Source organism: Amycolatopsis taiwanensis DSM 45107 (genome assembly GCF_000519205.1).
Lineage (GTDB): Bacteria > Actinomycetota > Actinomycetes > Mycobacteriales > Pseudonocardiaceae > Amycolatopsis_E > Amycolatopsis_E taiwanensis.
The window spans coordinates 169,029-225,683 of the sequence record NZ_JAFB01000008.1 but is presented as its reverse complement, the minus strand read 5'-3'; the positions used below and the strand labels follow the sequence as shown (position 1 = coordinate 225,683).

At 70.9% G+C, this 56,655-nt stretch carries 51 protein-coding genes (2 of these 51 running past the window's edge); 23 read left to right on the top strand and 28 right to left on the bottom strand.

Going from position 1 to position 56,655, the window contains the following annotated elements:
* The 6 genes from A3CU_RS43855 to A3CU_RS0107930 form a co-directional block, all read left to right on the top strand.
* Window positions 1-1,251, top strand: the 3' portion of a protein-coding gene (locus A3CU_RS43855) for a beta-ketoacyl synthase N-terminal-like domain-containing protein (RefSeq protein ID WP_052371535.1). It extends 36 nt beyond the left edge of the window; only the last 1,251 of its 1,287 coding nucleotides appear in the window; its start codon lies off the left edge, out of view; it ends in the stop codon at window positions 1,249-1,251.
* Window positions 1,248-3,530: an FAD-dependent oxidoreductase gene (locus A3CU_RS43850; RefSeq protein WP_043840755.1), complete on the top strand. Its 2,283-nt coding sequence runs from the start codon at window positions 1,248-1,250 to the stop codon at window positions 3,528-3,530. The genes A3CU_RS43855 and A3CU_RS43850 overlap by 4 nt, the downstream gene beginning before the upstream one ends.
* Window positions 3,527-3,850, top strand: a complete 324-nt coding sequence (locus A3CU_RS0107945; RefSeq protein ID WP_027941846.1) for a putative quinol monooxygenase — start codon at window positions 3,527-3,529, stop codon at window positions 3,848-3,850. The genes A3CU_RS43850 and A3CU_RS0107945 overlap by 4 nt, the downstream gene beginning before the upstream one ends.
* 64 nt (window positions 3,851-3,914) lie before the next feature.
* Window positions 3,915-5,141 (top strand): cytochrome P450 family protein, encoded by a 1,227-nt coding sequence (locus A3CU_RS0107940; protein ID WP_027941845.1) that lies wholly within the window; start codon window positions 3,915-3,917, stop codon window positions 5,139-5,141.
* Window positions 5,142-5,251: 110 nt separating this feature from the next.
* Complete coding sequence (locus A3CU_RS0107935; protein ID WP_043840754.1) at window positions 5,252-6,040, top strand: LamB/YcsF family protein; 789 nt, start codon at window positions 5,252-5,254, stop codon at window positions 6,038-6,040.
* Window positions 6,041-6,175: 135 nt separating this feature from the next.
* On the top strand, window positions 6,176-7,570 hold the full coding sequence (locus A3CU_RS0107930) for a phosphoribosyltransferase family protein (protein ID WP_027941843.1): 1,395 nt from the start codon (window positions 6,176-6,178) through the stop codon (window positions 7,568-7,570).
* 68 nt (window positions 7,571-7,638) lie between these two features.
* Here A3CU_RS0107930 and A3CU_RS0107925 read toward each other — a convergent pair whose 3' ends face one another.
* The gene (locus A3CU_RS0107925; RefSeq protein ID WP_027941842.1) at window positions 7,639-8,058 is read right to left on the bottom strand and encodes a TOBE domain-containing protein; all 420 of its coding nucleotides are present in this window, start codon (window positions 8,056-8,058) and stop codon (window positions 7,639-7,641) included.
* A 195-nt stretch (window positions 8,059-8,253) separates the two neighbouring features.
* On the opposite strand from A3CU_RS0107925, the gene A3CU_RS0107920 reads away from it, so the two are divergent.
* On the top strand, window positions 8,254-9,252 hold the full coding sequence (locus A3CU_RS0107920; RefSeq protein WP_027941841.1) for an acetamidase/formamidase family protein: 999 nt from the start codon (window positions 8,254-8,256) through the stop codon (window positions 9,250-9,252).
* A gap of 31 nt (window positions 9,253-9,283) precedes the next feature.
* On the top strand, window positions 9,284-10,045 hold the full coding sequence (locus A3CU_RS0107915) for an SDR family NAD(P)-dependent oxidoreductase (RefSeq protein ID WP_027941840.1): 762 nt from the start codon (window positions 9,284-9,286) through the stop codon (window positions 10,043-10,045).
* Window positions 10,046-10,058: 13 nt separating this feature from the next.
* Here A3CU_RS0107915 and A3CU_RS43845 read toward each other — a convergent pair whose 3' ends face one another.
* The 3 genes from A3CU_RS43845 to A3CU_RS0107900 form a co-directional block, all read right to left on the bottom strand.
* Entirely contained in the window at window positions 10,059-11,216 is a 1,158-nt protein-coding gene (locus A3CU_RS43845; protein WP_052371534.1) for a hypothetical protein, read from the bottom strand.
* 195 nt (window positions 11,217-11,411) lie between these two features.
* Window positions 11,412-11,879, bottom strand: coding sequence for a hypothetical protein (locus tag A3CU_RS0107905; RefSeq protein WP_027941839.1), 468 nt, complete (start codon window positions 11,877-11,879; stop codon window positions 11,412-11,414).
* A 72-nt stretch (window positions 11,880-11,951) separates the two neighbouring features.
* The gene (locus A3CU_RS0107900) at window positions 11,952-13,136 is read right to left on the bottom strand and encodes an MFS transporter (protein ID WP_027941838.1); all 1,185 of its coding nucleotides are present in this window, start codon (window positions 13,134-13,136) and stop codon (window positions 11,952-11,954) included.
* Window positions 13,137-13,302: 166 nt separating this feature from the next.
* Between A3CU_RS0107900 and A3CU_RS0107890 the strand changes: the two genes are divergently transcribed.
* Both A3CU_RS0107890 and A3CU_RS0107885 read left to right on the top strand, forming a co-directional pair.
* On the top strand, window positions 13,303-13,614 hold the full coding sequence (locus A3CU_RS0107890) for a hypothetical protein (RefSeq protein WP_027941837.1): 312 nt from the start codon (window positions 13,303-13,305) through the stop codon (window positions 13,612-13,614).
* Between the two features lie 140 nt (window positions 13,615-13,754).
* Window positions 13,755-15,470, top strand: a complete 1,716-nt coding sequence (locus tag A3CU_RS0107885) for an alpha/beta hydrolase (protein ID WP_027941836.1) — start codon at window positions 13,755-13,757, stop codon at window positions 15,468-15,470.
* Here the strand turns inward: A3CU_RS0107885 and A3CU_RS49680 are convergent.
* From A3CU_RS49680 to A3CU_RS0107870, 3 genes are read right to left on the bottom strand one after another with little or no spacing between them, the layout of a single operon-like run.
* Window positions 15,445-16,272, bottom strand: coding sequence for an HvfC/BufC N-terminal domain-containing protein (locus A3CU_RS49680; RefSeq protein ID WP_027941835.1), 828 nt, complete (start codon window positions 16,270-16,272; stop codon window positions 15,445-15,447). The two genes, A3CU_RS0107885 and A3CU_RS49680, sit on opposite strands and share 26 nt — an antisense overlap.
* The gene (gene bufB, locus A3CU_RS43835) at window positions 16,262-17,095 is read right to left on the bottom strand and encodes an MNIO family bufferin maturase (RefSeq protein WP_043840753.1); all 834 of its coding nucleotides are present in this window, start codon (window positions 17,093-17,095) and stop codon (window positions 16,262-16,264) included. The genes A3CU_RS49680 and bufB overlap by 11 nt, the downstream gene beginning before the upstream one ends.
* Window positions 17,085-17,438 (bottom strand): hypothetical protein, encoded by a 354-nt coding sequence (locus A3CU_RS0107870; RefSeq protein ID WP_027941834.1) that lies wholly within the window; start codon window positions 17,436-17,438, stop codon window positions 17,085-17,087. The genes bufB and A3CU_RS0107870 overlap by 11 nt, the downstream gene beginning before the upstream one ends.
* 133 nt (window positions 17,439-17,571) lie before the next feature.
* On the opposite strand from A3CU_RS0107870, the gene A3CU_RS0107865 reads away from it, so the two are divergent.
* Both A3CU_RS0107865 and A3CU_RS43830 read left to right on the top strand, forming a co-directional pair.
* A complete protein-coding gene (locus tag A3CU_RS0107865; protein ID WP_027941833.1) occupies window positions 17,572-18,573 on the top strand; it encodes a zinc-binding alcohol dehydrogenase family protein in 1,002 nt (333 codons plus the stop codon).
* 123 nt (window positions 18,574-18,696) lie between these two features.
* On the top strand, window positions 18,697-19,359 hold the full coding sequence (locus A3CU_RS43830; protein ID WP_084143133.1) for a phosphoribosyltransferase family protein: 663 nt from the start codon (window positions 18,697-18,699) through the stop codon (window positions 19,357-19,359).
* Here the strand turns inward: A3CU_RS43830 and A3CU_RS43825 are convergent.
* Both A3CU_RS43825 and A3CU_RS0107850 read right to left on the bottom strand, forming a co-directional pair.
* Window positions 19,278-19,859 carry a hypothetical protein gene (locus A3CU_RS43825; RefSeq protein WP_211246365.1) on the bottom strand — a complete coding sequence of 194 codons (582 nt, stop codon included), beginning with the start codon at window positions 19,857-19,859 and terminating at the stop codon, window positions 19,278-19,280. The genes A3CU_RS43830 and A3CU_RS43825 overlap by 82 nt on opposite strands.
* A gap of 100 nt (window positions 19,860-19,959) precedes the next feature.
* Window positions 19,960-21,036, bottom strand: a complete 1,077-nt coding sequence (locus tag A3CU_RS0107850; protein WP_169739602.1) for a lysylphosphatidylglycerol synthase transmembrane domain-containing protein — start codon at window positions 21,034-21,036, stop codon at window positions 19,960-19,962.
* Between the two features lie 150 nt (window positions 21,037-21,186).
* Between A3CU_RS0107850 and A3CU_RS0107845 the strand changes: the two genes are divergently transcribed.
* A complete protein-coding gene (locus tag A3CU_RS0107845) occupies window positions 21,187-21,999 on the top strand; it encodes a sigma 54 modulation/S30EA ribosomal C-terminal domain-containing protein (RefSeq protein WP_027941831.1) in 813 nt (270 codons plus the stop codon).
* 10 nt (window positions 22,000-22,009) lie between these two features.
* On the opposite strand, the gene A3CU_RS0107840 is transcribed toward A3CU_RS0107845, so the two are convergent.
* The 4 genes from A3CU_RS0107840 to A3CU_RS0107825 form a co-directional block, all read right to left on the bottom strand.
* Complete coding sequence (locus A3CU_RS0107840; protein ID WP_027941830.1) at window positions 22,010-23,797, bottom strand: AMP-dependent synthetase/ligase; 1,788 nt, start codon at window positions 23,795-23,797, stop codon at window positions 22,010-22,012.
* A gap of 167 nt (window positions 23,798-23,964) precedes the next feature.
* Window positions 23,965-24,231: a DUF1876 domain-containing protein gene (locus tag A3CU_RS0107835; RefSeq protein WP_027941829.1), complete on the bottom strand. Its 267-nt coding sequence runs from the start codon at window positions 24,229-24,231 to the stop codon at window positions 23,965-23,967.
* Between the two features lie 178 nt (window positions 24,232-24,409).
* Window positions 24,410-27,049 (bottom strand): bifunctional acetate--CoA ligase family protein/GNAT family N-acetyltransferase, encoded by a 2,640-nt coding sequence (locus A3CU_RS0107830; protein ID WP_027941828.1) that lies wholly within the window; start codon window positions 27,047-27,049, stop codon window positions 24,410-24,412.
* Window positions 27,050-27,055: 6 nt separating this feature from the next.
* On the bottom strand, window positions 27,056-27,454 hold the full coding sequence (locus A3CU_RS0107825) for an Hsp20/alpha crystallin family protein (protein ID WP_027941908.1): 399 nt from the start codon (window positions 27,452-27,454) through the stop codon (window positions 27,056-27,058).
* Window positions 27,455-27,631: 177 nt separating this feature from the next.
* Here A3CU_RS0107825 and A3CU_RS43820 point away from each other — a divergent pair, with 177 nt between their 5' ends.
* Window positions 27,632-28,822 (top strand): site-2 protease family protein, encoded by a 1,191-nt coding sequence (locus A3CU_RS43820; protein ID WP_052371532.1) that lies wholly within the window; start codon window positions 27,632-27,634, stop codon window positions 28,820-28,822.
* A gap of 2 nt (window positions 28,823-28,824) precedes the next feature.
* On the opposite strand, the gene A3CU_RS0107815 is transcribed toward A3CU_RS43820, so the two are convergent.
* The 8 genes from A3CU_RS0107815 to A3CU_RS0107780 all read right to left on the bottom strand — a co-directional run bounded on the left by A3CU_RS0107815 (window position 28,825) and on the right by A3CU_RS0107780 (window position 35,323).
* The gene (locus tag A3CU_RS0107815) at window positions 28,825-31,110 is read right to left on the bottom strand and encodes a heavy metal translocating P-type ATPase (protein WP_027941827.1); all 2,286 of its coding nucleotides are present in this window, start codon (window positions 31,108-31,110) and stop codon (window positions 28,825-28,827) included.
* On the bottom strand, window positions 31,107-31,799 hold the full coding sequence (locus tag A3CU_RS0107810; protein ID WP_027941826.1) for a CBS domain-containing protein: 693 nt from the start codon (window positions 31,797-31,799) through the stop codon (window positions 31,107-31,109). The genes A3CU_RS0107815 and A3CU_RS0107810 overlap by 4 nt, the downstream gene beginning before the upstream one ends.
* An 11-nt stretch (window positions 31,800-31,810) precedes the next feature.
* On the bottom strand, window positions 31,811-32,335 hold the full coding sequence (locus tag A3CU_RS0107805) for a flavodoxin domain-containing protein (RefSeq protein WP_027941825.1): 525 nt from the start codon (window positions 32,333-32,335) through the stop codon (window positions 31,811-31,813).
* 16 nt (window positions 32,336-32,351) lie between these two features.
* A complete protein-coding gene (locus A3CU_RS0107800) occupies window positions 32,352-32,624 on the bottom strand; it encodes a hypothetical protein (RefSeq protein ID WP_027941824.1) in 273 nt (90 codons plus the stop codon).
* Complete coding sequence (locus A3CU_RS43815) at window positions 32,621-33,229, bottom strand: Rv1733c family protein (RefSeq protein ID WP_052371531.1); 609 nt, start codon at window positions 33,227-33,229, stop codon at window positions 32,621-32,623. Before A3CU_RS43815 ends, A3CU_RS0107800 begins: the two co-directional genes overlap by 4 nt.
* Window positions 33,230-33,324: 95 nt before the next feature.
* Window positions 33,325-33,798 (bottom strand): universal stress protein, encoded by a 474-nt coding sequence (locus A3CU_RS43810; protein WP_245616921.1) that lies wholly within the window; start codon window positions 33,796-33,798, stop codon window positions 33,325-33,327.
* Window positions 33,799-34,065: 267 nt separating this feature from the next.
* Window positions 34,066-34,644, bottom strand: coding sequence for a CBS domain-containing protein (locus A3CU_RS0107785; protein WP_027941823.1), 579 nt, complete (start codon window positions 34,642-34,644; stop codon window positions 34,066-34,068).
* 19 nt (window positions 34,645-34,663) lie between these two features.
* On the bottom strand, window positions 34,664-35,323 hold the full coding sequence (locus A3CU_RS0107780) for a CBS domain-containing protein (protein ID WP_027941822.1): 660 nt from the start codon (window positions 35,321-35,323) through the stop codon (window positions 34,664-34,666).
* Window positions 35,324-35,448: 125 nt separating this feature from the next.
* Here A3CU_RS0107780 and ftsH point away from each other — a divergent pair, with 125 nt between their 5' ends.
* Genes ftsH through A3CU_RS0107765 form a run of 3 tightly spaced genes read left to right on the top strand, consistent with a single transcriptional unit; the run spans window position 35,449 to window position 38,946 of the window.
* Complete coding sequence (ftsH, locus tag A3CU_RS0107775; RefSeq protein ID WP_027941821.1) at window positions 35,449-37,338, top strand: ATP-dependent zinc metalloprotease FtsH; 1,890 nt, start codon at window positions 35,449-35,451, stop codon at window positions 37,336-37,338.
* Window positions 37,339-37,364: 26 nt separating this feature from the next.
* Entirely contained in the window at window positions 37,365-38,297 is a 933-nt protein-coding gene (locus A3CU_RS0107770; protein ID WP_245616920.1) for a galactose-1-phosphate uridylyltransferase, read from the top strand.
* Between the two features lie 37 nt (window positions 38,298-38,334).
* Entirely contained in the window at window positions 38,335-38,946 is a 612-nt protein-coding gene (locus tag A3CU_RS0107765) for a DoxX family membrane protein (RefSeq protein ID WP_027941819.1), read from the top strand.
* Window positions 38,947-39,256: 310 nt separating this feature from the next.
* Here A3CU_RS0107765 and A3CU_RS43805 read toward each other — a convergent pair whose 3' ends face one another.
* The 3 genes from A3CU_RS43805 to A3CU_RS0107750 form a co-directional block, all read right to left on the bottom strand.
* Window positions 39,257-40,612 (bottom strand): MBL fold metallo-hydrolase, encoded by a 1,356-nt coding sequence (locus A3CU_RS43805; protein ID WP_043840751.1) that lies wholly within the window; start codon window positions 40,610-40,612, stop codon window positions 39,257-39,259.
* Between the two features lie 70 nt (window positions 40,613-40,682).
* Window positions 40,683-41,531, bottom strand: a complete 849-nt coding sequence (locus tag A3CU_RS0107755) for an SAM-dependent methyltransferase (RefSeq protein WP_245616919.1) — start codon at window positions 41,529-41,531, stop codon at window positions 40,683-40,685.
* Window positions 41,532-41,701: 170 nt separating this feature from the next.
* Window positions 41,702-42,832 (bottom strand): S1 family peptidase, encoded by a 1,131-nt coding sequence (locus A3CU_RS0107750; RefSeq protein ID WP_027941817.1) that lies wholly within the window; start codon window positions 42,830-42,832, stop codon window positions 41,702-41,704.
* 635 nt (window positions 42,833-43,467) lie between these two features.
* Here A3CU_RS0107750 and A3CU_RS0107745 point away from each other — a divergent pair.
* Window positions 43,468-44,412 carry an NADP-dependent oxidoreductase gene (locus A3CU_RS0107745; RefSeq protein WP_027941816.1) on the top strand — a complete coding sequence of 315 codons (945 nt, stop codon included), beginning with the start codon at window positions 43,468-43,470 and terminating at the stop codon, window positions 44,410-44,412.
* A gap of 206 nt (window positions 44,413-44,618) precedes the next feature.
* Here A3CU_RS0107745 and A3CU_RS0107740 read toward each other — a convergent pair whose 3' ends face one another.
* Window positions 44,619-45,575, bottom strand: a complete 957-nt coding sequence (locus tag A3CU_RS0107740) for an extracellular catalytic domain type 1 short-chain-length polyhydroxyalkanoate depolymerase (protein ID WP_027941815.1) — start codon at window positions 45,573-45,575, stop codon at window positions 44,619-44,621.
* Window positions 45,576-45,785: 210 nt separating this feature from the next.
* Between A3CU_RS0107740 and A3CU_RS0107735 the strand changes: the two genes are divergently transcribed.
* Window positions 45,786-47,066 carry a 3-hydroxybutyrate oligomer hydrolase family protein gene (locus A3CU_RS0107735; RefSeq protein WP_027941814.1) on the top strand — a complete coding sequence of 427 codons (1,281 nt, stop codon included), beginning with the start codon at window positions 45,786-45,788 and terminating at the stop codon, window positions 47,064-47,066.
* Window positions 47,067-47,103: 37 nt separating this feature from the next.
* On the opposite strand, the gene A3CU_RS0107730 is transcribed toward A3CU_RS0107735, so the two are convergent.
* Genes A3CU_RS0107730 through A3CU_RS0107720 form a run of 3 tightly spaced genes read right to left on the bottom strand, consistent with a single transcriptional unit; the run spans window position 47,104 to window position 51,081 of the window.
* The gene (locus A3CU_RS0107730; protein WP_027941813.1) at window positions 47,104-48,891 is read right to left on the bottom strand and encodes a helix-turn-helix domain-containing protein; all 1,788 of its coding nucleotides are present in this window, start codon (window positions 48,889-48,891) and stop codon (window positions 47,104-47,106) included.
* Between the two features lie 12 nt (window positions 48,892-48,903).
* Entirely contained in the window at window positions 48,904-50,274 is a 1,371-nt protein-coding gene (locus tag A3CU_RS0107725; protein WP_052371554.1) for an MFS transporter, read from the bottom strand.
* Between the two features lie 48 nt (window positions 50,275-50,322).
* On the bottom strand, window positions 50,323-51,081 hold the full coding sequence (locus A3CU_RS0107720; RefSeq protein ID WP_043840750.1) for a 3-hydroxybutyrate dehydrogenase: 759 nt from the start codon (window positions 51,079-51,081) through the stop codon (window positions 50,323-50,325).
* Window positions 51,082-51,666: 585 nt separating this feature from the next.
* On the opposite strand from A3CU_RS0107720, the gene A3CU_RS0107715 reads away from it, so the two are divergent.
* The 4 genes from A3CU_RS0107715 to nrfD form a co-directional block, all read left to right on the top strand.
* Window positions 51,667-52,110 (top strand): hypothetical protein, encoded by a 444-nt coding sequence (locus A3CU_RS0107715; RefSeq protein ID WP_342668900.1) that lies wholly within the window; start codon window positions 51,667-51,669, stop codon window positions 52,108-52,110.
* 119 nt (window positions 52,111-52,229) lie between these two features.
* Entirely contained in the window at window positions 52,230-55,517 is a 3,288-nt protein-coding gene (gene fdh / locus A3CU_RS0107705; protein WP_156960276.1) for a formate dehydrogenase, read from the top strand.
* Window positions 55,518-55,519: 2 nt separating this feature from the next.
* Window positions 55,520-56,413, top strand: coding sequence for a 4Fe-4S dicluster domain-containing protein (locus A3CU_RS0107700; protein WP_027941807.1), 894 nt, complete (start codon window positions 55,520-55,522; stop codon window positions 56,411-56,413).
* On the top strand, window positions 56,410-56,655 hold the beginning of the coding sequence (gene nrfD, locus A3CU_RS0107695; protein ID WP_052371530.1) for an NrfD/PsrC family molybdoenzyme membrane anchor subunit. It continues 774 nt past the right edge of the window; 246 of the gene's 1,020 nt are visible here — the first part of the coding sequence; it begins with the start codon at window positions 56,410-56,412; its stop codon lies off the right edge, out of view. Before A3CU_RS0107700 ends, nrfD begins: the two co-directional genes overlap by 4 nt.

Here is a 56,655-nt window from a genome sequence, read left to right as displayed (position 1 = left end):
GCGCCCAGTGGCGTCGGCACCGAGCCGTACTGGCGCTCCACACTGGACGGTGAACTGCACGTCCGGCCGATCGAAGCGTTCGACGCGAGCGGTTACGACACCACCATCGCCGGCCAGGTGCCGAATTTCCGTTCCGAGGACTACCTCGACGACCGGCTCGCCATCCAGACCGACCGGTGGACCTGGATGGCACTGGCCGCCACGGAGTTCGCCCTCGCCGACGCCCGATACGAGGTCGCCGACCGGGACCGGTACCACACCGGCGTGGCCTTCGGCAGCGGCTCCGGTGGGGTCGAGTTCGGCCAGCGGGAGATCCAGGCGCTGTGGTCCCGGGGCAGGCGCGCGGTCAGCGCCTACCAGTCGATCGCCTGGTTCTACGCGGCGAACACCGGGCAGGTGTCGATCGCCCAGGGCACCAAGGGCCCGTCCAGCGTGCTGGTCACCGACGGTGCGGGTGGTCTGGACAGCGTGGGCTACGCGCGCCGGGTGATCCGGCGCGGCACCCCCGCGGTGCTGGCCGGTGGCACCGAGGCGCCGCTGTGCCCGTATTCCCTGGCCTGTCAGACCTCCAGCGGGCGGATGACGACCAGTCCCGATCCGCGCCACGGCTACAAGCCCTTCGACGTCGAGGCCAACGGTTACGCGCCCGGCGAGGGCGGCGCCGTCCTCGTGCTGGAGGACCCCGTCGAAGCCGAACGCCGGGGCGTCGAACAGGTATATGCCGAAGTCGCGGGTTACGCGGCCACCCACGACGCACACCATCATCACCGGCCACCGGCGGATGCCACCCAGCTGACCCGGTGTATGCGGCATGCGATCGCCGACGCCGGGCTGTCGCCCGGCGACATCGACCTGGTGATCGCCGACGGCGCGGGCAGCCGTGACCTCGACGAGCTCGAGGTGCGCGCGATCCGGGAGACGTTCGGCTCCGGTGCGGACGCCGTTCCGGTGACCGCGCCACAGGGCTTCATCGGCCGGCTCTGCGCGGGCGGGTCCGCGCTGAACCTGGTCGTCGGGGTGCTGGCGATCCGGGACGGTGTGGTGCCGGCCGTCGGCAACCTCGCCGATCCGGTTCCGGGCTATGGCCTTGATTTCGTCCGCGAGCCCCGGCGGGTGCGCGTCGATTCCGTCCTGGTCAACGCACGCGGCTACGGCGGGTTCAACAGCTCCGTGGTGTTGCGGCGGGTAAGCGGCCTGTCGACAACACGATTGCGGTCGCGCGCAGAGTCGCGAAAGGGAGGTGACCAGTGATCAGGACGATGGTTCGGATACGTGCCCGGCCCGGGTGCGAGGCGGCCGTGGAGGCCGCGTGGCGGGCCGTCGCCGGCGAGGTCGGCGAGCTGGCCGGCAACCTCATGCACGATCTGCTCCTCGACGCCAACGACCCGCGCGCGTTCGTCGTCGTCACCGAGTGGGCCGACGAAAAGGCGCTGGCCGACTACGAAAACGGCCCGGTCGCCGCGCGCTTCGCCGACGCCGTACGACCGTTGCGCGAACCGTCCGGTGTGGACGGTTACCGGGTGATGCGCGAGGGCCCCGAAGGCACGGGGCCGAGGATCTGTGTGGACGTCGAGGTCACCGTGCCGGCCGACCGGCTGGCCGAGTTCGAACAGGGCTATGTACAGGTCGCGCCCCGCATGGCGCGAGTGCCCGGGTACGTGCGCGAGGACCTGTTGCGGCAACCCGGTTCGGACATCTTCCACATCTTCGCCGAGTGGCGCAGCGAAGCGGACTTCTTCCGCTGGATCGGCAATCCGGCACACGCCAAGGAGGAGGCCGGGCCGATCGCTGCGTTCCTCCTCGAGTTCCGGCGCCGCCTCTTCCGTCTCGAGGCCCCTCCGGAGAACCAGCCAAACCCCAGTACGGGCAGGGAGGTCGACGTGCAAAGCACAACGGACGTACTCATCGTGGGAGCGGGCCCGACCGGGCTGACCACCGCCGTCGAGCTGGCTCGGCGCGGCATCGACTGCCGAGTGATCGACAAACTGGCGACCCCGCCGTCCCAGGCGGACAAGGCGATCGGCGTGCACTGCCGCACGATGGAGCTCTGGGAGGACCAGGGGGTCGTGCGGGAAGCGATGGACGCCGGGATCTGGCTGACCGGCCAGATGGTGTTCGTCAACGGCCAGGAGATCCACCGGATGAGCTGGGAGCTGCCCGAGCTGCCCTACGCGCACCTCGGTCTCCCCCAGTACGAGACCGAACGCATCCTCACCGACCGGCTCGCCACCCTGGGCGTGCGCCCGCAGCGGGGCACCGAGCTGGCCGCGTTCACCCAGGACGACGACGGTGTGCTGGCGACCCTCGCGACGACCGGGGGCGGCACGGAAACCGTGCGCGCCAAGTACCTCGTCGGCTGCGACGGCGCGCACAGCAAGGTACGCGAGCTGCTCGGGTTGAAGTTCTCCGGCGGTCTGGGCCAGTTCCCGCAGCTGTTCATGCTCGGCGACGTCGACGTCGACTGGGGCATGCCGGAAGGCCACCTGCTGCGGTTCATGCACGAGACCGACGGTCAGATGGACAACATGCTGGTGGCCGTCCCGCTGCGCGGTGAATCGCGGTATCGCATCGCGACCCTGGCGCCGCCACGGTTCTTCGCGCAGACCGGCGGTAAGGACGCCCCGCCCGGGTTCAGCGAGGAGCTCGCGGAGCCGACCCTCGCCGACGTCCAGGCCGCGCTGGGACAGCTGGCGCCGGCGGGCACGCGCGCGTCGAACCTGCGCTGGTCCTCGGTGTTCCGGATCAGCCACGGGATCGTGGACCGCTACGGCGACGGGCGGGTGTTCGTGGCCGGCGACGCGGCGCACCTGCACCCGCCTGCCGGCGGCCAGGGCATGAACACCGGCATCCAGGATGCCTGGAACCTGGCCTGGAAGCTGGCGCTCGCGGTGCGCGGCGTGGCCGCGCCCGGGCTGCTGGCCAGCTACGAGACCGAACGGCGCCCGAAGGGTGAGGAGATCGTGGGCCGCGCGGTGCGGATGGCCTTCACCGACGAACTCGACCGCGAGGACCTGAAACGCCAGTTCCTGCAGGAAATGTCGATGCTGCTGAGCTACTCGGACAGCCCGCTGGTCGGCGAGTCCGTGTCCGCCCCCAAGGCGCTGGCCGGCGGCCCGAAGCCCGGCGACCGCGCGCCCGATGTCGGCGGCCTGCGCCGCCGGGGCGTCGGGCATCCGCTGCGGCTGTTCGACCTGACGCGCGGCACCCGGCACACCTTGCTGATCTACGCGGACGCTTCGGCCGACGAGGCCACCATGGCGGCCACGGAGAAGCTGTCCGCCGCTGTCCGGGAGCAGGCGTGCGGCGAGATCGACGTGTACCTGCTGGTCAGCCCGGACGCCCGGGTGCTGTCGCTGCTCGATCCGCCCGCGGTGACCGACCACGGTGGTGAGTTCCGCGCCACCTACGGTGTCCGCGGCACCGCGCTCTACCTGATCCGCCCGGATGGGCACGTCGGGTTCCGCAGCCTGCCACTCGACGCGGACGCCCTCCGCGCCAACCTGCGCCTGGTGTTCGGAGGTGCGCGATGACGGAGACGACGAGGGTCCGCACGGTGCTCGCGATGCGCACCCGGGAGGGCTGCGAGCAGCGGTTCGAGAAGGAGTGGCTCGCCGCGGCCGAAGAGATCGCGACCCTTCAGGGGTGCCTGCGTCAGGACCTGGTCCGCGACGCCGACGACCCGCGCAGCTACCTGATCATCAGCGATTGGGCCGACCGGGCACGGCTGGACGCCTTCGGCCGCAGTGAACATCGTGACCGGTTGTTGCGCGTGATTCGGGAGCTGCGCGAATCCGCGCAGCGCAACACCTACCACGTCCTGCACAGCGTGCGAAGCGAACCGCCGGCATGACATTCCTGGTGCCAAGTCGCGGCAACCCAGCTGACCCCAGCGCCCTACTCGTGGAGGAGACGGCATGACCGAGCAGAAAGTACCCGGATCCGAGCTCTACACCGACGAATTCGCCGCCGACCCCTACCCCGCCTACGCGCGGCTGCGGGAGGAAGCGCCCGTCTGCCCGGTCAGCTCGCGGCGGTTCGATTCCTACCTGATCACCAGGTTCGAAGACGCCAAGGCGGCGCTGACCGACTCCCGGCTGTCCAAGGATCTCTACGGACCGGACAAGCACTACATCCGGATCTTCGGGCCGAACTCCGAGGGCCTGAACCGGAACATGCTCAACTCGGACCCGCCCGAGCACACGCGGCTGCGCAAGATCGTGTCGCAGGCGTTCGCGCCGCGCCGGATCGAGGCACTGCGGCCACGCGTGGCGGAGATCGTGGACAACCTGCTCGACAAGATCGTCCCGCACGGCCAGGCCGAGCTGATGCACGACTTCGCGATCCCGCTGCCGATGATGGTGATCTGCGAACTGCTCGGGATCCCGGAGACCGACCACGACCGGGTGCTCGGCTGGACCCAGGTGATCCGGACGTCCGGGTCCTCCGGGCGCCCGCCGGAGGAAGAACGGGCAGCGGTGCAGGAGGCGCAACTGCAGTTGACGCACTATCTGACCGATCTGGTGCGGGTCAAGCGCGAACACCCGGCGGACGACATGATCAGCGCGCTCATCGAGTCATCTGAGCACGGCGGGAACCTGTCGGAAAGCGAGTTGGTTCCCACCACGTTCCTGCTGCTGTTCGCCGGGCATCAGACCACCGCGGACTTCCTCGGCAACGCGACGGTGGCCCTGCTGACCAACCCGGACCAGCTGGAGCTGTTGCACGCCGACCCGGAGCTGCTGCCATCGGCAATCGAGGAGCTGCTCCGGTTCGACGGCCCGTTGCCGGTGGCCAGCCCCCGGATCGCCATGGAGGACCTCGAGTACCAGGGCGTGTGCATCCCGCGTGGGTCGATCGTCGGCGTCGTGATCAACGCGGCCAACCACGACCCGGAACAGTTCGCCGAGCCGGACCGGCTGGACTTCCGCCGCGAACGCGGCCCGCACATCGGGTTCGGTCACGGCGTGCATTACTGCCTCGGGGTGTCCCTGGCCCGGATGGAGGCGCGGATCGGCATCGGCGCGCTGCTGCGCCGCCTGCCGGACCTGCGGCTCGCGGTGCCGGCAGCCGAGCTGCGCCGGCTTCCGGCGGCGTCGCCGTTCCGCGGGTTGCTGGAGCTTCCGGTCGTGTTCCGCGCCTGAGCCGGCGTGAGTCGGAAGGCCCGCGCCGGCTCAGGCGCGGGCCTTCCACGATCGACCGACGCTTTTTGGAGTATTGACGAATTGTTCAACGATCCGTACTTTCACCAGGCATGTCCTCCGTCTCATCCGCTCTCGGGAACGCCACGATCGACCTCAACGCTGACGTCGGCGAAGGATTCGGCGCCTGGCGAATCACTGACGACGACACAATGCTCGGCATAGTTACGGCCGCCAACGTCGCTTGCGGGTTCCACGCCGGGGACCCGCGCACCATGCGTGCGGTGTGCCGGACCGCGGTGCGGCGGGGCATCGCGATCGGCGCCCATGTCGGTTACCGCGACCTCGCCGGGTTCGGGCGCCGCTACCTCGAGGTGGACCCGGCCGAACTCGTCGACGAGGTGCTCTACCAGATAGGCGCGCTGGACGCGATCGCAGGCGCGGCGGGCGGACGCGTCGCCTACGTCAAGCCACACGGCGCGCTGTACAACGCGATCACCACGCACACCGGCCAGGCGACCGCGGTCGTCGAAGCGATCCGGCAGTACAACCCGGCGCTCCCCGTGCTCGGCCTGCCCGACACGCAATTCCTGCAGCTCGCGCGGGAAGCCGGGCTGAACACGGTCGCGGAAGCCTTCGCCGACCGTGCCTACCGGCCGGACGGGCACCTGCTGCCCCGCTCCGAACCCGGCGCCGTGATCACCGACCCCTACGAGGTGGCCCGGCGCAGCCTGCGCATGGTGGTGGCGGGCGAAGTGACCGCCGCCGACGGCTCGATCGTGCCGATCCGCCCGGACTCGCTGTGCCTGCACGGCGACACGCCTGGCGCGGCCGAGCTGGCCAGGGCGGTGCGGTCGGCGCTGCTGGCCGCCGGGGTCGAGATCCGCAGTTTCGTGGCGTGAAGCTCCGGTCCCGGCCGGGACCAAAGGCCCCAGGGTCCGCGACGGTCGACCCTCCCCGTGCCGGCATCCCGCTCGCAGGCTCGGCAGTGACGTTCAACCGTGTCGTCCGGGGTGTCGGCCGCGCAGGAGGTGCCCATGCTGTTCACGGATCGCGCCGATGCGGGACGACGGCTGGCCCAGCGACTGGAAGAGCTGCGCGGCGAAGACGTCGTGGTGCTCGGGCTGCCGCGGGGCGGGGTGCCGGTCGCGTTCGAGGTCGCGCGGGCCCTGCATGCACCGTTGGACGTGATCGTGGTGCGCAAGCTGGGCGTGCCTTACCAGCCTGAACTCGCGCTCGGCGCCATCGGCGAAGGCGGGGTCCGGGTGCTCGACGACGAAATCGTGCGCGCGGCCCACGTCACCGTCGAAGAGGTCGCGGCCGTGGAGAAGGCCGGGCGCGCCGAGCTGGAACGCCGGCTCGCGCGGTTCCGCGGTGGGCGGGCCGGCATCGCGGTGGCGGGCCGCACCGTGGTGATCGTCGACGACGGGGTGGCGACGGGTTCCACCGCGCGCGCGGCCTGCCGGGTGGCGCGCGCCCGGGGGGCGGCGCGGGTGGTGCTGGCCGTTCCCGTGGGGGCCTTCGACGCGATCGAAGCCCTCCGGGACCGGGCCGGTCAGGACACCGATCATGACGCCGCGCAGGAGGCCGGCCAGGACACGAACAACGACACGGTCAAGGACGCCGACGAGGTGGTATGCCTCGAAGTGCCGGCCTTCTTCGGCGCCGTCGGGCAATGGTACGGAGACTTCCGGCAGACCACCGACGGCGAGGTCGCCGACCTGTTGGGTCGTGCCGCGGACGACGTTCGCGAAGCGCCGGCAGTGGACGACCCGCCGCTGCGGGACGAGGAAGTCGAGGTGTTCGCGGGCCCGGTCCCGCTGGCCGGTCACCTCCGCGTGCCCGAGGACTCGGCCGGCGTGGTGGTATTCGTCCACGGTAGCGGCAGCAGCCGGCACAGCCCCCGCAACCGCTACGTCGCCGCCACCCTCAACGAGGCCGGGCTGGCCACCCTGCTGTTCGACCTGCTCACCCAGCGCGAGGAGTTCGACCGCTCCTACGTCTTCGACATCGAACTGCTCGCGCACCGGCTGATCGACGTGACCCACTGGCTGGCCACCCAGCCGGGCACCACGGGCCTGCCGGTCGGTTACTTCGGGGCCAGCACCGGGGCCGGGGCGGCCCTGTGGGCGGCCGCCGACCCGAGGGTCGACATCGCGGCCGTCGTCTCCCGCGGCGGCCGCCCGGACCTCGCACGGCCACGGCTGGGCGCCGTGCGCAGCCCGACCCTGCTGATCGTCGGCGAGCGCGACGAGATCGTGCTGCAGCTCAACGAGCGGGCGCGGGCGGCGATGCCGGGCGAAACCGACCTCGCCGTGGTGCCCGGCGCCACGCACCTGTTCGAGGAGCCCGGCGCGCTGGAGCGGGTGGCCCGGCTGGCCGAGGACTGGTTCACCGGGCACCTCGTCCCCGCACCGGCCGGCACCCACTGAACGCTCCGCAGTGGACAGCGACGGTGGGGAACACCGAGTCTTTTAGCGTGTGATCCCCAGAACCCGCCTCAGCCGGTCGTCAGCGCGACCTCGGTCGACTTGACCAGCGCGACCACCGGGGTACCGGCCGCCAGCCGCAGCTCGGTCGCCGCGTCCCTGGTGATCGCCGCGGTCAGCTCGCCCCCCTCGATCAGGACCTTCACCCTCGCCATGGCCCGGCCCATGGTGACCTCGGCGACCTGGCCCGGGAACTGGTTGCGGATGCTCAGCCCCGAGACCGGCCCGGTCGCCAGCGAAACCTCCGTCGCCTTCACCAGCAGCGTGACCGCCGAACCGTCCCGGATCCCCAGGTCCTCGACCGCCTCGCGGGTGATCGCGGCGGTGATCTCCTGCCCACTGGACAGGCGCGCGGAGACCGTCGCCATCACCTCGCCCAGGCTGACCGCCGTCACCGTGCCGGAAAGCTGGTTGCGGATGCTCAAACCCATGGAGGGCAACGGTAAGCGGGATCCGTCTCCACACCAGTCCGGCGTTACGGCCGCATCACGGGCCGTCAAAACCTTGTCAAAGGCCGGGATGCGCGTGGATGATCCCTCCAGACCTGTGTCCGCTGGGGGCGAGCCCCCAAACCCCCTTCCTTGTGGGGGCTCCGCCCCCAGACCCCCTTGACGCGGAGGCGAAGCATGGAGACGGTCGAGTTCACGCCACGGCGTGAGCAATACGCGTGGACGTTCGGCGGCGTCGAGCCGATCATGCGCGTCAAGCCCGGCACCGTGATGCGGCTGTGGACCGAAGACGCGTTCGGCGGGCGGCTGACCAGCCCGGCGGACCGGCCGAGCGAGCGGCTCGACATGAGCGAGGTCAACCCGCAGACCGGGCCGTTCCACGTCGAGGGCGCCGAACCCGGCGATACGCTCGCGCTGCACTTCGTCGAACTGGTACCGGCGCGGGACTGGGCCGCGTCGGCGACCATCCCGTTCTTCGGCGGCCTCACCACCACCGACCGCACCGCCACCCTGCACGACGCGTTACCGGAGCTGACCTGGATCTATCAGCTCGACCGGGCCCGGCAGACGGTCGTGTTCGAGGCACTACGCGGCGAGCTACGGCTCGACCTGCCCGTCGAACCCATGCTCGGCACGGTCGGTGTCGCGCCGCCCGCGCGGGAGGTACGCACTTCGCTGGTGCCGGACACCTTCGGCGGCAACATGGACACGCCCGAGATGCGGGCCGGCGCCACCTGCTACCTCGGGGTGAACGTCGAGGGGGCGCTGTTCTCCGTGGGCGACGGGCATTACCGGCAGGGCGAAGGTGAGGCGTGCGGCACCGCGGTCGAGGGCGCGATGAACGTGACCCTCATCGTCGAGCTCATCAAGGGCCATGCGCCGGCCTGGCCGCGCATCGAGCAGGACGAGCATTATGTCGTGGTCGGCTCGTCGCGGCCGCTGGAGGACGCGTGGCGCGCCAGCCAGCGCGGCATGATCGACTGGCTGCACGAGCTGTACGGCCTCGACCGGCTCGACGCGTATCAGCTGCTTACTCAGATCAGCGAAGCACCGCTGGCCAACGTGGTGGACGCGAACTACAGTGCCGTCACCAAGGTCGCGAAGCGGCTGCTGCCCCCGGCGGATGCCTACGGCGGGATGCATCGCTACCTCCGTGAGCAGGCCGCCACCGCATAGCCGCAAACCCAACTCCCCTCCGGAGGCGCTCGTGGACCTTCAACTCGGCGGGCGGCGTGCCCTCGTCACCGGCGGCACCAAGGGAATCGGCCGGGCCGTCGTCGAGGCGCTGGCCGCGGAAGGCGCCGCCGTCGCGTTCTGCGCTCGCAGCGAAGCCGACGTCCGGGCAACGGTCGCCGAGCTTTCGGCGTCGGGCGTCACGGTCACCGGGCACGCGGTGGACGTGGCGGATGGACCAGCACTGACCGCGTGGGTCGAGGACACCGCGCGAGAACTGGGCGGGCTCGACATCGTGGTGTGCAACGTCAGCGCACTCGCCTTCGGGACGACCGAGGAACACTGGCGATCCAGCTTCGAGGTCGATTTGATGCACGCCGTGCGAATCGTGGACACGGCTTTGCCACATCTGGAGCGCAGCGAGTGCGGGTCGATCATCACGGTGTCCAGCGTCTCCGCCCGCGAACTGGACTTCACCGCACCGCCCTACGGGGCGATGAAGGCCGCGCTGGTCCACTACACGCAGGGCCTGGCGTACCGGCTCGCGGGCAAGGGCATCCGCGCGAACACCGTCTCGCCGGGCAACACGTACTTCCAGGGCGGCGTCTGGCACCGGATCGAGGACACCAATCCCGAACTGTTCTCCGAGTCCCTGGCGCTCAACCCGACCGGTCGGATGGGCACGCCCGAGGAGATGGCCTACGCGGTCACCATGCTCGCCAGTCCGCGGGCGTCCTTCATCACCGGGACCAACCTCGTCGCCGACGGGGCGCTGACCCGCGGCGTGCAACTGTAGAACCCGAAGAAGATCAAGTTCGTTCGCGCGGGCGCGGAAGCCGGGTGGGCGGGCGGAGCGGCGGCATCGGCCTGGCGGGCCAACGACGATCGCCGCTCCACAGCGCCGGCGGAGCGTCGAGGGCACGCGCGAGCGCCAGCGCGGCGGTGTCGTAGTTCGCGCGCCAGCCACGGAAGTCCGGCCACGCCAGCTCCGTGGGCCGTTCGATCGGATAGTTCAGGGTGCGAAGCATGCCGACCGCATCGGCGAACTCCTCGTAGCTGACCGAGATCGGGGCGTCGGGATCCGGGTCGTCTTCGGCCGGCAGGCGCATCGCGCGCGCGATCTGGTTGAGCGCGACGAACCCCACCCGCAGGCAAAGCCGCGCCTCGTGCTTCGGCTCGCTCGACGGCGTCAGCGCCAGGTGCAGGGCCGCCGCGTCCAGCACCGCGAGCATCGAGGTCAGCCAGTGGGACAGCGGCCGGGGCGAGCGCAGCCAGGCCAGCGCCTGGTAGGTCGTGTGGGACTCGGCGACGTCGGCGGACCAGCCTTCCCACGCCTGGAACAGTTCCCGCAGCACCGGCCCGGGCTCGCCGTCGTAGATCCCCCACTTCAGCCGGGCGAGGATCTCCGGTCCCCAGGCCGGCACGCCCGCCCGCGTGGTCAGCATCGTCACCAGCGTTTCGCGGCGGTTGAAGGCCGCGTAGAACGTCGGCAGGTACCCCACCTGCAGACCGATCACGACCAGTCCTGTGAAGGCGGCCAGGTAATCCAGCGCCGAACTGGTGCTGTTGGTCGGAGCGGCGTAGCCGAGCGTGAACAGCGACGAGCCGGCATCGCTCAGCGCGCGCCCCAGGGAACCGGAAACCGTCGGCAGTAACGCCAGGGCGTAGCCGACGACCAGCAGTCCGAGCCAGACGGCCAGGCGCAGCAACAGCGCCGACGGGCCCTGCCAGACCAGGATCCGGTCCCGGTGGACGAAACCGCGCACGCGCCGGGTCGCCAGCCGGAACACCACGTCGACCGTTCGCTCACAGCTCCGGGAGATCCGCGACTCGATGTTGTGCGGCACCACCAGAGTGCCCACCACGCTGGCCGCCGTGCATAGCAGGATCACGACGCCGACCGCGCAGCCGAACCACGACCACGCCGTCACCACCTCGGTCCGCGTCACGTCCGCGACGGCGATCATGGCGGTATCCTCTCGCGGATCGTCGCAATGGGGCTGTGACACCACGGTCCAGCCCGCGCGGCGCACCGTCAACCCACGCCGGACCCGGTCAGCGAAGCGCCATCCCCCGATCCCCGACCGTCCTCAACGGACAGTGCATCGTTGACAGCCGTCAGCAACCGGCCGGTGCGGTTCACGTCGGCCGTTGGCAATTCATCAGCCACTGTGGACCGTGCCGATCCAGTAACCCAGCTCCTCCACGTCGCCGGTGAATGCCAGCACGCGGACCCGCAGGGTTCCGCCCGGCATCCGCAGCGGGAAGGAGGACCGGAAATCCGCGGTGTGCCCGGGCGCGATCTCCGCGCCCGATGGCGGCTGGGTCCAGCCGGCGACAGCGGTCGCTCCACCGTCGTAAACCGCCGAGGGATCGGGAAAGTGTGCGTAGTTCTTGCCATGGTTGTCGACATGGACATTGATTTCGACGTGCGGAGCCGGGTCACCGCCATAACCGTGCGGCAGGGTGACCCAGGTGACCGTGTAGGTCACGTCGTCGACGGTCCACGGCGTCCCCTCGTCCATGACCACTGGTGGCCGAGCGGGACCGGGCTGGGCCGGGGCGGCGCTCTCGGCGCACCCGCACAGGCACGCCCCGATGAGCACCAGGGACGGGATGATCTTCTTCATACGCTCGCCTCCCGGATTCCCACGGCCGTCGCGTCCCGACGGTAAGCCCCGCGGAAGCCCGCGACGTGGTTTTCACCCACGGCGGGTGAGCAGGGCGAGCGCGATCGCGGCGAGCACGGCGACCCCGGCGGCGAACGCCATCCCAGCCGGAACGAGCCCGAAGGCGCTCGCGGCGGCGCCCTCGCCGATCACCGGAATCGCGATTCCGATGTAGAGCACGACGAAGTAGGTGGAGATGATCTCGCCGCGCCGGTCGGCCGGGCCGGCGACGGTGACCGAGGTGAGCCCGGCGCGAAAGCCCATGCCTTGGCCGAGTCCGGCGACGATCGCGCCGGTGACGAGCAACGGCAGCGACGCCGTGGGCAGGCTCGACCCGACCAGCAGCATGCCGGCGATCAGCCCGGCGCAACCGGCTAGCAGCGCCGGGCGGTCGCCGATCCGGGCGCTGGCCACCTGGCCGGCGGTCGAGGCGGCGAACACGGCGAGCACCAGGGCGCCGACAACCGCCCGGTTGGTGTTGTGGAGCACGCTGTCGAGAAAAGCCGGCGAAACCGCGGTGAACAGGCCGAGCACGGCGAAACCCGCGAAACCGGCGATGGCGGCACGGACGAACACCGGGCGTACCTCGGCCGGCACCGCCAGCCGTTGCGGGCGCAGACGCGGCCGGTGGGCGCGCCCGACGGGCTCGGCGACGCACTCGACGGCGATCGCGGCCACCACCACGAGTCCCAAGTGGACCAGGTACGGCAGCCGCAACGGGCCGGGAGCGTACTGCGCGAGCACGCCGGCCAGCACCGGCCCCAGCCCGAGCCCGCCCATGTTCACCCCGGCGGCGATCAGGCCCGCCCGTGCCTTGCGCCCCCGCGGCGCGACATCGACCAGCGCGGCCGTGGCCGTGCCGGTGAATATCCCCGCGGACAGCCCGGACAGGACGCGTCCGGGGAACAACCAGGCCGTGGAGTCCGCCAAGACGAACACGATCGCGGAGGCGGCGGCCAGCACGAGGCCGGCTCGCAGCATCGGCCGCCGGCCGAGGTGATCCGACCAGCTGCCCATCAGCAGCAACGCCGCCACCACGCCGATCGCGTAGGTGGCGAAGACGATCGTGGTCAGCAGCTCCCCGAACCCGAATGCCTGCTGGTAAATCGGGTACAGCGGGGTGGGCAGGGTGGTGCCGATCATGGCGATGGCGAACGCGACCGCGAGCAGCGCGGCCGCGGGCCAGCCCGCCACGCGCCCTGCTGCCTGTCGTGCCACGCGAGTCACCCTCATCACCGTCCCGGAATCGTCTGCGCGGTGCGCATACTCGGATGATGGCGGCCCGTGGTTCCCTGTGCAGGATGGAGGCGGACGTGACTCGATCCTCTATGCTGCGCCCCGTCGACACGATCGCGGTCGCGCGCAAACTCGCGGAGGGGCTGCCATGACCGACCCCGTCTCTCATTACCGCTTGGAATTCCCGGAGTACCTGGCCGGTTACGAGTTCGAAACCGAGGCGAAGGGCTACCTGCCGGGCGTGCGGATCTCGACCGAGGAGGCCACGTTCGAACTCACCGTTCACGATCCGATGCGGCTCACCCAGGACATCGCCGCGGAGTTCACGGTGAGCGGATACGCCACGTTCTCGAACCTGCTGGTGGTGCCCAAGGTCACCCGTGACGAGGTGGCACGGGCGGTGCGGGATCTGGCGAAGGCCGGCTTCCGCGGGCTCAGGCCCGATGTCCAGGCCCGCTGAGGCCGCTCGGGTCAGGCGCGGCTGAGTTCGCCTGCGTGCGGTGGATCGGTGCGGTGTGGATCCGGGATTTGTACCGGTCTTGTACCGGTTCTGGGGGTGCGGGCAGCACCGTGGTGGCACGCACACAGAAAGGTCGTAGCGTGGTCTCACTCGAACAGCTCCTCAGCCTCCGGCCGGACTCCTTCGGCGCCGCGGCGAGTGCCTGGCGGGGGCTCGCGGACTCGCTCGCCAAGCACGGCACGGCTCTGCGGACGGGAATCCGCGAACAACTCGACCACGGCAGCTGGGCCGGCCACGCCGGCGAATCCGCACGCAGCCACCTCGACCAGTTGCACGCGCAGTACCGCCGGAGCGAGTCACGTCTGAACTCGATCGCCGGCACCCTGCACTCGGCCGGCGGCGGCCTCACCACCGCCCAGTCCGCACTGAACCAGGCACTCGGCATCGCACGCCAGGCCGGCCTCGACGTCGGCAGGGACGGGTCGGTGTCGTGGAACCTGGCCCGTTCGGTGGACCTGCTCACCAACCCCACCGGGCCCGCCACGATCGGGCGCCTGGCCGGCCAGGTGTCCGGCCTCATTTCCCAGTCGCTCGAGCATGCCGCCATGGTCGACAACCAGACGGCGGCCGCCCTCGGGAGGCTCACCCCGCAAGCCGCGCCCGACCCCACGAAGGACGTTCCGGAGCGCGAGCGGGACCGTACGCCGGAGCCGTCCGCGCCGGATCCTTGGGTGATCCCGAAAGGCAGCGCCCCGGCCGCGGTCAAGGACTGGTGGGACAACGAGGTGGTCAAGACCATGACACCGGCGCAGCTCGACGCCTACATCAAGGAACACGCGGCCGAAATCGGTGCGCTCGACGGCGTGCCGTGCGCGGTGCGAGACCAGGCGAACCGCTACGTGCTGGCGGACCTGCGGGCGCAGAGTCGTGCGTCCCTCGACGAACTCAAGGCACACGAGCCCCAGGTCAACTGGTGGGACTGGAACAGCAGGGACAGCCACGACCAGTGGCAGGCTGAAGTGGATGCGCTACAGGCCAAGCTGGGTGGGCTCGACGCGTTACAGGCACGGCTGGATCGGCCCGGCGATCCGCCGGCGCTGCTGCTCGGCGTCGATACCGAGCGCCAAGGCCACGCGATCGTGGCGATCAACGACCCGGACAAGGCGAAGAACGTCGCCACCCTGGTGCCCGGGATCAAGACGCACCTGAACGCGGGCTGCGTCAACGACTACGCCCAGGCGTCGGAGAACATGGTCAACACCGAACCCGCGCGCGGCGCGAACACGGCCGTGATCGCGTGGATGGACTACGACGCACCGGACGAGGCCGGGGCACCGTTCAGTGACTCCGCGCAGCACGCCGCCCCGGACCTCAACCAGTTCACCGAAGGCCTGCACGTCACGCACGATCCCGCGGTCAAGCCGCATCTCACGCTGATCGGGCACAGTTACGGGTCCACTGTGCTCGGTGAAGCGTCCAAACAGTACGGCGGCCTCGGGGTCGACGACGTCGTCGCGATCGGGAGCCCGGGCATGGACGTGAACTCCGCGGCCGATCTCAACGTGTCGCAGGACCCGCCGACGCCGCCGCCGTGGCGGGGGCACGTATGGGCAGGCCGCAACACCAACGACGTCATCCAGTGGGGCACGGACACGACACACGGCCCCAGCACCACCGACCGCTCGTTCGGTGCCAACGTGTTCGACACCGGCTGGGGCTCCGGCAACGTGTCCTGGGACGGCGAGGTCGGTTCGCACATGTCTTACTGGAACCAGCATTCGACCTCGTTGCGGAACCTGTCCGCGATCATCTCGGGCAACTATTCGGACGTCACCGTGGAAGGACGGCCGGACTGATGTCCCGCGACGGCACGGTGATCGCGACGAACAGGCCCCGTTCCGCCCAGTGCCGCACCCATTCGGCCATCTCGCAGGCGGTCATCCGGGCCGCCTGCGCGGCCGCCCGCGGGCCGTTCCCGGTGACCAGCACGGCCAGCAACCACCAGGGCGCGGCATCCAGTTCGGTCGTGGTGACGACGTAGTCACGGCGGTGCACCGCGAGGCGGGTCCTCGCCCGGGCGGGCGGCGGGCGGCGGTGGTCACCGCGCCGCACCGCCGTGACGTAGGTGTGCACGGGGAAGTCCAGGGCGAGCAGCCGCAAGCAGGGCGACGGGGTGACCGTCGCATCCGGCCAGCCGGGATGCGACGGCGGCGGCAGGAGCCCGGCGTCCACCCCACCGATGTCCTCCACGCCCGGGGCGGCGGTCGCTTCGGCGAAGGCCCGCTCGAAACGGGCGAGGTCGGCCGCGAAATCCCACCAGTCCTCGCCCCGGCCGGCGTCGAGTCGACTGGACTGGAGATGGTCGGCGAAACCCGCGCCGAGGTCGTCCAGGGTGCGGCTGCGGGACGGGCGGGCGGCCAGGAATTCCAGTGCGAACGCGTCGAAGGAGTCGCGGCCGAGGAGTTCGCACAGCACCGGGTAATGCGCACGCATGCCCTCCAGCAGCCGGGTCCGGTAGCCCTGCTGGTAGATCGCCAGGCGGGCGGCCGGGGTCAGCGCCGGCGACGCGGTGATCACGGCGTCCGTGCCCCAGGCGCGGGTGGGGTCGAGGATCGCGCCCTGCAACCACGCCTGGAGCCGGCCCAGCTCACCCGGCATGGCTGTGGACCTGGCGGGCCTTCTCCAGCTCCGCCAGCAGATCGTCGAACGGCGGGATCTCCTCGTCCCACTCCAGTAGCGTCGAAACCTCGGGCAACCGGGACGTGGCGAACCGGTACAGCTCCCACACCTCGTCGGCCACCGGCCGGTCGTGCGTGTCGGCGACGTAGGCGCCCCGGTCGGCGTGACCGGCGAGATGGAGTTCCACCACGCGCTCCGGGGGGATCGCGCGAAGATATTCACGGGGGTCGAAGCCGTGGTTGCGAGCCGAGACGTAGACGTTGTTGACGTCGAGCAGCAGGCCGCAATCGGCGTCGGCGGCCATCCGGGCGAGGAACTCCCACTCCGGCATGGCCGAACTGGCGAAACCGAGGTAGGTACTCGGGTTTTCCAGCACCAGCGGGCGTTGGAGGATGTCCTGGACGGCACGGATGCGGCCGACGACGTGTCGCAGCGCCTCCTCGGTCAGCGGCAGCGGCAGCAGGTCGTGCGTGTTCAGCCCGAGCACGCCGGTCCAGCAGACGTGGTCGGACACCCACACCGCGCCCACGGCGTCCGCCAGCTCCCGCAGCTGCCGGAGGTAGTCCAGGTCCAGCCGATCGGTGCTGCCGATGGACAGCGACACCCCGTGCATCACCACCGGGTAGGTTTCGCAAACCTCGGCCAGCACGTGGCGAGCGAAGCCGCCGCGGCGCAGGAAGTCCTCGGAGATGATCTCGAAGAAGCCGACCGGCGGGCGGCGCGCGAGGACGTGCGCGTAATGACAGGACCGCAGTCCGACGCCGAACCCGAGGTAGGGCAGGCCGAGGCGGTCAGCCGCCATCGGTCGCGTCCCCGGCGCTAATCCCCCAGCGCCCGTCACTCTTCGCGTTCCTCACCAGCACCACATCACCCGTCCACGTCTTGCGTCCCGGCATCGAGTGTCGGGTGGAGGTCGCGGAGGAGTCCAGAGCCCGCCCGGGGCGGGCGCCACAGTTTGCTCGTCCGTGTGAACACGAACGGGCCACCAGGGCCTCCGCCAGCACCGCGCTCTGGAAGGGCAACCGCTCGGTCATATCGTCACCAAGGTCGACGGCCCCGGTGATCAGGCTGAGCGCGCCCGCGTAGCCGAATATGGCGAGAAGTCCGCTGCCGACGGCCAGCAGGCTCTGGGTCCGTCCGCCCACGATGCCGTGGTCGGCCCAGCCACGATCGCGGGCAGGACCCGAAGGTCCTCACGCGCGAGGCCTTCCAGCTCTGCTCGACGGCCCGGTCGTTTGGCATATTTGCAGTGTTGTTCAGCTGACCGAGACGAGCGCCATGCACGCCTGGCACGTGGACCGGCCCGGGCCCGCCGAGACCCGGAAGTTCGAGCTGCGCGAGGAACCCGCTCCCCGGCCCGGGCCTGGGGAATTGCTGGTTCGGGTGCGCGCCTGCGGCGTGTGCCGCACGGACCTGCATGTGGTCGAGGGTGACCTGCCCGTCCACCGGCCCGGCGTCGTGCCGGGCCACGAGGTGGTGGGCGAGGTGATCGAGCTCGGTGCCGGCGTCGCCGGCTTCGCTGGAGGCGACCGCGTCGGCATCGCGTGGCTCCGCAGCACGTGCGGTGTGTGCCGGTATTGCCGTCGCGGCGCGGAAAACCTCTGTCCCTACTCGACCTACACCGGCTGGGATGCCGACGGTGGGTACGCCGACTTCGCCACGGTGCCCGCCGCGTATGCGCACCGGTTGCCGGAGGGGTACTCGGACGCAGAACTCGCGCCGCTGCTGTGTGCGGGCATCATCGGCTACCGCGCGCTGCAACGCTCCGCGCTCCCGCCCGGCGGGCGACTCGGCATCTACGGGTTCGGCGCCAGCGCACACCTCGCCGCACAGGTCGCCTTGGCACAGGGCGCAGAAGTGCACGTGCTGACGCGTGACCCGCGGGCGCGCCGGCTGGCGCTCGACCTCGGCGCGGCATCCGCCGCGGGCGCCGCGGACCCGCCGCCCGAGCCCCTGGACGCGGCCATCCTGTTCGCCCCCGTCGGCGATCTCGTGCCACCCGCGCTCGCCGCGCTCGACCGCGGCGGAACCCTCGCAGTGGCGGGCATCCACCTCACCGACATCCCGAGCCTGAACTATCAGGAGCATCTGTTCCAGGAGCGTCAGCTACGCAGCGTCACCGCCAACACCCGGCAGGACGCGCACGAGTTCCTCACCTTCGCCGGCGAGCACCGGCTGCAGGTGGTGACCACGCCGTATTCACTGGACCGGGCCGATGCGGCGCTCGCCGATCTCGCGAACGACCGGGTGCACGGCGCGGCCGTGTTGATCACCGGGTGACTTTCGGCCTTCGCCATCGTTACCTCCAGCCCTGACGGCACGCAGACGCCGGTCGCATCGTGGACCACAAGAAGAACGCGAGACGAGCGCGTCTGGTGACCCCGCACAACGCTGCACGTCTGAATGACACTGACGGAGGAGTCCATGCAGTTCTGGGACCGCAGGCAGGCCGGTCAGGCGCTGGCGGGACGGCTGTCGACCCTGCACGGCACCGACCTGGTCGTGGTCGGCGTCGCGCGCGGCGGGGTGCTGGTGGCGCGCGAGGTCGCCACGTCGCTCGGCGCGCCGCTCGATGTCGCGCTCGTCGGCCGGATCAAGGAGCCGGACCGGCCGGGGACGACGCTGGCCGCGGTGGCCGAGGGTGGCGTGCTGGTGGTCGCCGGGCGCCGGGGCCGGGTCAACCCCGCCGGGCTGCGCACGCAGGCATCGCGGGTGCGCGCCGAGCTGGCCACCCGGACCGCCGCGTTTCCGCGCCTGTTCTGGCGCAAGCCGGTGTCCGGCCGGGCGGTGATCCTGGTCGACGACGGGATCACCACGGGCACCACGGTGCGCGCGGCCGCACGGGTGCTGCGCGCCCGTGGTGCGGCCGGGATCGTGCTCGCGGTGCCGGTCGCCTCCATCGAGGCGCTCGAAACGGTCTCCGCCGAGCTGGATCACGTGGTATGCCTGCGGCGCCAGCCGTGGCCCCAGGCGGCCCGCAACCTCTACAACGAGCTTCCGCCGCTGTCCGACGAGGCACTGGCCGCCGCGCTCGGCGTGCGGCCGGCCGAGGCCGTCCCGGCCTGAGGACCCACCGGATCCAGCTCCACAGCGTCCACTGTGGACTCAGGGGCCCGGCCCAGGCCCGTCGCGGCCGTCTGCGGCAGCGTGCGGTGCCCGGTGAGGCGGGCGAGTTCGACGACGATGCCGTTCTCGAACGGTGCGGCCATCGTCATGGTGACCGTGGTGCGCGGCAGCGGGTTCGGACGGTCGGCGTAGCCCATCGGCCTGGCCAGGCCGAGGCCGACCACCCGCCAGCTCGGCCGGCCCGCGTGGTCGTGCTGGGTGAACTCGATCGACACCGGGCGGCCGGCCGCGGCGCGGACCAGGGTGCGGTCGGTCCCGGTGGGGATGAGCAGGCGAGCGCTGTCGAGCACCACGCAGGCGAGCCGGACGGCCGGCGCGCCATCGATCGAGACCATCGCGTGCCGGCCACGCTCGGGCGTCCCGACCAGCCGAAAGCACTCCGCGTGGGTCAGCGGGATCGCGGCCAAGTCCACTCCCCAGTGGCAGACAGGGAATTCCATCGTTGTCGTTCGCGAGTCTAGTCACCCCGTATAACGGCACGGTGAGCGGAAAGCGTTGCGCCGACTGCACACCGTGTCGCCCGGGGGCGCGTCCCGGACCTCACTCTCGCGTGGCGCGTTTCCACGCCGTGCCCAGGAACACCAGCCAGCCGGCGAAGGCCAGGATCGGCCACGTGATGGACCGGAACAACACCACCGCGACCGCGGCCGACGGTTCACTCAGCCCGCCGGCGACCAGCGCGGCCAGCAGCCCGGCTTCGGCCGGGCCGGCGCCTGCGGGCGTCACCTGCAGCATGATGCTCGCCTGCACGGCAAGATATCCCGCGGCCACCGCGGTCCACGGCACGGCGCCGGTGGTGGCGGCGACGCACGCGGCCACGGTGAGGTAGTCCAGCCCCCAGCTGACCAGTGCGATGCCGAAGAAACCGCTCCACTGCGCGAAAGTCGGGCGCAGCAGCGCGATCCGCTCGGAGACCGCGTCGGCCTGGCGGGACCCGCCGGCCACCCACTTCGCGTTGCGCACCACGGGCAGGTGCCGACCTACCGCCGTCACCGCGTGCGCGATCCAGTGCAGCGACTTCGGCCGCCGCAGGACCAGCCAGGCCACCCACACCGCCGGCGCCAGGACCGCGAACAGCGCCCATCCGGCGGCGAGCGGAATCAGGCCGTCGTAGGCCAGGGCGAGGGGGCCGAGCACGACCAGCACCACCGCGGTGACCAGCGCGGCCAGCACCGAGGCCCACAGGGACAGGCCGGTGTCCACGCCGCGGATCCGGAACGCCGCGACCGTGTAGGCGACGCCGGCCGTCGACCCCGCCGAGGGCACGGTCTGGGCGATCGAGTTGCCGATGAAGTTCACCGCCTGCACGGTGCCGAACCCCAGCCGCGTGCCGCCGGCCGCCAGCATGTGCCGGTGCAGCTCACCATAGGCGACCAGGGAAAGCACCGCGGCCACCAGCGCCACACCCACCCAGCCCCAGCGCAGCTCGGCCAGCCGCCGGCCCGATTCCCCGACCGTGGCCAGCGTGGGCGCCAGCCGCCAGACCGCGATGCCGACGCCGGCCGCGGCCAGCACCCAGTCGGCGATCAGGCGCCACTTCGGACGGCGGACGGTGCGCAGCACCTCCCGCAGCTTCGGCGCGGCACCCGCCGTCCGCTCGCTGTCCGACCCAGACACCTCCCACCACCATCCGTGCTCACCCGCACACTTCAGGAGCGACGCCTCGAGGTCCACCGTCCTAAGTCAGGATTTTCCCAGGCCAGGCGGCGGGCGCATCAAGGTCTTCGGTCCCTATTCGACGCATCCGCGGCGGCGTAGCAAGAACCCATGACGCACGAACCGGAAACACCCACGGTGATGGACGTCGAAGTCACCACGCGCGGCCACTTGCCCGGCGCCGGCGACTACGCCCGCGACAAGATCGGCAAGCTGGCGCGGCTGGCCGGCCGGCCGGTGCTGTGGGCGCACGTCAAGCTGACCCGGCATGGCGATCCCGAGGTGGAGCGGCCGGTCGTCGCTCAGGTGAACGTGAACGTCAACGGCCGCTTGGTGCGCGCCGAGGCAGAGGGGATCAATGCCAGGGAAGCGATCGACCGGCTGGCGGACCGCCTGCGCCTCCGGCTGAACCGGCTGGAGCGGCTGTGGGAGGCCCGCCGCGGCGGGAGTGTCCCGGGACCGCACGAGTGGCGCCACGGAAACGAGCCGACGCACCGGCGCGCCTACTTTCCCCGCCCGGAAGACGAACGCCAGATCATCCGGCACAAGTCGTTCACGCTGCACCGGCTCACCGTGGACGAGGCCGCCGAGGAGATGGGGCTGCTCGACTACGACTTCCACCTGTTCACCGAGGCGGGCAGCGGTCAGGACAGCGTGCTCTACCGGTCCGGCCCGACCGGGCACCGGCTGGCACGCCTGACCCCGGCGGGGCCGCACGAGCTCGCCCCGTTCGAACTCCCCGTGACGATCAGCGACCAGCCCGCGCCCCGGCTGACCCCCGCCGAGGCGGTGGACCGGCTGAACCTCATCGGCCTGCCGTTCTTGTTCTTCTTCGATACCAAGCGTGGTCGTGGCGCGGTGCTCTACCACCGGTACGACGGTCACTACGGCCTGATCACGCCGGCCGAGGTGGAAGCTCCATAATGGACTGACCTCACTCGCCTTCGCGTGGTCGCGGCAGGTAAAGCTCGTCGACCTCGTCGGCGTACTTCGTCAGCACGTACTGCCGGCGGACCTGCCGCGTCGGGGTCAGCTCGTCGTTGACGGTGAACCGGCCCGGCAGCACGCGAAACCGCCTGATGGCTTCCGCGCGGGACACCGCCCAGTTGACCTCGTCGATCACGTGCTCCAGGGTCACCGCGAGCTCGGGGTCGTCCCGCAACTGCTCGACCCCGGCGCCGGATGGCTTGCCGTGCCGGCGTTTCCATTCGTCGAACGCTTCGGTGTCGAGCGTGATCAGCGCGCCCACGTAGGGCCGCCGGTCCCCCACCACGACGCTGTTCTCGATCAGCCAGTGCGTGTTGAGCCGGTCTTCGAACTGCTCGGGTGCGACGTTCTTGCCACCGGCGGTGACGATGACGTCCTTCTTGCGCCCGGTGATGGTCAGGTAGCCCTCGTGCAGTTCGCCGAGATCGCCCGTGCGCAGCCAGCCCTTGCCGTCGAACGCGGCCCGGGTCGCAGGTTCGTCGTGCCAATAGCCGGCGAACACCCCGGGGCCGGACACCAGCACCTCGCCGTCCGGCGCGATACGGACCGACCAGTGCGGCAGGGGCCGCCCCGCGGTGCCGAGCCGCGGCCCGAACGGCGGGTTGAGCGTGATCGGGCCGCAGGTCTCGGTGAGGCCGTAGCCGGCAAGGACCGGCACGCCGGCGCCGCGCAGGAAATGGCTCAGCCGCGCGGAAAGCGGCGCGCCACCGCAGACGGCGTAAGCGATCCGGCCGCCGAGCGCGTCGCGCAGCCCGCGGTAGACGAACCGGTCGAACACGCGGTGCGCCAGCCGTCCCCGGCCCTTCTCGCTGTAGGTGATCGCGACCCGCTCGGCCAGCTCGAACAGCCAGGCCCGCCCGGCGGTCTCGGCACGGCGGGCCGCGGCGTGGAGGAGCTTCTCGAACACGCGGGGAACGGCCACGATCAGCGTGGGCCGAAACGACGTGAGCTCGTCTTCCAAGTCGGTCAGGCGGCCGGTGTGCGCGGTCAGCGCACCGGCGCGCACGACGGCGAGTTGCACGATCCGGGCCAGGATGTGCGCCAGGGGAAGGAAAAGCAGCACCGCCGAGGACGGTGACAGCACGGTGTCGCCGATCCCGTCGGCCCGCATGATGCTGTCCACTTCGGAGACCAGGTTGCCGTGGGTGAGCATGCAGCCCTTGGGACGGCCGGTGGTGCCGGAGGTGTAGACGATCGTCGCCAGCGCACTATCCTCGGCCGCGCGGCGGCTTTCCACGTCTGTGTTCTCTGGGGGCGAAACCCCCAGGCCCCTCCTGGGAGCAAGCCCCCGGACCCCCTCGCCGGGCAGCGCGCGCCCCTGGGCGGCCAGCTGGTCCAGCCCGCCGTCCTCGATGGACCAGACGGGGCCGGCCACCGGCTCGACGAGCGCGGCCATACCGGCGTTCTCGGCGAACGCGGCGATCGCCCCGGAGTCGGCCAGGATCCAGGCCACCTGCTCGGCGGAGTCGGTCTCGTACACCGGCACGCTGACCGCGCCGATGGTCCAGATCGCGTAGTCGATCAGCACCCATTCGTAGCGGGTGGCCGACATCAGCGCGACCCGGTCGCCGGCGCGAATCCCGGCCGACACCAGGCCCCTGGCCACGGCGACGACCTCTTCGGCGAACTCCTTGGCGGACACCGTCTGCCAGCCGTCCGCCGATTTCCGGGCGAAGAGCGCACGCTCGGGGTCGGTGCCGGCGAGCTGGAAGATGTCATCGGCGGCGTTCGACATGGCTCAAGTCTCGGCCCGCCCGCCGCGGGGATCGAAAGGGCCGAAAGTCCCGCACCCAGCAGGCCTTCCCGCACCACGGCTGTCGTGTTTCGAAGTGCACGCGGTCTCCGGCGCGCGTGCCCGTGGTCGCCTCAGGCGGAAACACGGACGTTGAGACGCACTCTCGGTCACCGGTGAAGGTGCGCCTTCTGGTGAGTGATGTGCTCGATGTCCGCGGCGGCGGCATCGAGCAGCCGGTGCGCCAGCTCGTTCAACGCGCGTGCCGTGGCGAGTTCGTCACCGATTTCCGGCACGTTGACGTCGCTGGGGTTCAACCGCGCGGTACCCACGCCGACCACACCCGTCTGGTCGGGATTGTGCAGCCGCGCGTGCGCCCGCGTGCGGTTCTCGTGCTCGTCGATGACGATGTCGACGTTCCAGTGCTTTTCCTGCATTTCGCTGCCTCCGTTCGACCTCCGGCGGCCACCTCGGACCTCCCCCGCGCACGAACCGAACCTACGGCGGCGGGCGCGCCGCGGTCAGGTGCTCCCGGCCCGGATGCCAGGGACTTTGGGCCTCAAGCGGCGGCTCGGGCACTGCCCCGGCCCAGTCCGATGAGGACCTTCAACCGGGTCATGTGCGCAAGCGGCGCAGGAACTCGTCGGCCGGCTCCCGCGGCTCGATCCGGACCCGCGCGTCCAGCACGATGGCGCCGGTCTCGGTGGCGACCAGCGGGTTGAGGTCGAGCTCGGCGACCTCCGGCAGTACCTCGGCCAAGCGGCTGACCCGCAGCAGCACGTCCCGGATGGCAGCCACGTCGAGGTTGTCCCGGCGAAACAGCTCCGCCGAACTGCGCAAGCCATGCAGCAGCAGGTCGGCGTCGGCGTCGCTGAGCGGTGCCAGCCGCGCGGCCCGGTCGCCTACCAGATCGGTGTCGACGCCCCCGAGGCCGAAGACGATCAACGGCCCGAACACCTCGTCACCGGCAATGCCAACCAGCAGCTCGCGCCCGCGTGGGCACATCCGCTGCACCAGCGCGCCCCGCCAGCGGTCGCCGAACCGCGCGCGCCAGCCCTCGACGGTGGCCCGCACCTCGGTTTCGTCGCGGACATCGAGCACGACACCACCGGCCTCGCTCTTGTGCACCAGGCCCTCGACGGATGCCTTGACCGCGACCGGTCCGCCCAGTTCCCGGAACGCCTCAGCGGCGCCGCCGGGATCCCGGGTGAACCGCGACGGCACGACCGGGATTCCGAAGCAGTCCAGCAGTTGGGTGGTTTCGGCCGGGTCCAGCCAGCCGGCGGGGCGATTGCCCGCCAGCGCCAGCGCCCGCCGTGAATCGATGCCCGGAAGGTCGGGCACGGCCCCGGCGGGCCGGGCGCGCCAGGCGGCGTAGCGGGCGAGATGGCCGAGCGCGGTGGCCGCGCCAGCCGGGTCGGCGTAGGCGACCGTCACCACCTCGCCCGCCGGGCCGGTCAGCGGGGCGGCGTGGCCGAGCGCGCCGAAGCGAACCGCGAGCACGGGCTTGCCGCCGGGTGCCGGCTCCTTCAGTGCGATGACGGGGTCACCGGTCGCGATCGGCACCGTCGCCGCGATCACCGCGTCCACGCCGTCGTCGGCAAGGAGCACGTCAAGGCACTCGCCGAACACCGGCGCGCCGACCGCGGCAGTCGTGTCGACCGGATTGCCCACCGACGCCTGCCCCGGCAGTAGGTCACGCAAGCCAGAAAGCGCTTTCTCCCCCAGCTCAGGCACGGTCAGTCCAACGCGGACGCAGGCGTCCGCCGCCAGCACCCCCGCGCCGCCCGCGTTGCTGATGATCGCGACCCGGTTGCCCGCCGGCAACGGCTGCCAGGACAGGGCGGCGATCACGTCCACGAGTTCGGTGATCGTGTCGACAGCTATCACACCGGCCTGCTCATACAGGGCGTCACGGGTCACCGCGGGCGTCGCCGCGGCGGCCGTGTGCGAGGCGGCCGCGCGCTGGGCGATCTCCGTGCTCCCGGTGCGGATCGCGGCCACCGGCTTCTCGTGGGCCAGCGAGCGGGCCAGGCGGCCGAACTTGCGCGGGTTCCCGAAGGACTCCAGGTACAGCACGGCGATCTCGGTACCCGGGTCACGCTGCCACCACATCAGCAGGTCGTTGCCGCTGATGTCGTACTTGTCGCCGGTCGACACCATGCTCGACACCCCGATCCCCAGCTGCCGCAACGATTCCAGCAGCGCGATGCCGAACCCCCCGGACTGCGAAACCACGCCGACGTGACCCGCCGGGACCCGGCCCGGCATGAACGTCGCGTTGAGTGCGACCGCCACGTCGGTGTTCGCCACGCCGACACAGTTCGGCCCCACCAACCGCATCCCATACCGCCGGGCGGCCTCGACCACCTGCCGGCCGGCGTCGGTGCCGGTGAGCCCGGCCGTGACAATGACCGCCGCACGCGCCCCTGCTTGTCCACTCTGGACGATCACGGCCGGGACCGCGGGCGCCGGCACGCAGACCACCACCAGCTCCGGCGGGTCCGCCAGGTCGGTCACCGAAGGCACGCACGGCACGCCGAGGACCTCGGTGGCGTTCGGGTTCACCGCGAACACCCTGCCGGTGTAGCCGCCTTCGAGGATGTTGCGCAGCACCGCGTGCCCCACCGCGCCCGGCCTCCGGCTCGCCCCGGCCACGGCCACCGAAGCGGGTTTCAGCACCGCGGAAAGGCTCGCGACATCGGCCACGCGTTCCCGCTCACTCAGCGCCGCCCGGTAGGGCTCGCCCACTTCGAGCGACAGCACGAACTGCCGCTCCGGCCCGCCCGGCGTGGTGCGAAAGGGCAGGCCGAGGTCGTTGAACAGCGCCAGCATCCGGCTGTTCTCGGCGAGCACCGACCCGATCAGCCGCCGGATCCCGTACCGCCGCGCGATCGACACCAGGTACTCGAGCAGGACCGTGCCCACCCCGTGGGCCTGCACGCGGCCGTCGACGGCCAACGCCACCTCCGCCTCGGTCGGATCGGCGACGATCTCGTAGTGGGCGACCCCGATGAGCCGATCGCCGCGGAAGGCCCCGACCGCGGCATGCCCGACGCCGGTTTCCGCCGCCACGCGCGCCGCCAGCGCCGCCATCCCCGCCGTGGCGGGGCCGAAGAATCTCAGGTAGCGGTCGCGCTCGCCGAGGCCGGTGTGCAGGGCCAGCACCTCCTCGGTGTCGGCGGGCCGCAGCGTGCGGACCCGCACGACCTCGCCGTCGGCGAGCACGACGCTCGCGGCGCGTTCAGCGGTCACCGGCGGTCAGTCCCGGCTCACGTCGATGTGCACGGGGTTACCGGCCCCGCCCTCCCGGACCGGAACCTTCACCTCCAGGATCCCGTCGGCGTACTTCGCGGTGATCTTCGACGGGTCGGCGCCCTGGGGCAGCGAGACCGTGCGGGTGAACGAGCCGTAGCGGAACTCGCTGCGCCCGGACTCGCTGCTCTCGGACGACCGCTCGGCCGAAATGGTGAGCAGGCCCTCCTGCGTGGTGACCTTGATCTGGTTCTCCGGGTCCAACCCCGGCAGCTCCGCACGGACGACGTAGGTGCCGTCGTCCATCGACTCCTCGATGCGGACCGGGTGCTCACCGAGCGCGCCTTCGAGCAGGTCGGCGATGCCGGGCAGCACGCCCTTCGGGCGTCGCATCAACGACGGCATTTCGCCCTCCTTCCAGCTGGTTTTCCCTTCCCCCGCAACCTTTACCGGTCCGGGCCGGCGGCGAACACGGGCCTTCGTCCCCCGCGCCGGGGACCTTCGCCCCGGCCCCGGGGAAGTTCGCCCCTGGGAAGCGTCCGGCGCGCCGGGCGCATACTGGAAGTTGGTCGAGGAGAATCGATGTTCAGCACCTCCATCCCGCTGGGCCGCGTCGCCGGCATCCGCCTCCAGGCGAACTGGTCGGTGCTGATCGTGCTGGCGCTGATCGCGGACCTGATCGCGGTCAGCGTGCTGCCCCGGGCGGCGCCCGGGCAGTCCACCTTCTGGTACTGGGTCACCGCGCTGGTGACCGCGGCCTGCTTCCTGGCGTCGCTGCTGGCCCACGAACTGGCGCACGCGGTGACCGCCCGCCACTACGGCATGAAGGTCAAGCGCATCACGCTGTGGATGCTCGGTGGTGTCGCGGAGCTGGAGGGTGAACCGCCGAGCCCGCGGGCGGATTTCGTCATCGCGATCATGGGCCCGCTCACCAGCCTGGTGCTGGGCGGCGCGTGTTGGGGCACGGCCTACCTGACCCGGCTGGTGCTGCCCGCACTGGTGGTGCTCGGACTGTCCTGGATCGGGATCACCAACGTCCTGCTCGCCGTGTTCAACCTGCTGCCCGGTGCGCCGCTGGACGGCGGGCGGGTGCTGCGCGCGGCGGTGTGGAAGGCGACCGGGAACCGGATGCGGGCCAACGCGGCCGCCGCGCGCACCGGCCAGGTGCTCGGGCTCGTGCTCATCGCGGGCGGCCTCGGCGAGACGCTGTTCCTCGGCTCGTACAGCGGGCTGTGGCTGGCTTTCATCGGCTGGTTCCTGACCTTCGCCGCGCAGCGCGAGCTGGCCGGCGGCGTGGCGCGCGAACGGCTGGCCGGGGTCCGGCTGCGGAACGTCATGGATCCCAACCCGGCGATCGCGCCCGGGTGGTGGACGGTCGATGCGTTCCTGGACCGCGTGGCCACCACGTCGCGAGGGCGGGTCTTTCCGGTCACCTCGTTCGACGGCACGCCGCTCGGCGTGGTCAGCCTGGCCGAGCTGATCCGGCTGTCCGAACAAGACCGCCTGATCCGGCGCGTCGGCGACGTTGCCCGCAAGCCCCCGCGGGTGCTCATCGCCGACGCCGCGGAGCAACTCGTCGACGTCATGGGGCGGACGGCGCTTCGCCCGGGCCGGGATCTCATCCTGGTCACCGAGCATGGCCGGCTGGCCGGTGTGATCGGCCCCGACGACTTCGCCCGCACCCTCGAACTCGCCGCCTCCGGCCATCCGGTGACCGGCCCGCCGAGCGGGCACGACAACCCGTCACTGTTCGACGGCGGCTTGCGCGGCTGAACTCACGGCTGGGGCGCACCACCGCTGGTGAGCGTGAAGTACGCCTCTTCCTCCTGGGCGAAATGGAGGGTCAGCACGGCGTCCAGCCCGTAGAGGGTGGCCCGCAGGTCGTCGACCTGGTCCGGCTGGATGGGCGTCTCGGTCAGGTGGCGCCCGAGCCGCCGGACCAGCCGCTCGATCTCGGCGTGCCCCCGGCTCATCGTCACGGTCCCCTCCGGCCCGCCGAGGATGTCGGTCAGCGCCGGATACAGCTGGGTTTCCTCGGCCGCCTCGTGCGGCAGCAGCCGGTCCACGAGCAGCCGGTAGGCACGCCGCACGGCGGCGTCGGCCTCCGGGCCCGCGCCCTCGGCCAAGGCGTCGGCCGCCTGGCGCACCGCGGAACGGGCCGGAAGCAACAACTCGTGCTCGCGCGCGAAGCGGTGCAACAGCACGTCCGGCCGCCGGTGCCGCAGTCGCAACGGCCCGCGCAGCGAGCGCAGCGAGTTGAGGATCACCGCGACGTCAATGGCTTCCTGCACCAGAGCGCCCGCGACGGGAACCAGGAACCCGGTCGCCGCCGCGGCCATCGCCACCAGCGACAGGCCGGTGCCGATGCCCGCGCTCGCCACGGCGAGCCGGCGCGAGCGGCGCGAGATCTCGACCGCGTCCGCGAGCCGGTCGATCCGGTCATCGACGATCACCGCGTCCGCGGCCTGCACCGCGGCGGTCGAGCCACGGGACCCCAGTGCGATCCCGACGTCGGCGGCGGCGAGCGCGGGCGCGTCGTTGACCCCGTCGCCGACCATCACCGTGACGCCGTCCTCGCGCCCCGAGCGCACCCGTTCGATCTTGTCGGCGGGGCTCGCGTCGGCGCACACCTCGTCCAATCCGAGCAGGGCGGCCACCTCCACCGCGTTGTCCACGTGGTCACCGGTGAGCAGCAAGATGTGCCGCAGCCCGGCCTCACGCAGCCGCCGCAGCGTCCGCGCCGCGTCGGTGCGAACGGGATCGCGGACCAGCATCGCCGCCACGAGCCTCCCATCGGTCTCCACCCAGATCACCGAGGCCAGGTCGAGCCGCCCGCGGCGGGCCGCGCCGCGGGCCCAGTCCGGCAGTTCCCGGCCGGACTCCAGGCGCCCCACGGTCACCTCCCGGCCGCCGACCCGGCCGCGGGCGCCCCACCCCGGCTCCTCGGAGACCGCCACCGCGGACGCCGGTTCGACCCCGGCGCGCCGCGCGGCGCGCAGCACCGCGCCGGCCATCACGTGCGGCGAATACTGCTCGACCGCCGCGGCATCGGCGAGCACGCGCTCGGGCGCCACCTCTGGTGCGCAGACGATGTCGGTGACCTGGGGCTGCCCGCCGGTCACGGTGCCGGTCTTGTCCATGGCCAGCGTGGTGGCGCGGCCCAGCAGTTCCAGCGCCGCGCCGCCCTTGACCACCACGCCGGCGCGCGACATCCGCGACATGCCCCCGGTGATCGCCACCGGCACCGCCAGCAGCAACGGGCACGGCGTCGCCGTCACCAGCACCGCCACCGCCCGTTCCGGGTTGCCGGTGCCGATCCACGCGGCGGCGGCGATGAGCAGGGCGGCCGGCAGGAACCACACGGCGATGCGGTCCGCCAGCCGCGTGACCGGTGCGCTGTCCGCGGCGGCCTGCTCCGCCAATCGGATCACGCCCGCGTAGGTGCTGCCCTCCGCGGTTGACGAGGCGGCCAGCTCCACCGCCGAACCGGCGTTGACGACCCCGCTGCGCACCGCGTCCCCGGCCAGGCGATCGACCGGTGCGGCCTCCCCGGTGAGCGCGGACTCGTCGAACAGCCCAGCACCGCACAACAGACCGTCGACCGGCACGACCCCGCCCGGCAGCACCACGACCCGGTCCCCGGCCACCACGTCGTCGACCGGCACGAGGTCCACCCGCTCGCCGCGGCGGACGTGCGCCTCGTGCGGCGCGCGGGCGAGCAGCGCGGACAGGTCGCGCCCGGCCCGGCGCGCGGCGGCCTTGTCCAGCAGCTGTCCGGTGGCCACCATCACCGCGATGATCGCGCCTGCCAGGTACTCCCCTACCGCGGTGGTGCCGCCGAGCGCGAGCACGGCCAGCACGTCCGCGCCCCAGCGCCCGGCCCGGAGATCGGCCACCACCCACGTCACCGCCGGGACCAGGGCCACGCCGGCCGCGACGGCCCACACGATGTCGGCGGGAAACGGTCCGGCCAGCCAACGGACGAACCCACCGGCGGCGAGCAGCACACAGACCGCCGCCAGCAGGACGGCTTCACCGTGCGCGAGACGCCGCCAGCTCATGGACGCCCGCGTCTCCGTTCGTGCGGAAGGCCGGAGGTGGCAGTGCCGGCCTGGTGAGTGTCGCCGAGCGGACGAGTCAGCCGCGACACCACGTCGACCACGCCTGTCACTTCGCGGGTGAGCGACTCCGCGACCGGGATCAGGCTCTCGCTGTCCACCTCGCCGGTGAGCGTCACCTCCCCATCGCTCACCTCGGCCCGGACCGCACCCGGCGGCAGGCCCAGTGCGCGCTCGAACACCTCGCGCTCGATCTCGGCCCGGAGCTCGTCGTCGGCGCGGATGAAGACACGCAGCAGGTCCACCCGGCTGACGATGCCGGCCAGCCGGCCGGAGGAGTCCACCACGGGCAGGCGCTTGACGCCGTGCCTGACCATCCGCCGCGCCGCCTCCGCGACCGTCGCGTCGCCGGTGATGGTGGTGGCGGGTGAGGTCATCACGTCGCCGGCCACCCGTCCCGAAGCCTTGCGCAGCCAGGCGGTCTGCGACAGCCATCCCAACGGGCTCCCCATCCGCCTGGGCAGCAGGTCGGCCTGGGACACCACGCCGACCACCCGCTGCCGGTCATCGGTCACCGGCAGCGCGCTGATCCGGCGGCCGTCCATGGTCCGCGCGACCTCGCTGACCAGGGTGCCTTCGCAGACGGCGATGACATCGGTCGTCATCACATCCCCGACCGTCGGGCTCGCCATCGCCGACCTCCTCACCGTTCGAAGGCAGGCACCCGGCTGGCGTGCAGCAGGCTCGCAATGCCCAGCGCCCAGTCCCGGATGCCGACCCAGTCGCGGTAGTCGCCGTCGCGGAAGCCGAGCGCGCCGGCCACGGCCCGTTCGGCGAACGACAGGCGCGTGCGGTCCAGCTTGCCGGCGAACACACGATGCTGGTGCGCTCCGGAAAGGCGGGCCACCTCGGTCACGTCGAGATCCTCATCGGCCGGCCCCGGCCCGGCCGGACCGCTGGAGAACAGCCAGACCGGCCGGGCGGCCAGCTCGGCACGGTGCCACTCGACCAGCCGCCGGGCCGCGTCCAGCCACCGTCCATTGTAGACAGCACTGCCGAGGACGAACGCGTCGTAGCCCGAGACGTCATACACGTTCTCCGCGAACAACACGTCCGCCCGGGAATCCTCGCCCAGACTCGCCAGTGCCTGCCGGAGCGTTTCCCCGATCTCGTCGGCGATCTCGCGGGTCGCGCCGTGCCGGCTCGCCACCGCCACCAGCACGCTCATCGGCGGTTCCTTCGTGTCATCGCCGGTCTCCACGGGGATTGAGATGCTTCTCCAGATACTCCAGCTTTTCCCGCGCTTTCCGCGCCTCACGCTCCGCATGCTCTTTGCGCAGGCGGAGTTCGCGCTCGAACTCGTCCTCCCGGCGGCGCTCCTCGGCCAGGATGAACGGGCTGATCGCCGGTCCCGCCAACCGCCCGGTGCCATGCCCGCTCGCGGCCCGGGAAGCCGCGCCCGCCCGCGCCTCGCGCGCCGCCCGGATGCTTTCCCGCTGGCGGTCCATCTCGCTCATTTCGAGTCTCCTTTGCTTCTGGGACGCCACCGCACGGCTTCCCATTCCCGGGCCCACGCGGCCAGCCGCGCCCGGTCGAGGACCGCGCGGACGATCCAGTAGACGAACAGCCCAGCGACCGTGCCGCCCGCCCAGACCAGCGCGCCGAAGCCGATCGAGAGCCCGAGCACGTTCAGTCCCGACATCGGGGCACTGACCGGGTTTCCGGCTTGGTCGAGCCAGATTCCGACGTGGTCGCCGGCGCTCAGCCCGGGCCCGGCCTCGACCAGGCCGGTCCGGTCGGTGCCGCCGGCCTGCCATCGGGCCGGGATCTTCTCGGTGGGCACGGCCACCCCCGTGTAACCGGCCGTGTCGGGATCGGTCGGGGTGAGCAGCACCGCAGTCGCCGGGTGACGCTCCGCCTGCTGCGCCGCCGCGATCGTGGCTTCCCGGTGGTGCACAACCGATCCGGCCAGCATGCCCACCGGCACCGCCACCAGCGCCAGCACCAGCACGGCGAGCGCGACGGCCGCCTCGATGCGGTCGCAGCGGCGGGCCAGCGAGCCGCGGCGCGGCAGGAGCCAGCGGTACTGGCGCATCAGCCAGTTCGTCGAAGCGGCCACCATTTCGCCACCTCCTTCACCCTTCTCACCACAGCGTCGTCGTCACCGCCATCACCGGCTAAGAGCCCAAGGTCACCGCCTGACACCCGAAAGGCCCATCACGCGGAGGTGGCGAGATCGTCGGCCGGCTCGTCCGGCACGACCTGCGCCGGGAAGATCAACACCGGGCAGGTGGCCCGGCGCAGGCACCGCGCGCTGACCGACCCGAGCAGCGCGGTCATCAGCAGGCCGCGGCCGTGGCTGCCCAGCGCCAGCAGCGACGCGTCCTTCGACGCCTCCAGCAAGGCGTCGACCGGGTCGCCCTCGATCAGCAGGGCGTCGACCTTCACCCCCGGTTCCTTTCCGACGGTCCGGGCGATCACCTCGTCGAGGGTGCGGCGGTGCGCCGCGGCCATCTCGTCGACAGGCAGCACGGTGCCGCCCGGTTCCAGCGCCGGGGCGTAGCTCCACGCCGCGACGGCGCGCACTTCGCGTCCGGTCGCCGCGGCTTCGGTCACCGCCCAGCGCAACGCCGCCCGGCTGGCCGGCGAGCCGTCCACGCCCACGACGACCGGTGCGTCGTTCAGGTCCACTTCCATCCTCCTCGCCCGGCGGTGCTCCGGACTCTTTCCCGGCTGCTACGGACTACCCGATGGCGAAAACGGTAATCGTGAAATTGGCCGGCGATTCCCGGAAATAGGGAAACGGCTCCCTCGTAAGCCGATTCTGCTCTAGAACTCGAACGTCCGCGTGAACGTGAAAACCAAATAATCGATAACCGAACGAAATGGTGTGGCTCTTCCGGAGCGGCGGCGTGCCGAGGGCACCCCAGAAGAGCCACACCCCATCAGATCCGGCGGCTACTGGGTCACCGCGTGGGTCAGCTCGACGCGGTTCACCCCGGGCACCGTGTGGGCCAGCGCGGCGACCACGCGGCGCTCGGCCTCGTCGGAGAAATCCCCGCCGACCGTCGCGACGCCCCCGACAACGCCCACCGTCCACCGATCGCGCTGCCCGGAATAGTCACGTAGGAGTGCGTGCAACTGCGCGGCGATCGCGTCGTCCCCTCGCACCAGCGGGCGCAGCAGGTCCCGGCGGCTGATCACGCCCACCAGCGCGCCGTCGTCGACGACCGGAACGCACCGTAGGCGGTCGTGCAGCATATGGCGGGCAATGCGGGCGACGTCGGTGTTCATGGTGACGACCTCGGCCGGCGTGGTCATCAGCTTCTCGACCGGAAGGTCGAACTCCGGCGGCTCGGCGCCGAAGCCGCTGCGCAGCGCATCCGCCTCGGTGAAGATGCCGACGACCTCTTCCTCCGCGCTCACCACCGGCAGCGCGGCGAAACCGTGCTGGATCAGCAGCGCCGTCGCCTCGCGCACCGGCGTGTTCGGACCGACCCGGATCACCGGCCTGGTCATGATCTCGCTTGCGTACATGTCTTCCCCGATCACATCATCACAGCCGTTCGTCGTCCCACACGTAGTCCAGCCGGTTGCACAGCCCGATCACCCCGGGCACCAGCGGGATCAGCCGTCCCGCCGAACTGACCGCGCTGCGCCGCTCGAGCCGCCCCAGCACCGTCACCACCCCGTGGTCCACGGTCACCGAAAACGAGGCCGGCTCGGCGTGCAGCACGCGCCCGAACACCTCGGCCTCGACGTCCCGCTGCACGTCGCGGTCGGAACGGAAATAGACGTCGAGCAGGTCCCGTCGCGCCACGACGCCGACCAGCTTCCCGCCGCCGTCCACCACGAACAGCCGGCGCAACTGGTGCGCGGCGAGCTCACGGGCAGCCTCCGCGAGACTCGTCCCGGTCCCCACCGTGCGGACCGGTGTGGTCATCAGGTCCCGCGCGAGGTGCCGCGGCCGGTGCGATTGCCGCTGCTTGTGCCAGTGCAACGGCAGCCCCCTGCCAACGCCGTCACCAGCGTGCTGGACGTTCAACAGATCGGCCTCCGACACCACGCCGACCGGCCGGCCGTGGCCGTCGACCACCGGCACCGCGCTGATCCGCTCGCGAGCCAGCAGGACCGCGATGTCCTTGAACTCGGTGTCCGGCGCCACGGCGAACGGATTCGAGGTCATCACCGCGGTCACGGTCAGTGGTGGTTCCATGTCTACCTCCAACGTTCGGAAATCACGCTAGAAGTGACGCCGTCGGCGTGCGCAGGGCCTTCCGCCACCAGGGATAAGGACTTTCGCCGCTCACCAGGCCGGACACGAGCGAGTTTCCTGAGGGCATGTCCCGAACGGCGAAGTCGGGCCCGCCGCCCGACCCGACGCCCACGCCCGAGCCACCCGAGCCCGGCTGGCGGCGCTGGCTGCTGCCGCTGGGCATTCTGGCCGTGCTGGCCCTGCTGTTCGTCCCGAGCCTGCTCACCCCGGGCAAGCAGGAGCCGGCACTGTCCTACAGCGACCTGGTCAGCAAGGTCAACGACGGCCAGGTGTCCTCCGTCCAGATCAGCGACCAGGGCCAGGTGCACGGCAAGCTGACCAACGGCACCTCGTTCACCAGCCAGCTCCCCACCGCACTGGGCACCGGCCAGTTTTCCCAGCAGTTGCAGGCGAAGAACGTCCAGATCACCGCCACCCACACGCAAAGCACGTCGTGGCTGAGCAGCCTGCTGTGGCTCCTCCCGCTGTTGCTGCTGTTCGGGTTCCTCATCTGGGCGGGCCGCCGCGCGCAGGGGCAGTTGGCCGGCGGGCTCGGCGGCTTCGGCCGGTCCAAGGCGAAGATCATCGAGGCCGAGCGCCCCACCACCCGGTTCTCCGACATCGCCGGGTACGAGGGCGTCAAGCAGGAGGTCAGCGAAATCGTCGACTTCCTGCGCAACCCCGGCCGCTACGCGGCCGCGGGCGCCAAGGGCCCGCGCGGGGTGATCATGGTCGGCCCACCCGGCACCGGCAAGACGCTGATGGGCCGCGCGGTCGCGGGCGAGGCGAGCGTGCCGTTCCTGTCGGTCACCGGGTCGGCGTTCGTCGAAATGTTCGTGGGCGTCGGCGCTTCGCGCGTGCGCGACCTGTTCAACGAGGCCCGCGAGCGCGCGCCGTCGATCATCTTCATCGACGAAATCGACGCCGTCGGCAGCCGCCGCGGAATCGGCGGAGTCGGCGGCCACGACGAGCGTGAACAGACCCTCAACCAGTTACTGGCCGAAATGGACGGTTTCGACCAGAGCAGCGGCATCGTCGTGCTGGCCGCGACCAACCGTCCGGAGGCACTCGACACCGCGCTCACCCGGCCGGGCCGGTTCGACCGGCAGGTCACCATCCCGCTGCCCAACCAGACCGAGCGGGCGGAGATCCTGGCCGTGCACACGGCCGACAAGCACCTCGCGCCGGACGCCGACCTGCAGGTGCTGGCCCGCGGCACACCCGGGTTCTCCGGCGCGGACCTGGCCAACCTGGTCAACGAGGGCGCGATCAACGCCGTCCGCGACGACCGGACCACCATCACCGCCGACGACCTCGGTGCCGCGCGGGACCGGGTGCTGCTCGGCCGCCGCGACACTTCGAACGCGCTGCTGCCGGAGGAACGCCATTCGGTGGCCGTGCACGAATCCGGGCACGCCATCGTCGCCGCCGTCTGCCCGCACGCCGACCCGGTCGCCAAGGTCACCATCCTGCCCGCCGGCATGGCGCTGGGCGCCACCGAGCAGCTGCCGGAGGCGGAACGGCACCTCTACGGAGAGGGGTATCTCAACGACCTGCTGACCGTCCGCCTCGGCGGGCGCGCAGCCGAACTCGTGGTGTTCGGGCAGGGGTCCACCGGCGCGGTCAACGACCTGGCCGGGGCCACCGAGCTGGCCACCAAGATGGTCACCGAGTTCGGCCTGTCCCCCGAACTCGGCCCCGTCGGCTACCCGTCGCCGGGCGAGCAGAAGTTCCTGCCCGGCCAGGCCGGCGAGTTGGCCGGCCGGCGCTTCTCCGAGCAGACCCAGCGGGTGGTCGATCGTGAGGTCGCCCGGCTCCTGCGCGACGCCGAGGAGCGCGCCGTGCAGATCCTGGGCGAGCACCGCAAGGCGCTCGACCGGCTGGCCGCGGAGCTGATGGAGCACGAAACCGTCGACGGTTCCGCCGTGCTCGACGCCCTCGCCCACGAGGGCGGCGCCAATGCCCTCGCCTCGTAGGCAGCCGTGAGGAGAGGAGTCCTCTCATGCCGTACGCGGGAAGTCCCGGAATGACCACCAGGCACTGGCACGGTGGGGAACTGCGCTGGGACCACCTGGGCGGCGAATGGTGCGTGCTCGCGCCAGGGCGGGCCACCGCGGGCGCCGCCGGCTGCCCGTTCTGCCCCGGCCCGGCCCAGGACACCCCGCCGGAGACCTGGCGCCTGTCCGCACCGGACGGTGGCTCGTGGCGGGTGCGTGCCGTGCAGAACCGGTACGCGCTGTCCGACCAGCACGAGGTGATCATCGAATCTCCTTGGCACGACTGGGATCTCGCCGTCGGCACCGACGACGAGGTGGCCGCCGTGCTGCGCGCGTGGCAGGAGCGGCACCGGGCGCTGCGCCACGACGCGGCGCAGGTCGTGCTTTTCCGCAGCCACGGACCGGCCGCGGGAGCCACGCTGTCCCACCCGCATTCGCAGGCCGTCGGGCTCCCGGTGCTGTCCGCCGCGTCGCGGCGCGAACTGGTCGCCATGCGGGAGCACTTCGACCGCTCCGGCCGCCCGTTCGCCGCCGAAATCCTGGCCGGCGAGCTGTCCTCGGGCGAGCGGATCGTCCTCGCCGAGGGCCGCACCGTGGCGTTCGTCCCGTTCGCGCCTTCGTCCGAGTTCGAGATCCGCATCGTCTCCGCCCGCCACCGGGCCGATTTCTCCGCAATCCCGGGCGAAGAGCTGGGCTCCATCGCGCACGCCCTGCGGCTCGTGCTCGCGGCGCTGCGCACGGAACTGGGCGACCCCTCGTACAACCTGATCCTGCACACCGCCCCGGTCGGCCTGGAGCACGTGCCGTACCTGACCTGGTCGCTGCGCGTGGTGCCACAACTGGCCATCCCGTCCGGGCTCGAACTGGCCACCGGCATCCCGGTCGTCACCACGACGCCGGAAGAGGCCGCCAAGCGCCTACGCAACCGGCTCCCGTGACAGCCGCCGGTTGCGTGCAAGCAACGAAGGAGGTGTCATGTCCTTCCAGAATCAGGCGAAGAAAACCGAAACGTCCCAACCGGTTACCGGGCATTCGGCCCCGGAAACCGTTGTCCCGCCACGTGGCGCACTGATCACGGCGACCGCCGCCAGGCTGACCGCCGTGTTGCGGATCGCCATCGGCTTCGTGTTCCTCTGGGCGTTCCTCGACAAGACATTCGGCTTCGGCTATACCACCCCGCCGGCGCGGGCCTGGATCCACGGCGGATCCCCCACCGCGGGATTCCTCCGCAAAGTCGACGTAGGACCGTTGGCGGGCGCGATGCGTTCGTGGGCCGGCGCGCCATGGGCCGACTGGCTGTTCATGATCGGCATGGCGGGCGTGGGCGTGGCCTTGCTGCTCGGCATCGGCCTGCGGATCGCGGCCGTCGCGGGCAGCGCGATGATGATGCTGATGTGGATCGCGGAGTGGCCGCCGGCGAAGGCGACCCAGACCGGCCAGGCCACCGGGTCGAGCAACCCGATCATCGACTCCCACGTGATCTACGCGCTCGTACTCATCACGCTGGCCGCACTGTACGCGGGCAACACCTGGGGGCTGGGGCGCTGGTGGTCCCGGCTGATCGGGAAGAACCGCTGGCTCGTCTGACCAACCCAGCCGCGTCCCCGCTCCAGGCGGGCGTGTCCCCGCTTCAAGCACGCGAGTTCCCGCTTCAAGCACGCGTGTCCCCGCTTCAAGCACGCGAGTCCCCGCTTCAAGCACGCGAGTTCCGGCTTCAAGCACGCGAGTTCCGGCTTCCTGGACCGGGAACTCAGCGTCCTGGACCGGGAACTCAGCGTCCTGAGCCGGGGACACGGACGCCAGGCGGGCGTGTCCCCGCTTCAAGCGCGCGAGTTCCGGCTTCAAGCGCGCGAGTTCCGGCTTCAGGCGGCCGTCTTCTCGGTTGGAGGCCGTCCGGTCAGGCCATCACCTGCCGGCTCACCACGTCCAGCCCGGCCGGAGCGGCCCGCTCGAACAGATCGTCCACGGTCACGACCCGTCGTCCGGCAGCGGCCAGCAGCGAAGCCCCGATCGAGGACCGGTAGCCGGAATTGCAGTGCACCCACGCCTCGCCGCCCGGCACCTCGCCGAGCCGGCCGGGCAACTCGTGCAGCGGGATGTGGACCGCGCCGGCCACGTGCTCGGCCCGCCACTCTTGGTTACGGCGGACATCCACGATCGCGACCGGCCGGTCCTGCCATGCCCGTGCCAGGTCCGCGAACCGCGCCGTCGGGAAGGAGGAGATCGGGCCGGCGGTCCAGGTGCCCGGCCGGCCGGTCGCCGCAGCCGCCGGACGGTCGATCCCGATCCGCGCCAGTTCGCGCTGTGCCCGGGCGACCTGCTCGCGCGTTTCGCCCAGCAGGGTCACCGGGGTGCCCCACGGGAGGAGCCAACCCAAATACGTGGCGAATTCACCGTCGATGCCGAAGTTCAGCGTGCCCGTCACGTGCCCCGCGGCGAACGCGGCGCGGTGGCGCAGGTCCACCACCCACTCCCCCGCCACGATCCGGCGGCGCAGTTCGGTCGTCCCGGCCCGCCGCGGGAACGACAGGTCGGGCGCGCCCGGGCCGGCGAGGTTGAGCTGCGCAAGGTGGTCGTAATACGCGGGATACGCGTCGAACGGCTCGTCCACATAGGACTGCTCGGACCGGGTCAGCACCGGGTTGAGTTGCCGCTCCCGCCAGATCGTGGACGACGACGCGGCCGACGGCGCCGAGGCACAGAAGCTGCCGAACCCATGAGTGGGAAACACCCACGTCTCCTCCGGGAGCTCGGCCGCGAGCCGGTTCGCCGACGCGTACTGCGCGTGCGCCAACTCTCGCGTGTGTTCCGACCCGAGCAGGTCGGGGCGGCCGACCGAGCCGTAGAGCAGGGACCCACCGGTGAACACCGCGGGCGGCTCCCCGGCGCTTTCGACGAGGTAGGCGAGATGCGTGAACGTGTGTCCGGGCGTCGCGACCGCCCGCACCCGCATCGCCTCGCCGGCCTCGACGAGATCACCGGCCTTGACCGGGCTTCGCTCGAACGACACGGGATCCGCCGCGTTCACGTGGTAGGTGGCGCCGGTCGCCCGGGCCAGCGCCAGCCCGCCGGTCACGTAGTCGTTGTGGACGTGCGTTTCGAACACGTCCGTCAGGCGCGCCCCCCGGTCCCGCAGCACGGCCAGCACCCGGTCGATGTCGCGCTGCGGGTCGACCACGAAGGCGACCTCGCCGTCGTGCACGACGTAGCTGCGATCACCCAGCGACGGAGTGTCGATCGGCACGATTTCCATCCCGCTGGCCCTCCTTCGCCGGCCGTTGCCGCGGCACCCACCTCGATGAGGTACCTGCCGCGCGGCCCGCTCAAACGGATGGCTTACGGGCAACCCCGGCCATGCTGTAGGTGCGGGTCGGATCCGTGCGCGGCGGTGTGGTGGGCCGCCACTGTGACAGCCAGACCAGGCCGGGGTCGACCAGCTCGAAATCGCCGAAGAGCGCCTTGATCTCGTCGATTTCGCGGTTCACGACGCTGTTGGTCGATTGATCCCGGTAGGCGGCCGCGACCTCCTCACCGGCCGCCATCGCCGGATCATCGGGCGCGATCGCGACGTGGCTGATCACGAGCAGGCTGCCGGGTGGAAGGACATCTCGGTAGAAGGCCAGGACCTCCTCCGGACGCGTCTGGGCCGGCATGAAATGCAGCAGCGCCACCATGAGCAGGCAAATCGGCCGGCTCGGGTCGATCCCGGTGGCCAGCACCCGCCGCCACAGCCGTTCACGGTCGAAGAAATCCGCGTCGAGCGCGAAATGCCGGGCCGGGTCGGCGGTCCGGTCGAGCAGGATCTGCGCGTGTGCATGAGCGATCGGCTCGTTGTCGATATAGACGACACGGGCCTTGCCGGGAGCGACCTCATCGGCGACCTCGTGCACGTTTCCCTGCGTGGGCAGCCCCGATCCGATGTCGACGAACTGGTTGACCCCCTCCGCCATCGCGTACCGGACCACGCGTCCCAGGAAATCGCGGTTGGCCCGCGCGGAGGTGCGCATGTCCGGAAACCGTTTGAGCTGCTCTTCGGCGAACTCCCGATCATGGGCGTAGTTGTGAACGCCCCCGAGAAGGTAGTCGTAGACCCGGCCGACGCTGACCTTGTCCACGCTGTCACCGAGCCGGCTCAGCAGTTCCTCGTCCCGCATCGCCTTTGCGTTTTCCATAGTGTCCCCAGCGTCCCACCGGAAATGGCAGCCCGGAGCATATACGACCGTACCGGCCGAAAACGCACAAGGCAGGTTTTTTGTGCGTTCTTATTCCAACCCCGGGATCCACGCACGGTGGGGCCCCGAGGCGGGTGCCGATTCCGCCCCGGGGCCCGCCGCGATCCGCCTCAGCTGGTGACCAGGGTCAGCCCGAACCGGGACAAGATCGGGTTGACCGGCTGGAAGAAGGTCGTGCCGCCGACGGTGCAGTTCCCGGAACCGCCGGAAGTCACGCCCTGAGCCTGGTTGCCGGTCAGCCATGAGCCGCCCGAGTCACCTGGCTCCGCGCAGACGTTGGTCTGGGTCAGCCCGAGCACCCTGCCCTGCGGGTAGGTCACGGTCTGGTTCTTGGCCTGCACCGTGCCGCAGTGCCAACCGGTGGTCGAGCCGGAGCGGCAGATCGACGAGCCCACGGCGGCCTCGGTGTGCCCGGAAACCGGGACCGTGGTGCCGTTGTAGCGGTTCACCACGCCGCGCGGGGTCCAGTTCGAGTTGGTCCGCACCCAGGCGTAGTCGTTGCCGGGGAATGTGAAGCCGCCCCAGGTGCCCAGCGCCACCCCGTTGGACCCGGCCAGGGAACCGGAGGTCAGCGCCGCGCAGTGACCAGCGGTGACGAAGCCGCCCTGGACCGAGAACCCGATCGAGCAACGCGACGAGCCGATGAAGTAGGCGTCGCCGCCCCGCACGTCGAACAGTGGCTGAGGCTGCTCGGGCGACTCCACGACCTCGACCGCGGCGGCGTCGGTGCCGGTGGCGGCCAGGTAGGACCGCGCGTCGGCGACCGCGCCCGGGGTGACGGTCAGCACGACGTCGTTCTTCGTGACGTCGACGTACCAACTGGTGAGCGTCTTCGGCGCCTGCGCGGCATTCTGGTCCAGCCCCGCCTTCACCGCGTCGAGCTGCTGTTCACTGCGCCCGACCTGGACCGCCTTGGCCCCGGCTGCTCGCACCACGCCCGCCTTGGCGGCGTCTGTGACGCCGACGACGAGCTGGTTCGTCGTCGCGTCGAAGTACGCGCCGCCGAAAGCGCCCTGCAGTTCCTGCCGCAGGCTCTGTTCCTGCTCCGAAGCCTTGACCTCACTGGTCATCCGCTTGATCGCCTGGTCTGCGGTCAAGCCGATGTCCCGCTGCATGGCCTGCAGCATCTCCGGTGCCACTGTCATCGGGGTAGCCGCCTGAGCGGTGACCGCCGGCGTGGCGGCCAGGCCGGCGGCCAGCAGCGCCGCCCCCACGACCCGGGCCGCGAACAGCCGTTTCATTGTGCCTCCTTTATTGGCCGGAATACCGACGTTAAAGATTTTCAAAGGCCCACAGGTGGTCAAAAACCGCCGTTGGAGGTACCCGAGGAGAGTTTTCCGCCGATTTCCGACACGGAGGGTTAGTACCTACTTTTGTCGTGATACAAGACGTCGATATCAATGCTGCCTTCGGCGGCTTGCCCGAGTCGTTCGGCGAGGGGAAAATCCGCGCTCCGCCAACGAACTCCGCGCCAAGCGACCGCGCGACACCTGTCGCGAATTACCGACTAACGAAGGTGTCGGACGCCTGCGCGGCACGGCTAGACTACTTCTCCCCAAGACCATACTCACATCTTTTACGGAAAGCGAGAAAAGACGACGGCCCACCGGCACTTCTTGGCGTCCGGAAAGGGATACGCAATCCGTTCCGGCGCGCGCCGTTGACATGCGCACATTCCGCGCCCCGCACCCCTCCGGTCACCCGTGTCCCCGCCTCAAGCACCCGTGTCCCCGCCCCAGGCACCCGAGTTCCCGCTCCAGGCACCCGAGTTCCCGCCCCAGGCACCCGAGTCCCTGCCTCAAGCACCCGAGTTCCCGGTTCAGACACTCATGTGTGACGAAGGAATATCGGACGGCGCGACCGGGTTGTCGGCGACATGGCTACCGCAGTCGTCGCCACCGGATACGGTGGACCGGAACATCTGGCCGTGGTCGAGCGGGAGGTCCCCGCGCCGGGGACGGGCGAGGTCACCCTCGAGGTCAAGGCGGCCGGGGTGAACCCGATCGACTTCAAGCTCTACGGCGGCACGTTCGGGCGCGATCCGGCCCGGTTGCCCATGCCGCTGGGCCTGGAGGTATCGGGGGTGATCACGGCCGTCGGCGAGGCGGCCTCCGGACCCGCCGGTCCCTTGGCCGTGGGAGACGAGGTCGTCGCCTATCCGGTGAGCGGCGGCTATGCCACCGAGGTCACCGCCAAGGCGTCGGTCGTGGTGCCGAAACCGAGTGAGGTGTCCTGGGATGCCGCCGCCGGACTGCTGCTCGCGGGCGGAACCGCGGTCCACGCCCTGGCCCGGCTCGGTCTCCGGGAAGGCGAGACTCTCGTGATACACGGCGCGTCCGGCATGGTCGGCCTGCTGGCCCTGCAACTCGCCGTCGCGGCCGGGGTCAACGTCATCGGCACGGCCAGCGAGAAGCGGCACGAATTGTTGCGGCAGCACGGCGCGGTACCCGTCGCCTACGGCAACGGATTACTCGAACGGTTGCGCGCGGCCGCTCCGTCCGGAGTGGACGCTGTCTTCGACGTGGCCGGCACCGAGGAGGCCATCGACGCTTCACTGGAACTGGTTCCGGATCGCGACCGCATCGTCTCGGCCGTCGCCTTTTCCCGCGGAGACACCGGAATCCAGTTGATCGGGAGCGGCCCGGGAGCCGACCCGGGCACCGAGATCCGCGCCCAGGCCTGGCGGCAGTTGCTTCCGGCAGCCGGGCAGCGACGGCTGGAGGTTCCGATCGCGCGCGTCTTCCCGCTGGCCGAGGCCGCCGAGGCGCACCGGCTGGCCGCGACCGGCCACCCCGGCGGGAAGATCGTGCTCCATCCCTGACGGCCCGTTCCGCACCCGAAAGGCGGGTTCGGGCGCCTGAGCGCAGAACTCAGGCGCCCGAAGCGGGGACACACGCCTTAACCCGTAACTCGGCCGCATTAACCCGGAACTCAGGTGCCTGAACCCGGAACTCAGGCGCCTGAACCCGGAACTCAGGCGCCTGAAGCGGGAACTCGGGCGCCTGAGGCGGGGACACGCCGGGTGGGTCAGGCGGGGAACAGGGACCAGGATGTGCTGAGGCGGTAGGCGGCGCACAGGTTGACGTCAAGCAGGTACGCACCGGCCTGACCGCACTGGGTGGCACCAGTACCGGGGTCGACGGGCTGGCCGTGGCCCATGCCGGTGATGGCGTAGGTCTCGACCACGGTACGACCCGAGGCGTCGCGGTAGACGGCGTGCGGGTACCCGGCCACGGTGTCGGTCGCGGACGGCGTGGTGGAGATGCCGTGCACCGCGGTCCACTGGTCCACCAGCTCACGCTGGTTCGCCGGGGCGACGGTGAAGTCGGCGGTGCCCTGCCAGATGCTGACGGTCGGCCATGGCCCGGTGTACGACGACGCGGCGCGCACCTTCGCCGCCCACTGGTCCGGGGTCAGGTCCTTGCCGGGATACATGCAGGTGTACGCGTCCACCACACTGCTGGCGCAGCCATACGGCAGCCCTGCGACGACGCCGCCGCCGGCGAACAGGTCCGGGTAGGTCGCCAGCATCGCTGCGGTCATGCCGCCGCCCGCCGACAAGCCCGTGACGTAGACCCGCGTCGGGTCGGCCGCGGAATCGGCGAGTGCCCACCGCACCATCTGCGCGATGGACTCCACCTCGCCCTGGCCCCGGGTGATGTCGCCGGTCTGGAACCAGTTGAAGCACTGGGTGAAGTTGTTCGCCGAGGTCTGCTGCGGCAGGACGAGCGTGAACCCGGCACGCTGAGCCAACTCGACCCACCCCGAACCCTGGCCGTAGCCGGCAGCGTTCTGGGTGCAGCCGTGCAGCGCCACCACCACGGGCCGCCCCGCGGCCAGCCCGTCCGGCTTGTACTCGAACATCTGCAGCGCACCAGGATTCCCACCGAACCCGGTGACCTGCCGGATCGTCGCGGCCGACGCGGGCGCTGCCCCCATCGCCAGTGCCGCCATCAATGCCAGGAACAACAGTAGTCGGCGCATGGCCGATCACCTCCTTGTGATCAGGTGCGTACTCAGGGTAAGAGCAGCCGACACCGCAACTCGACGGTCTGGACCAACACAGTCGTGCCTGCCTTTGTGGTGGCGGCAACCATGGTCGCCGCCCCCCTGTCGCCCTACCGTTGCCCGGTGGGGACAAGGAGGTTCGCCGTGCCGAGCAAGTTCGCGCTGGTGTTCACCGCGCTTATCGCCGTGACCGTGCCGGCTCCCGCGGCCGCCGGCCAGGGATGTGCCGCGGCGGCGGTTCCCGGTGCCGCATACCAGGAATCGGCCTGCCTGACCGACCTGACCACGACGGGCACGCTGGCCAGTGGTCACACCGTGGCCGCGGACTGGGCCGGTCTCACCTCGGCCGGGCTGCCGGTGCCGCCGCCGGTGCCGGGAACGCAGGTCGACGGCTACTTCCCCGACGATTCCACCACCAACACCAACCACGGCTGGAACCACGACGCCCAGTTCGTGCTGCGACTGCCGCGGAACTGGAACGGCGGGCTGGTGGTCAGCGGATCACCGGGAAACCGCCGCCAGTACGCCAACGACCGCGCGATCGGCGACCATGTGCTCGCCGAGGGATACGCCTTCGCCGCCACGGACAAGGGAAACACCGGCGCGGAATTCTTCACCGACGGCCACCGGCCCGGCGATGCAATGGTGGAGTGGAACTTCCGCCTCACCCAGCTCACCATCGCGGCGAAGGCCGCCGCGACCCGCTACTACGGCCACCCGCCGTCCCGCACCCTCGCCGCGGGCCTGTCCAACGGCGGCTACCTGGTGCGCTGGCAGCTGGAGAACCGGCCCGAACTCTACGACGGCGGGGTCGACTGGGAAGGGACACTGTGGACCCAGCAGGACAACCTGCTGACCTTCCTTCCCCCCGCTCTGCGCGCTTATCCCGACTCACCGGAGTCCATTGTGGAGACTGGATTCGCACCGGGTTCGCAGTTTCTGTGGGACTACCACTACCAGTTCTACTGGGATCTGACACAACGCATCTACCGCGAGGAGTTCGACCCCGGCTACGACGGCGAGCTGGCCGCCGGGATCCCGTTCTGCACCAGCGGAACCCCGTTCTGTGACGCCGACTACGACTACGCCTCCCGTCCAGCCGCGGTGCATCGCGCCGTCGAGCGGATCGCACTCACCGGCCGGATCTCCCGGCCATTGATCACCATCCACGGCACGCTGGACACGTTGTTGCCGATCGCCCGGGACTCCGACGTCTACGACCGGATGGTCCAGGCGGCGGGCCGGGAGTCGCTGCACCGGTATTACCGCATCGAGGACGGCAATCATGTCGACGGCCTGGTCGACACCCATCCCGACCGGCTGCGCCCGCTCGCGCCCTGTTTCCGCACCGCCGTCGACGACTTGACGGCCTGGCTCGCCGGTCAGCAGCCACCGCGTTCCACGACGGTCCCCCGCCCGGCCGGCGCCTCACCGGCTCAGCTGGCGGCGTCCTGTGCACTGTCCTAAGAGGTCCCAGCAAGTGTGGGGGCCGAGCCCCACCGGGCTAAGGAGACGATCTCATCCGGTGCAGCTGAAGCGCGAGCTGGATCTCCAGGGCCCGCGACGGAGCCTGCCAGTCCTCGCCGAGCAGCGAGGAGATCCGATCCAGCCGCTGCACGACGGTGTTGACGTGGACATGCAGCGCGTCCTTGGCGCGGGTCAGGTTGCCGCCGGCGGCGAAGTAGGCATCCAGGGTGTGGGTGAGCTCCGTGCCGCGGCGGGTGTCGTAGTCGAGCACCGGCCCCACCGTGCGGCGCACGAATCCGTTCAGGTCCGCGCGATCGCCCAGCAGGACCCCGAGAAAGCCGAGTCCGGTGGCGGACGCGCCCTCACCCGCGCGGCCCAGTGCCAACAGTGCCCGCAGGCAGCGCAGCGCTTCGGCATGGGCCTGGCCGATCGCCGACGGGCCGCGCGCGGGCCCGGCCGCGCCGACCGTCACGACATCGTCCACAGTGGAACCCAGCTGAGCGGCGACGCGGCGGGAAAGCGATTCCGGATCTTCGGCGCGCACCAGCAGTACGACTTCGTCGGCGTGGTTTCCGGCGAGCGCGGCGTGCCGGGCCGCGGCCATCGCCAGCCGCGTCCGCGAGACGTTCTCCGCGTGGGCGATCAGGACGGCGTGGGGCTCGGTGAGATCGACCCCGAGCCGCTCCGCCCTGGCCAGCAACGCCGCCGGGTTGCGACCAGGCGCGGTGAGCAGGTCGTTCAGCAGTTCGCCGCGCACCTCGTCCTCGGCCTTGGCCACCGACCGCCGCAGCATCAGCAGCAACGCGGTGACCACCGCGGCCCGCTCGAACAGCCGGCGGTCGGCGTCGACGAGTCGTTCCCGCCCGGACAGCACGATGCTGCCCAGCGGTTCGCCGCCCGCCTGCACCGCGCACACCCAGGAACCGGCGGTGGCGACGGAACGCCCCGTGGCACGGGACGCGGCGATCGCCGCCGAGGACGGCTTGGGTAGCGCCTCGCCCACACGCGCGAGTTCGCCCCCTTCGGCGTCGTACACGCCGATCGAGCCGTGCAGCACATCGGCCACGGCGCCCGCCACGTCAGGCACATCGCCGCCACGCAGCACGAGGTCCATCAGGCGGTCGTGCGCGTCCTCCGCCCGTTGCATCGCCGCGCTGTGCGAACTGATCTCCGCCAGCAACCGGGCGTTGTCGAGTGCGATCGCCGCGTGGTCGGCGAGCGACGACAACAGCGCGACCTCGTCGGGGCTGAATTCGCGCGGGGTGCGGTCGGCCGCGTAAAGCACACCGATCACCTTCCCGCCGCCCAGCGACAGCGGCACGCCGAGGATCGCGGCCAGCCCCTCGTCGCGCACCGCGTCGTCGATGGGCCCGGTATGCCGGAACCGGCTGTCGAAGAAGTAGTCGCGGCTCGCATACGGGCGGGCGGTCTGTGCCACCAGGCCGCCGAGCCCGTCGCCCATGCCCAGCACGACCTCTTTGAACAGCTGGGACACGCAGCCGTCGGTCACCCGCATGTTGGTCAGCCCGGCGGCTTCGTCGTTGAGCGACAGGTACGACACATCCGCCCCGAGCAAGGTCCGGGCCCGGCGGACGATCGAGCGCAACACCGCGTCCGGGTCCCGCAGCCGGGCCAGGTCACTCGCCGTGTCGAACAGCGCGGCCAGCTCCGCCTCCCGGCGGCGGTGCCCGCTCAGCGTGGCATGAACGCGCAGCGCCAGCTCGGTCGCCTTGCCCAGCTCGGGGTTCGCCGCGCCTACCTCGGCCAGTTGCTCACTGCTCGCCCCGGTGGCGAGCAGGTCGAGCAACCGCAACAGATCGTGCACCGGTTCAGGATCTCACTGCGCGGCCGGCGCGGCGGCGGACTCCTCCGCGGTCGCGTCGTCGCGCAGCGAGGTCCGCGCGGTCTCCCGCGCGCTGACCAACGCGATGATCGTGATCACGCACATGGCGACCACGTACAGGGAGACCGCCATGGTGCCGTGGAAGGCGTCGAACAGCGCGACCGCCACGATCGGCGCCAGCGCACCGGCCGCGATGGACGACAGCTGTCCACCCACCGACAGGCCCGTGTACCGGAAGCGGGTCGGGAACTGCTCGGCGAAGAACGCGGCCTGCGGCCCGTACATCGCGCCATGCAGCAGCAGGCCGATGGTGGCCGCAACCGTGATCAGCGCGGGCGAGCGGGTGTCCATCACCGCGAAGAACCCGAAGGCCCAGCCCACCATGCCGACCGCACCGAACAGGTAGACCGGCTTGCGCCCGACCCGGTCGGACAGCGCGCCCCACAGCGGAATCGTCACGAAGTGCACCGCCGAGGCGATGAGCACGGCGTTGAGGCCGACGGACTTGCTCAGGCCCAGCCCGTTGGTGACGTAGACGAGGATGAACGCGGTGAGCACGTAGTAGGAGACGTTCTCGGCCATCCGGGCACCGATCGTGACCAGCACCTGTCGCCAACCGTGCCGGAACACCTCCAGCACCGGGACGTGGCGCTCCGCGCGCTGCTGTGCCCGCCGCTGGGCGTCGAGGAAGACCGGCGACTCGGTCACCGTGAGCCGGATCCACAGCCCGATCATCACGAGCACCCCGGAGAGCAGGAACGGGATCCGCCAGCCCCACGAGGAGAACGCGGCGTCGGACTGGACCGCGGCCAGAATCGCGAGGACGGCGGTCGCCAGCAGGTTCCCGCCGGGCGCGCCGCACTGCGGCCACGATGCCCAGAACCCACGGCGCTTGTCGTCCCCGTGCTCGGACACGATGAGCACCGCGCCGCCCCACTCGCCGCCCAGCGCGAAGCCCTGGACCAGCCGCAGCGCCGTGAGCAGCAGCGGCGCCGCCGCGCCGACGGCGGCATAGGTGGGCAGCAGGCCCATCGCGCAGGTCGAGCCACCCATCAGCAGCAGGCTGAACACCAGCAACCGCTTCCGGCCCACCTTGTCACCGAAGTGTCCGAACACCACGCCGCCCAGCGGCCGGGCGAGGAACCCGATGGCGTAGGTCGCGAACGACAACAACGTGCCGGTGAGCGGTGAAGCGGACGGGAAGAACAGCTTGTTGAACACCAGCGCCGCCGCGGAGCCGTAGAGGAAGAAGTCGTACCACTCGATGGTGGTGCCGATGAGGCTGGCGGCGACGACCTTGGCAATGGACTTGGAACCCGGTTCGGGGGGACGGCGGGTCGAGCCGGATCCAGACGCGCTCGGCACGGTCAACACTCCTTTGTGTCGCGATGTCTCGGTGGGTGAAGGGAAATTTCAGGAAGCGGTCCAGCCGCCGTCGAGCGGCAGCGAGACGCCGGTCAGCCGCGCGGCGTGCGGGCCGCACAGCCACCGGACGAGTTCGGCGACCTCCGCCGGGTCGACCAGCTGTTTGATCGCGGCGCGGCGCAGCAGCACCTGGTCCACCACCTCCGCCTCGGGCATGCCGTGGGCCTCGGCCTGTGCGCTGATCTGGTCGCGTACCAGCGGGGTGTCCACGTAGCCGGGGTTGACGCAGTTGCTGGTGACCCCGTGCGGGGCGCCCTCCAGCGCGGCCACTTTGGACAGTCCTTCGAGCGCATGCTTGGCGGTCACGTAGGCCGCCTTGAACTCGCTGGCCCGCAACCCGTGCACGCTGGAAATGTTGACGATGCGGCCGAAGCGTCGCGCGTACATGTGCGGCAGCACCTTGCGGATGAGCAGGAACGGCGCGGTGACCATGACCTGCTGCATGCGCGTGAAGATCTCGGGCGGGAACTCCGGCAGCGGGGCGACGTGCTGGAATCCGGCGTTGTTGACGAGAATGTCGACCTCGGCGGGCAACGCGTCGACGGCGGCCGGGTCGGCGAGGTCGGCGGCATGCGCCCGGCCGCCGGTTTCGGCCGCGACCTCCTTGGCCGCCGTGCCGTCGAGGTCCACCACGTGGACCGTGGCACCGGCGCCGGCCAGCGTGCGGGCGCAGGCCCGGCCGATCCCGCTGCCGCCACCGGTGACCAGGGCGATCCGCCCGTCCAACCGGTCGGAAGAAGAGCTCATAGCGCCTGACCGTAAGCCCAGGGGGACGCCGGTGCCATGTGGATCAGCACCACACCTGCGCGCCCCCACATGGTGCTGTCCCCCACCACTCAACCCCCGCGTGTCCCCGGCCCAGGCCCGCGAGTTCCCGGCTCAGGCCCGCGAGTTCCCGGCCCAGGCCTGCGAGTTCCCGGTTCAGGTGCGGTTCGGCGCTCGGTTTCTTCTTCCGCGGGCAGATCGATGTCGAACCGGGCCGCTCGCAAGCTTGCCGCGGCCTGCGCCGGGATCTCGGCCAGATCGGGTTCGGTCACCTCCCCGCCACTGGTCGCGGGCAGGGCACGCGCCGCGGCGCCGGGGTGTAGCACTGGATCCGGCGCCGGAACGGCATGTTCGGCCGGTTCTTCGGCCTCGGACGGCACCGGCACAGCGCTCATCGCCTCGGTCGTCACTGCCGGCCCGTCCGTCACCGTGGCATCTTCGCTCGAGCCCACCGCTTCCTGACCTCCACGATTCCATCGTCGCCGCCGGAACCCTCCACCGCCACCGGCCGGGTACCGCGTTTACCTGTGAACCAGCGGGTACCCGCTCGGCATGTGGAGTCCGCTGGTGCGAGGCGCACTTGCCGGCGCGGCCGGCACCACGGCCCTGAACGCGGTCACCTACCTGGACATGGTGCTGCGCGGGCGTCCGGCCAGCAGTACGCCGGAAACCTCCATCGACCGGTTGTCCGCGGCGGTCGGCGTCCCGATACCCGGCGACGAGGGGCACCGGCCGAACCGCCTGTCCGGCCTCGGCGCACTGCTGGCCATCTTCATCGGCATCGCCGTAGGCGCCGGCTACGGCCTCGCGCGCCAACTCGGCTGGCGCCCGCCGCTCGCGTTGGGGGCGGCCAGTGCCGGCCTGGCGGCGATGGTCGGTGCCAGCGCGCCCATGACGGTGCTCGGTGTGACCGACCCACGCACCTGGCGTCTGGCCGACTGGGTCGCCGATGTGGTGCCGCACCTGGCCTATGGCGTGGTTACCGTAGCCACCTACCGGGCGACTGAGTAAGGGGGACAGACAAAGACCTGAACGTCCACAAGGCACGCACATCGGCAAGGATCTGGCCCGTGACGATTGGATTCGGCGAAATCGGGGTAGACCGGGACCGACTACGCGGGAGGTCAAGGATGGTCACGCCACGGTGGATACAGCAGATCCAGCAGTGGCCGGTGTACCGGCAGTTCACCGACGGTGACGCGAGTGGCCGCGGCGCCGCCGCCAAAAGTGCGGTCAGCGACCGGCTGACCCCGCGCACGGCGACGGCGGACAAGGTGGTCAAGTCGGTCTGCCCGTACTGTGCCGTCGGTTGCGGTCAGAACGTCTACGTCGAGCGTGGGAAGGTCACCCAGATCGAAGGCGACCCGGACTCCCCGGTCAGCCGTGGCCGCCTGTGCCCGAAGGGCTCGGCGAGCCTGCAGCTGACCACCGGCCCGGGGCGCGAGTACCGGGTTTACTACCGGCGTCCATATGGGACGGAGTGGGAGAGCCTCGACCTCGATACCGCGATGGACATGATCGCCGAGCGGACCATCGCCAGCCGCGCGAAGAGCTGGGAGTGGGAGCACGGCGGCGTGCGCACCCGGCGCACCATGGGCATCGCGAGCCTGGGCGGCGCCACTTTGGACAACGAAGAGAACTATCTGATCAAGAAGCTCTTCACGGCGCTCGGCGCGATCCAGATCGAGAACCAGGCCCGTATTTGACACTCCTCCACGGTTCCCAGTTTGGGGACCTCCTTCGGCCGTGGCGGCGCCACGACGTTCCAGCAGGATCTGGCCAACTCGGACTGCATCGTGATCCAGGGCTCGAACATGGCCGAGTGCCATCCGGTCGGGTTCCAGTGGGTGATGGAGGCCAAGGCGCGGGGCGCGAAGGTGATTCACGTCGACCCGCGGTTCACCCGGACCAGCGCGATGGCCGACCTCCACGTCCCGCTGCGGGCCGGCTCGGACATCGTTTTCCTCGGCGGCATCATCCGCTACGTCCTGGAGAACGAAAAGTACTTCCGGGACTACCTGCTCGCCTTCACGAACGCGGCCGCCATCCTCACCGAGGAATACCGCGATCCGGAGGACCTCGATGGCGTCTTTTCCGGGCTGGATCGGGAAAACCGCACCTACGACCACCGGACCTGGCAGTACGAGGGCGCCGAGGTGCAGGCCGCCTCGGGCCACCGTGAGCAGGAGTGGGACGAGCGGACCCGCAAGGGCGCGATAAAGGAAGCCGCCCGCGGCGAGGCACACGGTTCGGGCGGCGCGGAGGCCGGTGCCGAACCGCATCGGGACGAGACGCTGCAACACCCGCGGTGCGTGTTCCAAGTGCTCAAACGCCACTACGCCCGGTACACGCCGGAAGTCGTCGAGCAGGTCTGCGGCGTTGGCCAGGACACCTTCCGGCAGGTGTGCGAACTGCTGGCGGAGAACTCCGGCCGCGACCGCACAAGCTCGATCGCCTACGCGGTCGGCTGGACCCAGCACACCGTCGGCGTCCAGTACATCCGGACGGCCGCGATCCTGCAGACCCTGCTCGGCAACATCGGCCGTCCCGGCGGCGGCATCATGGCGTTGCGCGGGCACGCCTCCATCCAGGGGTCGACGGACATCCCGACGCTGTTCAACCTGCTGCCCGGCTACATCCCGATGCCGCACGCGCACACCAACGAGAACCTGGAAACCTTCATCCAGGCGGAGTCGACGTACAAGGGCTTCTGGGGCAACATGCGCTCCTACCTGGTGAGCCTGCTCAAGGCCTACTGGGGCGTGGCGGCCCGGCCCGACAACGACTTCTGCTTCGACTACCTGCCCCGCCTCACCGGCAGCCACAGCACCTACGAAACCGTTCAGGCACAGATGGAGGGCGAGTGCTCGGGCTACTTCCTGTTCGGCGAGAACCCGGCGGTCGGTTCGGCGAACGCGAAGATGCAGCGGCTCGGCATGGCCAACCTGGACTGGCTGGTGGTGCGGGACTTCTCCCTGATCGAAAGCGCGACGTGGTGGAAGGACGGGCCGGAGATCGAAACCGGTGAGCTGCGCACCGAGGACATCCGCACCGAGGTGTTCTTCCTGCCCGCCGCCACCCACACCGAGAAGGACGGCAGCTTCACCAACACGCAGCGCATGCTGCAGTGGCACCGGCAGGCCGTCGAGCCCGCCGGAGACGCCCGCAGCGATCTGTGGTTCACCTACCATCTGGGCCGCAAGATCCGGGAGAAGCTGATCGCCGCGGCCATGGCAGAGTCCACTTCGGACGAACAGCGGGAGCGGGACCGGCCGGTTGTCGAGCTGGCCTGGGACTACCCGACCAAGGGTGAGCTCGCCGAGCCCGACGCGGAGGCCGTGCTGGCCGAGATCAACGGCTGGGACGCCGAAGGCCTCCCGCTGAGCAGTTACGAGCAGCTGAAGCCGGACGGGTCCACCAGCTGCGGCTGCTGGATCTATTGCGGGGTCTACCAGGACGGCGTCAACCAGGCCGACCGCCGTAAGCCCGGCGAGGAGCAGGACTGGGTCGCGAGCGAATGGGCGTGGGCCTGGCCGGCCAACCGGCGCATCCTCTACAACCGCGCCTCGGCCGACCCGGACGGCAAGCCGTGGAGTGCGCGAAAGGCGCTGGTGTGGTGGGACGCCGGGCAGAAGAAGTGGACCGGGTACGACGTGCCCGACTTCAAACCGACCAAGCCGCCGGACTTCGTGCCCGAGCCCGGCGCGACCGGCCCCGACGCGCTCAGCGGCACCGACGCGTTCATCATGCAGTCCGACGGCAAGGCCTGGCTGTTCGTGCCCACCGGCCTGGTGGACGGGCCGTTGCCCACGCACTACGAGCCCCAGGAATCGCCGGTGCCCAACCTGCTCTACCGGCAGCAGCACAACCCCGTCCGCCAGATCCTGCAGAACCCGCACAACCGGCTGCAACCCAGCGGCGACGATCCGGGCGCCCGGGTGTTCCCGTACCCGGTGACCACCTACCGGCTCACCGAACACCACACCGCGGGCGGGATGTCGCGCTGGCAGTCCTACCTGTCCGAACTGCAGCCGGAAATGTTCTGCGAGGTCTCGCCGGAGCTGGCGGCCGAACGCGGCCTCGAGCATCTCGGCTGGGCCACCATCGTCACCGCCCGCACCGCGATCGAGGCCAGGGTGCTGGTGACCGACCGGATTCCGCCGCTGGTCGTGCAGGGCCGCACGATCCACCAGGTCGGCCTCCCCTACCACTGGGGCCCCAACGGGCTCATCACCGGAGACGCGGCCAACGAACTGGTCGGGCTGTCGCTGGACCCGAACGTGCACATCCAGGAGGTCAAGGCGTTTACCTGCGACATCCGGCCCGGCCGGCGGCCGCGCGGCCCGGCGCGGGTCGAGCTGGTGCTGGCCTACCAGCGCCGCGCGGGCATCACCGACGAGACAGGGCTGGAGATCTGAAGATGACCGATCCCGCGACGCTGAGCGGCTATCGCGACCATCCGCCCCGGGTGGGGTTCTTCACCGACACCACGGTGTGCATCGGCTGCAAGGCGTGCGAGGTCGCCTGCAAGGAGTGGAACGCCATACCCGACACCGGTTTCGAGCTGACCGGGATGTCCTACGACAACACCGTGGGGCTGGGCGCCAACGCCTGGCGGCATGTGGCCTTCATCGAGCAGCGAAAGCCGATGGTGCGCCAGGACGCCGCGATGCACCAGGACCTCGACGTGCTGGAAATGGCCTCGAACGGCACGGCCCCCGCGGCGGGAGACGGCGAGTTCCGCTGGCTGATGGCCTCGGACGTGTGCAAGCACTGCACGCACGCGGCCTGCTTGGACGTCTGCCCCACCGGAGCCCTGTTCCGCACCGAATTCGGCACCGTGGTGGTGCAGGAGGACGTCTGCAACGGTTGCGGCTACTGCGTTCCGGCCTGCCCGTACGGAGTGATCGACCAGCGCAAGGGCGACGGGCGGGTGTGGAAGTGCACCATGTGCTACGACCGTATCGGCGACGGCCTCGAGCCCGCCTGCGCCAAGGCCTGCCCCACCGACTCCATCCAGTTCGGACCGCTCGAGGAGCTGCGCGACCGGGCTCGGCAACGGGTCGGGCAACTGCACGACGCGGGCGTGACCGACGCGCGGCTTTACGGCGAGAGCCCGGATGACGGGGTCGGCGGCGACGGTGCGTTCTTCCTGCTCCTCGACGAACCGGAGGTCTACGGCCTGCCACCGGATCCGGTGGTGACCACCCATGACCTGCCCGACATGTGGCGGTGTGTGACCAAGGCCGCGGTGACGCTGCTCGGCGGGGCCGTCGCCGCGTTCGCCGGAGCGATGATCGGAAGGCGGAAATGAGCCGGAAAGAAACCCGGAAAGAGACGCTGGAGCAGGCCGAGGAACAAGTTCCCACGATTCGGTCCGGTCGTGCGACGCTCACCGATTTCGTGACCGGCCGCAAGCGCCGCCGGGGCGAGCGGGCCGTCGTACCCGAGGCGGAGTTCAGTTCCTACTACGACAAACCGGTCCTCAACCCGCCGGTCTGGCGGTCACCCGAGATCCCGGGCTACCTGTTCCTCGGCGGACTGGCCGGGGCCTCG

Coding starts and splice junctions, on each gene's coding strand:
- A3CU_RS0107835 (WP_027941829.1), bottom strand. CDS start 24,231: ATGCAGGAAAAGCACTGGAACGTCGACATCGTCATCGACGAGCACGAG.
- A3CU_RS0107750 (WP_027941817.1), bottom strand. CDS start 42,832: ATGAAACGGCTGTTCGCGGCCCGGGTCGTGGGGGCGGCGCTGCTGGCC.
- A3CU_RS0107920 (WP_027941841.1), top strand. CDS start 8,254: ATGGAGACGGTCGAGTTCACGCCACGGCGTGAGCAATACGCGTGGACG.
- A3CU_RS43845 (WP_052371534.1), bottom strand. CDS start 11,216: ATGATCGCCGTCGCGGACGTGACGCGGACCGAGGTGGTGACGGCGTGG.
- A3CU_RS0107765 (WP_027941819.1), top strand. CDS start 38,335: ATGTCCTTCCAGAATCAGGCGAAGAAAACCGAAACGTCCCAACCGGTT.
- ftsH (WP_027941821.1), top strand. CDS start 35,449: ATGTCCCGAACGGCGAAGTCGGGCCCGCCGCCCGACCCGACGCCCACG.
- bufB (WP_043840753.1), bottom strand. CDS start 17,095: ATGGCGGCTGACCGCCTCGGCCTGCCCTACCTCGGGTTCGGCGTCGGA.
- A3CU_RS0107905 (WP_027941839.1), bottom strand. CDS start 11,879: ATGAAGAAGATCATCCCGTCCCTGGTGCTCATCGGGGCGTGCCTGTGC.
- A3CU_RS43820 (WP_052371532.1), top strand. CDS start 27,632: ATGTTCAGCACCTCCATCCCGCTGGGCCGCGTCGCCGGCATCCGCCTC.
- A3CU_RS0107845 (WP_027941831.1), top strand. CDS start 21,187: ATGACGCACGAACCGGAAACACCCACGGTGATGGACGTCGAAGTCACC.
- A3CU_RS0107700 (WP_027941807.1), top strand. CDS start 55,520: ATGACCGATCCCGCGACGCTGAGCGGCTATCGCGACCATCCGCCCCGG.
- A3CU_RS0107740 (WP_027941815.1), bottom strand. CDS start 45,575: ATGCGCCGACTACTGTTGTTCCTGGCATTGATGGCGGCACTGGCGATG.
- A3CU_RS0107770 (WP_245616920.1), top strand. CDS start 37,365: ATGCCGTACGCGGGAAGTCCCGGAATGACCACCAGGCACTGGCACGGT.
- A3CU_RS43815 (WP_052371531.1), bottom strand. CDS start 33,229: ATGGTGGCCGCTTCGACGAACTGGCTGATGCGCCAGTACCGCTGGCTC.
- A3CU_RS0107825 (WP_027941908.1), bottom strand. CDS start 27,454: ATGCCGTCGTTGATGCGACGCCCGAAGGGCGTGCTGCCCGGCATCGCC.
- A3CU_RS0107865 (WP_027941833.1), top strand. CDS start 17,572: ATGCACGCCTGGCACGTGGACCGGCCCGGGCCCGCCGAGACCCGGAAG.
- A3CU_RS0107925 (WP_027941842.1), bottom strand. CDS start 8,058: ATGGGTTTGAGCATCCGCAACCAGCTTTCCGGCACGGTGACGGCGGTC.
- A3CU_RS0107940 (WP_027941845.1), top strand. CDS start 3,915: ATGACCGAGCAGAAAGTACCCGGATCCGAGCTCTACACCGACGAATTC.
- A3CU_RS43805 (WP_043840751.1), bottom strand. CDS start 40,612: ATGGAAATCGTGCCGATCGACACTCCGTCGCTGGGTGATCGCAGCTAC.
- A3CU_RS0107935 (WP_043840754.1), top strand. CDS start 5,252: ATGTCCTCCGTCTCATCCGCTCTCGGGAACGCCACGATCGACCTCAAC.
- A3CU_RS0107815 (WP_027941827.1), bottom strand. CDS start 31,110: ATGAGCTGGCGGCGTCTCGCGCACGGTGAAGCCGTCCTGCTGGCGGCG.
- A3CU_RS0107780 (WP_027941822.1), bottom strand. CDS start 35,323: ATGGAACCACCACTGACCGTGACCGCGGTGATGACCTCGAATCCGTTC.
- A3CU_RS0107945 (WP_027941846.1), top strand. CDS start 3,527: ATGACGGAGACGACGAGGGTCCGCACGGTGCTCGCGATGCGCACCCGG.
- A3CU_RS0107805 (WP_027941825.1), bottom strand. CDS start 32,335: ATGAGCGTGCTGGTGGCGGTGGCGAGCCGGCACGGCGCGACCCGCGAG.
- A3CU_RS0107840 (WP_027941830.1), bottom strand. CDS start 23,797: ATGTCGAACGCCGCCGATGACATCTTCCAGCTCGCCGGCACCGACCCC.
- A3CU_RS43830 (WP_084143133.1), top strand. CDS start 18,697: ATGACACTGACGGAGGAGTCCATGCAGTTCTGGGACCGCAGGCAGGCC.
- A3CU_RS0107930 (WP_027941843.1), top strand. CDS start 6,176: ATGCTGTTCACGGATCGCGCCGATGCGGGACGACGGCTGGCCCAGCGA.
- A3CU_RS0107890 (WP_027941837.1), top strand. CDS start 13,303: ATGACCGACCCCGTCTCTCATTACCGCTTGGAATTCCCGGAGTACCTG.
- A3CU_RS0107800 (WP_027941824.1), bottom strand. CDS start 32,624: ATGAGCGAGATGGACCGCCAGCGGGAAAGCATCCGGGCGGCGCGCGAG.
- A3CU_RS0107785 (WP_027941823.1), bottom strand. CDS start 34,644: ATGTACGCAAGCGAGATCATGACCAGGCCGGTGATCCGGGTCGGTCCG.
- A3CU_RS0107745 (WP_027941816.1), top strand. CDS start 43,468: ATGGCTACCGCAGTCGTCGCCACCGGATACGGTGGACCGGAACATCTG.
- A3CU_RS43825 (WP_211246365.1), bottom strand. CDS start 19,859: ATGGAATTCCCTGTCTGCCACTGGGGAGTGGACTTGGCCGCGATCCCG.
- A3CU_RS0107755 (WP_245616919.1), bottom strand. CDS start 41,531: ATGGAAAACGCAAAGGCGATGCGGGACGAGGAACTGCTGAGCCGGCTC.
- A3CU_RS0107810 (WP_027941826.1), bottom strand. CDS start 31,799: ATGGCGAGCCCGACGGTCGGGGATGTGATGACGACCGATGTCATCGCC.
- A3CU_RS49680 (WP_027941835.1), bottom strand. CDS start 16,272: ATGCCGGGTGAGCTGGGCCGGCTCCAGGCGTGGTTGCAGGGCGCGATC.
- A3CU_RS0107720 (WP_043840750.1), bottom strand. CDS start 51,081: ATGAGCTCTTCTTCCGACCGGTTGGACGGGCGGATCGCCCTGGTCACC.